General features: G+C 67.3%; 55 protein-coding genes (1 of these 55 cut by a window edge). 27 read left to right on the plus strand and 28 right to left on the minus strand.

Annotated elements, in window-relative coordinates:
- The first annotated feature begins 244 nt into the window (after nt 1-244).
- Together JTJ31_RS19245 and JTJ31_RS19250 are read left to right on the plus strand one after the other, a co-directional pair.
- A complete protein-coding gene (locus JTJ31_RS19245) occupies nt 245-466 on the plus strand; it encodes a hypothetical protein (protein ID WP_207540366.1) in 222 nt (73 codons plus the stop codon).
- 185 nt (nt 467-651) lie between these two features.
- Entirely contained in the window at nt 652-1,047 is a 396-nt protein-coding gene (locus JTJ31_RS19250; protein WP_207540367.1) for a hypothetical protein, read from the plus strand.
- An 88-nt stretch (nt 1,048-1,135) separates the two neighbouring features.
- On the opposite strand, the gene JTJ31_RS19255 is transcribed toward JTJ31_RS19250, so the two are convergent.
- Both JTJ31_RS19255 and JTJ31_RS19260 read right to left on the minus strand, forming a co-directional pair.
- Nucleotides 1,136-1,426, minus strand: coding sequence for a hypothetical protein (locus JTJ31_RS19255; RefSeq protein WP_207540368.1), 291 nt, complete (start codon nt 1,424-1,426; stop codon nt 1,136-1,138).
- Nucleotides 1,427-1,466: 40 nt separating this feature from the next.
- The gene (locus JTJ31_RS19260) at nt 1,467-1,667 is read right to left on the minus strand and encodes a hypothetical protein (RefSeq protein ID WP_207540369.1); all 201 of its coding nucleotides are present in this window, start codon (nt 1,665-1,667) and stop codon (nt 1,467-1,469) included.
- Between the two features lie 370 nt (nt 1,668-2,037).
- Between JTJ31_RS19260 and JTJ31_RS19265 the strand changes: the two genes are divergently transcribed.
- The gene (locus tag JTJ31_RS19265) at nt 2,038-2,433 is read left to right on the plus strand and encodes a response regulator (protein WP_207540370.1); all 396 of its coding nucleotides are present in this window, start codon (nt 2,038-2,040) and stop codon (nt 2,431-2,433) included.
- 140 nt (nt 2,434-2,573) lie between these two features.
- Nucleotides 2,574-3,386: a hypothetical protein gene (locus JTJ31_RS19270; protein WP_207540371.1), complete on the plus strand. Its 813-nt coding sequence runs from the start codon at nt 2,574-2,576 to the stop codon at nt 3,384-3,386.
- Nucleotides 3,387-3,934: 548 nt separating this feature from the next.
- On the opposite strand, the gene JTJ31_RS19275 is transcribed toward JTJ31_RS19270, so the two are convergent.
- Nucleotides 3,935-4,426 carry a RidA family protein gene (locus JTJ31_RS19275; protein WP_207540372.1) on the minus strand — a complete coding sequence of 164 codons (492 nt, stop codon included), beginning with the start codon at nt 4,424-4,426 and terminating at the stop codon, nt 3,935-3,937.
- 198 nt (nt 4,427-4,624) lie between these two features.
- Nucleotides 4,625-5,812, minus strand: a complete 1,188-nt coding sequence (locus JTJ31_RS25240; protein ID WP_207540373.1) for a glycosyltransferase — start codon at nt 5,810-5,812, stop codon at nt 4,625-4,627.
- A gap of 606 nt (nt 5,813-6,418) precedes the next feature.
- On the opposite strand from JTJ31_RS25240, the gene JTJ31_RS19285 reads away from it, so the two are divergent.
- From JTJ31_RS19285 to JTJ31_RS19315, 7 genes are all read left to right on the plus strand, one after another.
- A complete protein-coding gene (locus tag JTJ31_RS19285; RefSeq protein ID WP_207540374.1) occupies nt 6,419-7,840 on the plus strand; it encodes a tetratricopeptide repeat protein in 1,422 nt (473 codons plus the stop codon).
- Between the two features lie 148 nt (nt 7,841-7,988).
- Entirely contained in the window at nt 7,989-8,588 is a 600-nt protein-coding gene (locus JTJ31_RS19290; RefSeq protein WP_207540375.1) for a hypothetical protein, read from the plus strand.
- A 32-nt stretch (nt 8,589-8,620) separates the two neighbouring features.
- Nucleotides 8,621-9,325 (plus strand): glutathione S-transferase family protein, encoded by a 705-nt coding sequence (locus tag JTJ31_RS19295; RefSeq protein WP_207540376.1) that lies wholly within the window; start codon nt 8,621-8,623, stop codon nt 9,323-9,325.
- The gene (locus JTJ31_RS19300) at nt 9,322-10,194 is read left to right on the plus strand and encodes a GNAT family N-acetyltransferase (protein ID WP_207540377.1); all 873 of its coding nucleotides are present in this window, start codon (nt 9,322-9,324) and stop codon (nt 10,192-10,194) included. The genes JTJ31_RS19295 and JTJ31_RS19300 overlap by 4 nt, the downstream gene beginning before the upstream one ends.
- A gap of 28 nt (nt 10,195-10,222) precedes the next feature.
- Nucleotides 10,223-11,260 (plus strand): methyltransferase, encoded by a 1,038-nt coding sequence (locus JTJ31_RS19305; RefSeq protein WP_207540378.1) that lies wholly within the window; start codon nt 10,223-10,225, stop codon nt 11,258-11,260.
- 650 nt (nt 11,261-11,910) lie between these two features.
- Nucleotides 11,911-12,186: a hypothetical protein gene (locus JTJ31_RS19310; protein ID WP_207540379.1), complete on the plus strand. Its 276-nt coding sequence runs from the start codon at nt 11,911-11,913 to the stop codon at nt 12,184-12,186.
- A gap of 510 nt (nt 12,187-12,696) precedes the next feature.
- Nucleotides 12,697-13,089 (plus strand): hypothetical protein, encoded by a 393-nt coding sequence (locus JTJ31_RS19315; protein WP_207540380.1) that lies wholly within the window; start codon nt 12,697-12,699, stop codon nt 13,087-13,089.
- Between the two features lie 451 nt (nt 13,090-13,540).
- Here JTJ31_RS19315 and JTJ31_RS19320 read toward each other — a convergent pair whose 3' ends face one another.
- From JTJ31_RS19320 to JTJ31_RS19335, 4 genes are all read right to left on the minus strand, one after another.
- Nucleotides 13,541-14,044 carry a cupin domain-containing protein gene (locus tag JTJ31_RS19320; protein ID WP_207540381.1) on the minus strand — a complete coding sequence of 168 codons (504 nt, stop codon included), beginning with the start codon at nt 14,042-14,044 and terminating at the stop codon, nt 13,541-13,543.
- A 173-nt stretch (nt 14,045-14,217) separates the two neighbouring features.
- Nucleotides 14,218-15,465: a serine hydrolase domain-containing protein gene (locus JTJ31_RS19325; RefSeq protein WP_207540382.1), complete on the minus strand. Its 1,248-nt coding sequence runs from the start codon at nt 15,463-15,465 to the stop codon at nt 14,218-14,220.
- A gap of 306 nt (nt 15,466-15,771) precedes the next feature.
- A complete protein-coding gene (locus JTJ31_RS19330) occupies nt 15,772-16,776 on the minus strand; it encodes a Bug family tripartite tricarboxylate transporter substrate binding protein (protein WP_207540383.1) in 1,005 nt (334 codons plus the stop codon).
- A gap of 257 nt (nt 16,777-17,033) precedes the next feature.
- A complete protein-coding gene (locus JTJ31_RS19335; protein ID WP_207540384.1) occupies nt 17,034-17,666 on the minus strand; it encodes a flavin reductase family protein in 633 nt (210 codons plus the stop codon).
- A 213-nt stretch (nt 17,667-17,879) separates the two neighbouring features.
- Between JTJ31_RS19335 and JTJ31_RS19340 the strand changes: the two genes are divergently transcribed.
- The 3 genes from JTJ31_RS19340 (at nt 17,880) to JTJ31_RS19350 (ending at nt 20,066) form a co-directional block, all read left to right on the plus strand.
- A complete protein-coding gene (locus JTJ31_RS19340; protein WP_207540385.1) occupies nt 17,880-18,380 on the plus strand; it encodes a GNAT family N-acetyltransferase in 501 nt (166 codons plus the stop codon).
- A 311-nt stretch (nt 18,381-18,691) separates the two neighbouring features.
- The gene (locus tag JTJ31_RS19345; protein ID WP_207540386.1) at nt 18,692-19,090 is read left to right on the plus strand and encodes a RidA family protein; all 399 of its coding nucleotides are present in this window, start codon (nt 18,692-18,694) and stop codon (nt 19,088-19,090) included.
- Nucleotides 19,091-19,211: 121 nt separating this feature from the next.
- Nucleotides 19,212-20,066 (plus strand): tripartite tricarboxylate transporter substrate binding protein, encoded by an 855-nt coding sequence (locus tag JTJ31_RS19350; RefSeq protein ID WP_207540387.1) that lies wholly within the window; start codon nt 19,212-19,214, stop codon nt 20,064-20,066.
- A gap of 314 nt (nt 20,067-20,380) precedes the next feature.
- Here the strand turns inward: JTJ31_RS19350 and JTJ31_RS19355 are convergent, their stop codons facing one another.
- From JTJ31_RS19355 to JTJ31_RS19430, 16 genes are all read right to left on the minus strand, one after another.
- Nucleotides 20,381-20,983, minus strand: coding sequence for an alpha-ketoglutarate-dependent dioxygenase AlkB (locus JTJ31_RS19355; RefSeq protein ID WP_207540388.1), 603 nt, complete (start codon nt 20,981-20,983; stop codon nt 20,381-20,383).
- Nucleotides 20,984-21,366: 383 nt separating this feature from the next.
- Nucleotides 21,367-22,338, minus strand: a complete 972-nt coding sequence (locus tag JTJ31_RS19360; protein ID WP_207540389.1) for a tripartite tricarboxylate transporter substrate binding protein — start codon at nt 22,336-22,338, stop codon at nt 21,367-21,369.
- Nucleotides 22,339-22,370: 32 nt separating this feature from the next.
- Entirely contained in the window at nt 22,371-23,831 is a 1,461-nt protein-coding gene (locus JTJ31_RS19365) for an FAD-dependent oxidoreductase (RefSeq protein ID WP_207540390.1), read from the minus strand.
- A gap of 33 nt (nt 23,832-23,864) precedes the next feature.
- Nucleotides 23,865-24,521 carry a GntR family transcriptional regulator gene (locus JTJ31_RS19370; protein ID WP_207540391.1) on the minus strand — a complete coding sequence of 219 codons (657 nt, stop codon included), beginning with the start codon at nt 24,519-24,521 and terminating at the stop codon, nt 23,865-23,867.
- 529 nt (nt 24,522-25,050) lie between these two features.
- A complete protein-coding gene (locus tag JTJ31_RS19375) occupies nt 25,051-26,007 on the minus strand; it encodes a tripartite tricarboxylate transporter substrate binding protein (RefSeq protein ID WP_207540392.1) in 957 nt (318 codons plus the stop codon).
- Nucleotides 26,008-26,030: 23 nt separating this feature from the next.
- Nucleotides 26,031-27,449 carry an amidase gene (locus JTJ31_RS19380; protein WP_207540393.1) on the minus strand — a complete coding sequence of 473 codons (1,419 nt, stop codon included), beginning with the start codon at nt 27,447-27,449 and terminating at the stop codon, nt 26,031-26,033.
- A gap of 4 nt (nt 27,450-27,453) precedes the next feature.
- Nucleotides 27,454-27,666 (minus strand): hypothetical protein, encoded by a 213-nt coding sequence (locus JTJ31_RS19385; protein ID WP_207540394.1) that lies wholly within the window; start codon nt 27,664-27,666, stop codon nt 27,454-27,456.
- Nucleotides 27,667-27,673: 7 nt separating this feature from the next.
- Nucleotides 27,674-28,654 (minus strand): tripartite tricarboxylate transporter substrate binding protein, encoded by a 981-nt coding sequence (locus JTJ31_RS19390; protein ID WP_207540395.1) that lies wholly within the window; start codon nt 28,652-28,654, stop codon nt 27,674-27,676.
- Between the two features lie 41 nt (nt 28,655-28,695).
- Nucleotides 28,696-30,084, minus strand: coding sequence for an MmgE/PrpD family protein (locus JTJ31_RS19395; RefSeq protein WP_207540396.1), 1,389 nt, complete (start codon nt 30,082-30,084; stop codon nt 28,696-28,698).
- A gap of 14 nt (nt 30,085-30,098) precedes the next feature.
- Nucleotides 30,099-30,833, minus strand: coding sequence for a GntR family transcriptional regulator (locus JTJ31_RS19400; RefSeq protein ID WP_207540397.1), 735 nt, complete (start codon nt 30,831-30,833; stop codon nt 30,099-30,101).
- 119 nt (nt 30,834-30,952) lie between these two features.
- Complete coding sequence (locus tag JTJ31_RS25245; RefSeq protein WP_207540471.1) at nt 30,953-31,357, minus strand: hypothetical protein; 405 nt, start codon at nt 31,355-31,357, stop codon at nt 30,953-30,955.
- 317 nt (nt 31,358-31,674) lie between these two features.
- Nucleotides 31,675-32,052: a hypothetical protein gene (locus JTJ31_RS19410; protein ID WP_207540398.1), complete on the minus strand. Its 378-nt coding sequence runs from the start codon at nt 32,050-32,052 to the stop codon at nt 31,675-31,677.
- Between the two features lie 21 nt (nt 32,053-32,073).
- A complete protein-coding gene (locus JTJ31_RS19415; protein ID WP_207540399.1) occupies nt 32,074-35,205 on the minus strand; it encodes an efflux RND transporter permease subunit in 3,132 nt (1,043 codons plus the stop codon).
- 7 nt (nt 35,206-35,212) lie between these two features.
- Nucleotides 35,213-36,892 (minus strand): efflux RND transporter periplasmic adaptor subunit, encoded by a 1,680-nt coding sequence (locus JTJ31_RS19420; protein ID WP_207540400.1) that lies wholly within the window; start codon nt 36,890-36,892, stop codon nt 35,213-35,215.
- Nucleotides 36,893-37,482: 590 nt separating this feature from the next.
- Entirely contained in the window at nt 37,483-38,322 is an 840-nt protein-coding gene (locus tag JTJ31_RS19425) for an alpha/beta fold hydrolase (protein WP_207540401.1), read from the minus strand.
- A gap of 49 nt (nt 38,323-38,371) precedes the next feature.
- Nucleotides 38,372-40,897, minus strand: coding sequence for an alpha/beta hydrolase (locus JTJ31_RS19430; RefSeq protein ID WP_207540402.1), 2,526 nt, complete (start codon nt 40,895-40,897; stop codon nt 38,372-38,374).
- A 251-nt stretch (nt 40,898-41,148) separates the two neighbouring features.
- On the opposite strand from JTJ31_RS19430, the gene JTJ31_RS19435 reads away from it, so the two are divergent.
- From JTJ31_RS19435 to JTJ31_RS19460, 6 genes are all read left to right on the plus strand, one after another.
- Nucleotides 41,149-42,114: an alpha/beta fold hydrolase gene (locus JTJ31_RS19435; protein WP_207540403.1), complete on the plus strand. Its 966-nt coding sequence runs from the start codon at nt 41,149-41,151 to the stop codon at nt 42,112-42,114.
- A complete protein-coding gene (locus JTJ31_RS19440; RefSeq protein ID WP_207540404.1) occupies nt 42,111-42,701 on the plus strand; it encodes a hypothetical protein in 591 nt (196 codons plus the stop codon). Before JTJ31_RS19435 ends, JTJ31_RS19440 begins: the two co-directional genes overlap by 4 nt.
- 366 nt (nt 42,702-43,067) lie before the next feature.
- Nucleotides 43,068-44,672: an MFS transporter gene (locus JTJ31_RS19445; protein ID WP_207540405.1), complete on the plus strand. Its 1,605-nt coding sequence runs from the start codon at nt 43,068-43,070 to the stop codon at nt 44,670-44,672.
- A 131-nt stretch (nt 44,673-44,803) separates the two neighbouring features.
- Nucleotides 44,804-45,796: a Bug family tripartite tricarboxylate transporter substrate binding protein gene (locus JTJ31_RS19450; RefSeq protein ID WP_207540406.1), complete on the plus strand. Its 993-nt coding sequence runs from the start codon at nt 44,804-44,806 to the stop codon at nt 45,794-45,796.
- A gap of 239 nt (nt 45,797-46,035) precedes the next feature.
- Nucleotides 46,036-46,911, plus strand: a complete 876-nt coding sequence (locus JTJ31_RS19455) for a VOC family protein (protein WP_207540407.1) — start codon at nt 46,036-46,038, stop codon at nt 46,909-46,911.
- A gap of 54 nt (nt 46,912-46,965) precedes the next feature.
- A complete protein-coding gene (locus JTJ31_RS19460; protein WP_207540408.1) occupies nt 46,966-47,517 on the plus strand; it encodes an NADPH-dependent FMN reductase in 552 nt (183 codons plus the stop codon).
- On the opposite strand, the gene JTJ31_RS19465 is transcribed toward JTJ31_RS19460, so the two are convergent.
- Nucleotides 47,514-47,660: a hypothetical protein gene (locus tag JTJ31_RS19465; RefSeq protein WP_207540409.1), complete on the minus strand. Its 147-nt coding sequence runs from the start codon at nt 47,658-47,660 to the stop codon at nt 47,514-47,516. The genes JTJ31_RS19460 and JTJ31_RS19465 overlap by 4 nt on opposite strands.
- A gap of 270 nt (nt 47,661-47,930) precedes the next feature.
- On the opposite strand from JTJ31_RS19465, the gene JTJ31_RS19470 reads away from it, so the two are divergent.
- Entirely contained in the window at nt 47,931-50,123 is a 2,193-nt protein-coding gene (locus JTJ31_RS19470; RefSeq protein ID WP_207540410.1) for a hybrid sensor histidine kinase/response regulator, read from the plus strand.
- A gap of 11 nt (nt 50,124-50,134) precedes the next feature.
- On the opposite strand, the gene JTJ31_RS19475 is transcribed toward JTJ31_RS19470, so the two are convergent.
- A complete protein-coding gene (locus tag JTJ31_RS19475) occupies nt 50,135-51,637 on the minus strand; it encodes a bifunctional metallophosphatase/5'-nucleotidase (RefSeq protein WP_207540411.1) in 1,503 nt (500 codons plus the stop codon).
- 67 nt (nt 51,638-51,704) lie between these two features.
- Between JTJ31_RS19475 and JTJ31_RS19480 the strand changes: the two genes are divergently transcribed.
- The 4 genes from JTJ31_RS19480 (at nt 51,705) to JTJ31_RS19495 (ending at nt 54,537) form a co-directional block, all read left to right on the plus strand.
- Nucleotides 51,705-52,613, plus strand: coding sequence for a sulfite exporter TauE/SafE family protein (locus JTJ31_RS19480; protein WP_207540412.1), 909 nt, complete (start codon nt 51,705-51,707; stop codon nt 52,611-52,613).
- A complete protein-coding gene (locus JTJ31_RS19485) occupies nt 52,610-53,353 on the plus strand; it encodes a TIGR02186 family protein (RefSeq protein ID WP_207540413.1) in 744 nt (247 codons plus the stop codon). The genes JTJ31_RS19480 and JTJ31_RS19485 overlap by 4 nt, the downstream gene beginning before the upstream one ends.
- Nucleotides 53,353-53,844, plus strand: a complete 492-nt coding sequence (locus tag JTJ31_RS19490) for a universal stress protein (protein ID WP_207540414.1) — start codon at nt 53,353-53,355, stop codon at nt 53,842-53,844. Before JTJ31_RS19485 ends, JTJ31_RS19490 begins: the two co-directional genes overlap by 1 nt.
- A 105-nt stretch (nt 53,845-53,949) precedes the next feature.
- A complete protein-coding gene (locus JTJ31_RS19495; RefSeq protein ID WP_207540415.1) occupies nt 53,950-54,537 on the plus strand; it encodes a malonic semialdehyde reductase in 588 nt (195 codons plus the stop codon).
- Between the two features lie 41 nt (nt 54,538-54,578).
- On the opposite strand, the gene JTJ31_RS19500 is transcribed toward JTJ31_RS19495, so the two are convergent.
- Nucleotides 54,579-54,776 carry a hypothetical protein gene (locus JTJ31_RS19500; RefSeq protein WP_207540416.1) on the minus strand — a complete coding sequence of 66 codons (198 nt, stop codon included), beginning with the start codon at nt 54,774-54,776 and terminating at the stop codon, nt 54,579-54,581.
- Between the two features lie 127 nt (nt 54,777-54,903).
- Nucleotides 54,904-55,104 (minus strand): hypothetical protein, encoded by a 201-nt coding sequence (locus JTJ31_RS19505; RefSeq protein WP_207540417.1) that lies wholly within the window; start codon nt 55,102-55,104, stop codon nt 54,904-54,906.
- Between the two features lie 112 nt (nt 55,105-55,216).
- Here JTJ31_RS19505 and JTJ31_RS19510 point away from each other — a divergent pair, with 112 nt between their 5' ends.
- A complete protein-coding gene (locus tag JTJ31_RS19510; protein WP_207540418.1) occupies nt 55,217-55,588 on the plus strand; it encodes a PepSY domain-containing protein in 372 nt (123 codons plus the stop codon).
- 41 nt (nt 55,589-55,629) lie between these two features.
- On the plus strand, nt 55,630-55,672 hold the 5' end (the start) of the coding sequence (locus JTJ31_RS19515) for a response regulator transcription factor (protein ID WP_207540419.1). The gene runs 623 nt beyond the window's last position; 43 of the gene's 666 nt are visible here — the first part of the coding sequence; it begins with the start codon at nt 55,630-55,632; its stop codon lies off the right edge, out of view.

A 55,672-nucleotide genomic window follows, 5' to 3' on the forward strand; every position in this document is an offset into this window, starting at 1 on the left:
GGCACCGTGGGCATCTTCCAGACGCTGGCGACCCGCCGCGCGCGGGGCCCGTCCGGCCTGCCGCCGACCCGCGCCGACTGGTATCCCGCGGGCGGTTGAACCATCGCCGCGCCCGGCCTGACCTGCCCCCGTAGAGGGCGATCTCGGTGAGGACCCGCTCGGGCCGCTCCATGTGCAGCAGGCCGAAGGAGCAGGTGACGGCAGCCAAAGCAACAACCAGACATTTTGGGCGCGGGAGGCGTACATGGACCTGCGCGAAGGCCCTCTGGCCATGGCCGAGCGACATGCCCGGGAAGCCGAAGAACATGTGGCGCGTCAGCGTGTGAGGGTCGAAGCTCTCCAGAGCTACGGCCACCCCAGGGCCGTCGAACTGGCACAGCTGACGCTCGAGACCATGCAGAACTATCTGGGCATGGCGCAAAAGCACCTCCGGAGCGAGCGCAAGCGCCACGGTCTGGAGCCCTAGGGTCCGTAGGGCCTTGCTGCCGGCGCCTGTCGGGCGCTTGTCCCCCTTGCTACGCCGTGATCCGCGGCGCGTTCGACCGGTTGCTTGCCTGAAGGCGCGACACCCGGGCCGCCACCGACCAACCTGGGGCCCGGATCTGGTTTCGGTGCCCACCGGGCTGTGGTGCGGGCGAGGAAGCAGGAACCATGTCGGACCGAAGAGACGAGAAGCAGGTGGGCCGCGCGGCCGAGGACGCGGAGGACTGGCGGCGACGCTCCGAGAGCCGCCGTCATCGTAGCGAGGACAGGCGCGAGGCTGCCGAGACCCGGCGCGAGGCCGCCGAGATCCATCGGGCGGGGGCGGAGGATGAGCGGGCCGCCCGCGAGGAGGCTCGCGAGTTCGCCGAAGAGGCACGGATCGGTCGCGAGGAAATCCGCGGGCTCGCCGAGGAGGCGCGGATCGCCCGAGACGAGACCCATGGGCTCGCCGAGGAGGTCCGCCGCCTTGCGGAGCGGGCGCGTGTGGAGGCCGAGGGTGAACGGGCCGCAGCCGATGAGCAGCGGCAGGTGCTCGCCAAGACGCGCAAGGGCAAGGGTCACTGATAGGACGTCTGTCCAGCCTCTCCCTGACCAAGGCAGAGGCCTGGGCATTCCACACTCGTGTCTGTGCAGAACGCGGTGGTTCGGTGCCTCACCTCAGCGCATCGGCAGCGGTCCCGACGAGCGCGCCCGAGGCCGTCAGTCCCGCCGTGGTGGTGGCGCCGGCGGCGACGATGGTGCCCATGGTGACGCCCTCCGCGAAGACCGCCGCCGCTGCGGTGCCCAGAAGAGGTGCGGCCGCCCCGGCAGTGGCGATGGTGAGCGCCACTCCAGCCACGAGGCCAACGCCCGCGCCAATCCAGGTTGCGGCTCCGATGCCGCCGGCCACGTCATCCAGCTGGTCGTCGGAGAAGGCGATGGAGGGGGTGTTGGAGGAAGTCATGGTCTGGATCCGTGAAGGAGGGGTTATCAGGGTTTGGCAATCAGGCGCTGGCACGGTCGTGGCCGTGCCCCAGCAGGCCGTCACCCTTTAGCAGGTTGCCGATCGTGGAGTTCAGGGCGCCACCCGGCGCAACGTTCAGGACCGCGTCCAGCAAGCCGAACAGGCTGATGCCGCCGGACACGTCGTCCAGATGCCCGTCCGAAAGGGCGAGGGAGGTGGGGGCGGTGGAGGTGTGGGTCATGACCTGGGTCCTGAGTTCTCGATGTCTCCCGTGCCACGGGAGTGAGGCCAGATTACTGAGGTCAGGCCATCGCTGAAGTCGATTGGACCGAAGCGTGCGATAGGAAATGCCGATGATTGGGTTGGCTGACGGTTTGAAGGCGCAGCCGAGCAGTGGCCCGAAAAGCACTTCTTTTCGAGCGCGGGTGGTAAGCAGGGGCTGCGCTCGACCCGAAGCGGTTCCTGGATGAGCAAGGCTTTGGCATTCGCCTGATCGAGTTCAGCGTCGGTGCCGATCTCGGAGGCGAGGCGAAACTCCGTTTCAAGGCTGGGGGTTTACATGCGGAGATCTCGATGCCGCTGACGTGAGCGTCATCCAAGGAGGCCCCGCCGTGAGGTTCCACTCCGGGGAAAGCCCCGGTGGCCCCGGCCCCTGCCAAGTCCTCGTCGTCGAGGATGAGGCCGTCATCGCTCTGCAGCTTGAACTGATCCTGACGGACGCCGGGTTCGTGGTGATCGGCCCGGCGCCGACGGTGGCCGCGGCGATGGCGCTCCTCGCGAGCCAGCGGCCCGACGCCGCAGTGCTCGACGTGAACCTCCACGGCGAACGGGTGACGCCCGTGGCGGAGGCCCTGACGGCGATGGGGGTGCCTTTTGTCCTGTCGAGCGCCTACGACGCGGCCGACCTCGCCTCGGACGCGGTGCTAGCCGGAGCGCGGAATGTCGGAAAGCCGATCAAGCTCGCGGTTCTGCTGGAGGCCCTGCGTGGCTTCCTCGACCGCCGATAGGCGCCGCGACCGGTGAATTGTTGGTCCGGCAGTGGGCTGCTCTGTCCGGCGTCCGCACCTATGGCCTTCGCCACGACTGTTGGGCGCACTGACCCGGCGTGGCGGACGTTGAAGGTCAAGCTCGTTCCAGAAGGGACGCCATGACCATCATTGTCTCCGTGAAGATCAACGACGGCGTGGTCATGGCCGCCGACAGCGCCGGAACCATGGGCAGCGGGCAGATCTACCTCCACGCCAACAAGATCTCGCATCTCTGCGAAGGCCTGCCTGTCGGGGCCATGTCCACTGGCGTGGGCGGCATCGGAAACGAGTCCGTCGAGACCCTCATGAAGGATCTGCGGCGGCGCTTCGCCGGACGTGATCCGGAGCACCCTGACTGGAGGCTCGACCCGGCGAGTTACACGATGGAGCAGGTCGCGACCCGGCTGCGGGCCTTCTTCTTTGACGAGAAGGCTTCAGCCGGTCACGAGCCGACCAATCTCCAACTCCGCCTGTGCGGCTACTCCGCCGGACGGTCTCTGGCCGAGGTCTGGCAGGTGAGCATGACGGGGCGAGACTGCCCCCCGCCACGGCGGATCATGGACGAGACCGCGTTCGGCGTGCTGTGGGACGGGCAGTACGAGGCCCTCAACCGGCTGGTCCTCGGCGTGGGCTTCGACATTGCCGATGTCCTGGCGAAGCATGGCTTGCGGCCGCAGGAGGCCAAGCGCCTGCAGGAGAAGCTGGTCCAGGATCTTTATACCGCGCTCTCTGTTCCTGCCATGCCGATGCGGGATGCGATCGACCTGGCGCGCTTCCTCGTGGAGACCACGATCGGCTTCGTTCGCTTCGCGGTGCTGCTGCCGAAATCCGTCGGCGGGGCGGTCCAGATTGCCGCCATCACCAAGCACGAGGGTTTTCAGTGGGTTCAGGGGGGCAACCTGGCCGCCGACGGAAGGGACCAGCGCGGCTAAGCCCGTGCCACAACGCGATAGGTCTGGTTTCCGCTCAAGTCAGCGGTTCATCTACTTGCCGTACCCTAAATCATTAATTTTCGGGCACCACAGGCGGAGGAACCGCTTTGGTCTGTCTCTGGACTTCCAGGGTGTCAGGGTGCGGACGACTTTTTTCCCACATATGCGAATCGTCTGTAACCTTCACGGTGTCCTGCCGGCGTGGAGTTTTTCTGGAGGTGCGTGCAACGGTTTTGGATGTGCAGACCGCAATGCTTGTTGCGCTGCCGCGATAATAACGCTGCCTTGGCTTGTCCTCGCCGATCACCGCAATGTCATCATCGAGCGGTGGTTCGCATGGGTGACTCCACAAACACATGCGCACCGGCCGCGGCCAGCCGGCCGCCTAGGATCCCGCGCTGGCCTCGGCACGCACCAGCGCAAACTGCGGCACCAAGACGGCATTGGAGTTACCAGAGGCAAGCCCACGGCCGCAGGGCCTCGCGCCTTCCGTCTGGAACGGCGCGGCGGGGTGGCAGGGCGGGGTCTTTCTTTTCCTCGCCCTGTTGTCAGGGACTGGATCGGATCAGCACCTCCGCCTCAATCAAGATGGGGATGTTGAACGGCAGACCCGCCATGCCGACAGCAGAGCGAGCGTGCTGCCCGCGTTCAGGACCGAACACCTCGACAATGAGGTCCGTGAAGCCGTTGATGACGAGGGGGTAGGCGTTGAACTGCCCGCCCGTGTTCACCATTCCGAACACGCGCAGCCATGCCATGATGCGGTCGAGGTCGCCCAGGGCCGACTTCAGACTCGCGAGCATCGCAAGGGCGGCCAGCCGGGCGGCGTTGTAGGCTTCGTCTTGAGTCACCTCGACCCCTACGCGCCCGAGCGGATAGGCAAGGCTGCCATCCTGGGCCAGGGGCGCATGGCCGGAGACGAAGGCCCGATCGCCCAACACCCTCACCCAGCGAATACCCAGCTTCACCCCGGGTGGCAGCATAATAGGGTCGGGGAGTTCCAGCCCCATTGCGGACAGCTTCTGCTCAATCTCGGCCATGAGATGGTCCTCCTCTGACGCGAAGTTTACCGAGACCCCAGCCGTCAACGAAGGATTCTCCCTGGACCAAAAGGCGGCCTGACTCCTCGAGCTTCCGGCGATCCGCGCTGGCCTTTGCGCTGCCATCTCCGATGTTCTTGAACCCTAGGTGGCCGGTCATGGAGACTGTGGAAAGCGCGCGTCCGCCGAAGCTCGCTTTCAGGTCGCGGGCGGTCTGAACAGATCGTGAGTTGCCATCACTTCCTCCACGGCCTCGCACGCATGCGAAAGCGCGTCCTCAGCGTGCAGCCGCTCAGAAGCCCTGCGCGCTGCATCCGCATATCTCGGCTCGGCCAGCACCCGGGTGATCGCTTGGGCCACACGCTCTGGAGTGCAATCCCCTCGCGGCACCACCTCGGCCACCCCCATCGCCGCGGCACGTGCAGCGACTCCCACTTGATCGCGCCCCCAGGGGATGAGCACCATCGGGACGCCGTGCCGCAGGCCCCGCATCACCATCCCGTGCCCTGCGTGACCAATGAGCAGGCAAGCCCTGTCAAGAACGAGTCCGTGCGGTAGGTATCCGCTCAGACGCGTGTTCGATGGGACGGGTCCGAGTTCTTCCACCGAGTGCCCGGGCGCAAGCGTGACAAGGAGCCGCACCGGCTGATCCGCAAGTGCGGTGAGGGCTGCGCGGGCAATCGCCAGTTCTCCCGCTTGCGGCAGGGTGCTGAGGGTGACCAAGACCCAAGGGTCTCCTGGCTCGTGCAGGAAACTCGTCCCTGCAGGATTGGGCGCTGGCTCCATGTCGAGTGGCCCGACGTAGCGGTGGTTCCGCGGCAGGCTGGGCGGAGGCGGGTCGAAGACGGAATCGGTCGCGTGCAGCACGGCCGTTGCACGTTGCATGCGAGGAAGGAACCAGTAGCGAAAAACGCCCGCCCCGAGCCCGGGAAAGTCCTCCTCCCAGGGACGGCGCGCATCATCGCCGAAGTAGAAGCTTGGGTTCACCAGGATCCAGGGAACGTGAAGCGCGGTTGCCATCCGATCGGCCAAGCCCATGCAAAACAGGGTGCTCAGCAGCAATCCGGGGCCGAGGGGGCGGACCATCGCGAGGGCTACCGGCAGGCAGGCTTCTGCCCACTCGGTCAGAGGGTCAGGCGTCTCGGCCTCGATCGTCTCCCCACGCCCCGCCATGCGCGGGAGATGGAATGGATCATAAAACGCGGATTGGCGCAGATCCTGTGGCAATTCCAACGTCGCCAACCCTGTGGGTCCGACGACATCGGCGACATCGCCGTCGCAGAGCAAATGCACGGCGTGACCACGGTCCCGAAGAGTCATCGCGAGGGCCAGCACCGGGGGCTTGTCCCCGGCGCCACGCTCACTGACCAGGGCAATGATCGGCACGCGTCGCTCCAAGAATCCCGTCTCCAGGCTCAAATGGTTCAGCCCCAAACCGAATGAACGGAGTGGGGTGTCCGATGTGTTCAGGCACATTAGCCGATACGAGGCAGTACGAGCATCCAAAAGTCTCGGGCCAATGGCGACATACCTCAGCAGGCTGAGTGATGTTTGGGACTGTCGCTTGGGCTTACGGACCTATTCCCCCTCCCCAAACCTGGCAGAAGGTTTTGGGCAGTTTCTTCCTTGGCAAGTCGATGCTTTGATCGCCTTCTTCTGGATCGTCATCTGGCCCGTTGTCTTCGTCTTCAAAACGTGTTCGCGCGCAAGGACGATGCCGCTGGCAGCGGTTACCTTCCATGGCCTCTGGATCACTGCCCTTGCCCTGCTTGTGCTGGCTCTGGTCTAGGGTCGGTTAGTGCTTAAGCCGCTACAGTGTAGCGGCGGTGCAATCGACGATTGGCCACCTTGATCCCGGAATCACCGGCCGGCTTAAAATCGGAGCCGCTATCGGCAGCCTTGCCAAGCACGAGGGGGGACTTTCAGCATGGGCTTCAATCCAGGCCGCGAGGAGGCACAGCATGCCTAGAAAGGACGTGACGTGCATCATCCATGGCTGACAGGAAGCAGATAGCCAGCTTTATTCGAGACTTCCTCGCTCGGGAGCGGATCTCGCGTGAGCAATTCGCGTTTCGCACGAAGCTCGGCAAGTCCACCGTCGACAAGCTGCTGACCGGCCTCTACTCCGACAAGACCCTTTCCGTCGTTGAGGCACATACTGGCCTTGCACTGCGGCCCTTGCTTGTCGCGTCGGATACGCTGGCGTCGGGCGTTTCGTCGCACGCACCCGAAGGGCCTTCGATCGCGGTCCTTCCCTTTCTGAACTTGAGCGCCGATCCCGCGCAGGACCTGTTCGCCGAAGGCATCGCGGAGGACATCACGACCGCCCTCTCACGGCTGCGTTGGCTCCTCGTCATCGCGCGCGGTTCGAGCTTCACCTTCCAGGGCCGCGCGGTGGACGTGCGCCACGTAGCCGCCGAGCTCGGCGTCCGCTACGTGCTTGAAGGCAGCGTGCGGAGCGCTGGCGGGCGGATCCGTGTGACCAGCCAGCTCGTGGACGCCGAATCAGGCAAGCACATCTGGGCCGAGCGCTACGACCGCGACCTGCACGACATCTTCGCTATGCAGGACGAGATCACGGCAAGCGTCGTCGCGGCCATCGAGCCGCATCTTTATGCCGAGGAAGGCCTGCGCGCCGCCCGGCGCAACCCCGAGAGCATCGACGCATGGGGACTCGTCGTGCGCGCCATCAGCCTGCTGAACCGCACCGGCCGATGGCACAACGAGGAAGCACGGGGCCTGCTGATGCGTGCGATCGAGCTCGATCCGCTGTATGCGCGGGCGCACGCCATTCTATCCTGGGCGATGTGGTGGGCGGCCCGCTGCTACTATCTGGACGATCTCAACGAGGGTTATCGGACCGCCGCCCGGCACGCGGAGGAGGCGGTAGCGCTCGACCCGGCCGAACCCTGGGCACGCCTTGTCCTTGGCATGGGCCACAGCGAGGCCCGCTGGCAGGATCGCGCGCTCGCGGAGCTGCGGGCCGCGCTCGACCTCAATCCCAGCTTCGCGCTCGGTCATACGATGTCCGGCTGGGTGCTGACCCGCATGGGACGTTTCGAGGAAGGCGTCGCGGAGACCGCTCTGGCCCTGCGCATGAGTCCTCTCGACAGCTTCGCGGGATTCTACACCTCCTTCCACGGCTTGGCCCTGATCGCGATGCGGCGCTTCGAGAAGGCGCTGCCCTTCCTTCGCGCGTCTGTCGCTGCGCTGTCCGACTATTCTGGCCACCATCATTCCCTGATCTGCTGCTGCGGGCATCTCGGGCTGCTGGAGGAAGCGCGGCAGGTGCTCTCCGCGCGTAATCGTATCAAGCCCCCCATGCGTCGTTCGGTCATTGCCGCGCGGCTTGAGGGCTTTGCCTATCGCGACGTCTTCCTGGAGGGTCTCGAGAAGGCCGGCGTTCCGGAGTAGCCCGGCCAGGCCTGGCCCGGAAAGTTCCGGAAAGATTCGGCGATGGCTCCGGAAAGCCGTGTTCGCTTAGACTTCTCCCGCGACGCCAGTTCATTGGAATGCACGAGGGAGCCAGCCGATGCCGCATGGAACCCATTCCCGGAAGGGATTGCTGCTCGCAACCGCCCTTCTGGCAGGCGGGCTTGGCCTGGCGGATTTCGGCTCGGCGCAGCACCAGACTGACGGCCACCCGCATCGTACCTCGACGCCAATGCCTGCTCCGGAGCTGCCGGCTGAGCTGGCGCAGGTCAGAGAAGCGTTGAATCGCTACCAGGACCCAATCGCCGCCATTCGCGAAGGCTATTTCTCGACGCTTGGCTGCGTTGCCTATCCGAACGGCGCCATGGGAGTGCACTTCATCAACCCCGCGCTCATCGGGCCTACGCCCGATCCGTTCCGACCGCCGCTGCTGGTCTACGAGCCCACCTCCGGTGGCCAATTGCGGCTGGTTGCGGCCGAGTGGTTCGTGCCGCTGGCGACCGGCGTCACCGCGCGCCCCGTCCTGTTCGGTCGTCCCTTCGACGGTCCGATGGAAGGACATGAACCGCTGATGCCAGCCTCGCTGCACCATTACGACCTGCATGTCTGGCTGTGGAAGGAGAACCCTGCCGGTCTGTTCAACGCCATCAATCCCACGGTCGGCTGCGCGGGTCATCCCTACGCGCTGATGGAACAGCCGACTGCCATCGTGCCGCATCACCGGCACTGACCGTGCAAGCCGATCCAGGACGAGATGCCGCCATGAAGCTCTACCAAATGCCCCTGTCCGACGCCTGCCGACCCGTCCTGCTGTTTGCTGCCGAGGAAGGCCTCGCGATCGAGATGGAGACCCTCGACCTTCTTGCGGGCGATCAGTTCAGCAATCGTTTCGTGGCGATCAACCCGAACAGCGCGGTCCCTGTGCTGGAGGACGGCGCGCTCCGCCTCACGGAAGGCTCGGCCATCCTGAAGTATCTGGCCGATTGCATCGGCTCGCCATTCTATCCGCGCGACGCCGTGGCGAGGGCACGCGTGAACGAGCGGATGGACTGGTTCAACACCGGCTTCCATCGCGAATACTGTATGGGCCTAATCTGGCCGCAAGCCATGCCCGATCGCTATGGTTGGCCCGATGCCGCGATGCAGGCCGCCTTGCTGCGCAGGGCAGACACGCAGGCGAGGCGTTACCTCGACGTGCTCGAGAGCCACTGGCTGCCTCACGACGCCACCTACCTGGGTGGCGTGAACCCCGACCTCTCCGACTGCATCGGCGCTTGCTACGTGAGTATTGGTGCGCTCGTGGAGTTTGATTTCTCCCCATGGCCCCACGTGTCGGCTTGGCTCGGCGCCATGCGCGGCCGCGACGCCTGGCAGTTGTCCAATGAGCCGTTCGAGTCCTGGTGCGCGCAGCGGCGCGCTGCGCGCTCCACGCCCCGGGCTGCGTGGATTCTGGGAGAACCACGATGACACACCAGACCGCCTTCACCCTGCGTCCAGTGGCATCCGAGGACGCTGAAACCTGCGCCAGCATCATCTTCCGTGCGTTCGGGCGAATCTCGGCTGCGCACGGCTTCCCCTCCGACTTCGCGACAGAGGCCGCTGCCCTGGGCCTTGCCCGTGCCTTCATCGGCAGCCCTGCCATCTTCGGCGTGGTCGCGGTGCGGGATGGACGGATCCTCGGTTCGAACTTCCTGTCGGAAGCCGATCCTGTACGTGCGGTGGGGCCCATTACCGTGGAGCCCGAGGTGCAGTCGGGTGGCGTGGGCCGCCGCCTGATGCGCGCCGTCATCGAGCGGGCGGGCAGCGCGCCCATCCGCCTGGTTCAGGCCGCCTACAACACGAGCTCGTTCTCGCTCTATGCCTCGCTGGGCTTCGAGGTGAAGGAGCCTCTGCTGCATCTCGCGGGTACGCCGCGCGCACCGGTTCCCTCGGGCATCACGGTGCGCCCCATGACGCGCGCCGACATCCCCAGCTGTGACGCCCTGTGCGAAGCGACGCACGGCATCACGCGGCATCATGAGCTGGGACAGGCGCTGAGCCAGTTCGGTCCGATGGTCGTCGAGCGCGGCGGTCGGGTCACCGGCTACGCGACCGCACCCAACCTATGGCTGATGAACCACGGCGTCGCCGAGACCGAGACAGACCTGATGACTCTCCTCATCGGGTGCGCCGCCGCGACCGGTCAGCCGGTGTCGCTGCTGTTGCCGGTCCGCCAGACCAGCCTGTTCCGCCGTGTTCTGGAAACGGGGATGCGCGTGATCCAGCCGATGACGCTGATGGCCAAGGGGACCTACCGGGAGCCGCGCGGCTGCTGGTTTCCCTCGGTTCTTTACTGAAACCACCGCCCACTGAAAGGAGGTTACCATGCCTGACGCTCATAATGCCCCTGCGCTCTCACCCGCGCCGCTGATGCAGCTTGCCACGGGCTTCTGGGCCTTCAAGACACTCGCCGCTGCCGAGGAACTCGGGCTCTTCACGCGCCTGGCCGGCGGTCATGAAGTGACCAGCACGGAGCTCGCGCAGGCGCTCGGAGTCCACCACCGACCGGCGGAGATGCTGCTGACCGGCTGCGCCTCGCTCGGCCTGCTGGACGTGACCGACGGGCGCTATCGAAACAGCGCCTTGGCCGAGGAGTTCCTCGTCCAGGGCAAGCCCTACTACTTCGGCGGCTGGGTCCGCATGTGCGACAAGCGCCTGTACCCGGGCTGGGGCCGGCTCACAGAGGCCATCCGCACGAACAGGCCGACGACCTGGGATCCCGCGAAGCAGCGCTCGCTCTTCGAGGGAGAGGACCCCGTCGTGCTCTCCCTGTTCTGGGAGGCTATGCATTCGCTCTCGACTTTCAGCGCACGCGCGCTGGCGCGAGCCGTCGATCTCTCGGACATCCGGCATCTGCTCGATGTCGGTGGGGGATCCGGGGCATTTCCGATCGAGCTCTGTCGGGCGTATCCGCACCTACACGCGACCGTCTACGACCTTCCCTTCGTGACGGAGATCGCCGCAGGCAAGGTCGCGGCCGCAGGGATGAGCCAGCGCATCGCGACGCAGGCAGGAGACTTCCTTGCGGAGGAGCGGCTCCCCGCGGGGCACGACGCCGTGCTGCTTTCCATGATCCTGCACGATTGGGACGAGGAGAAGTGTCGCGCGATTCTGCGCAAGTGCTTCGACGCGCTCCCGTCAGGTGGCATGGTGATCATCAGCGAGCTGCTTGTCGATGACGAAAAGTCAGGCCCCGCGCCCGCGGCGCTGATGAGCCTGAACATGCTGATCGAGACCGAGGGCCGGAATTATACGCCATCCGAGTACGGCGCCTGGCTGCGCGAGGCTGGCTTCACCTCGATCGAGACGGTCTGGTTCGACGCCGCCGGAGCCAACGGCGCTGTCATTGGCCGGAAGGGCTGACCGTCTTGTGACGGCCAGGGGCAGATGCTCCACCGCGGCACCGCGACCCGAGCCGGATCCGAGGCTCCAACTCTTGCGGCTCGGGGATTTTCAGGCGCTGGGCTTGCGCGGTCTCCCGGCATATCTCCGCAACTGGGGCGTCTGGGAGGGCTGCTCTCCCGGGATGGGTATGAGGTCTGGCACCTCGCCCCCGGACAGTGATGCGGCCGTGGGCTGGGCCGGAAGTGCGGGCTGTCCCGGGAGCCGAGGAGGCTTCCCCTAGACGCGGCGCTGGAGCAGGAGGCGGTGCCGGCAGTTCGAACGCGCAGGGCTCTGCGGATTCTGTCCCCAATTATCGTGGTCTCATGACCAGTTCCTTCGCCAGAAGATAGCAGTGCTTGCCGAGGCCCACTCCCCTTCACTCAGAATGGTAAAGGCACGGCTGTACTTGGCTTGTGGAAAGGGGATGGCAGGGCCGAAGAAGGGTAGGCAGCGCCAGGTTCGACGCCGCCCGTGGGGGTCGCTTTTGAGAGAACGACGAAGCCCTCTGCCTCAGTAAGTTGAGGATATTCATTTTTGTTCCAATCATGGTAAGGTCCGGGCGGCTCGCTTGGTCAAAGGCCCTCGGGGGGAGGGCCCGCCGCCTCGCAGCCAAGCCGGAAGTCACGACCATGCAGGACTGCATAAGCTACGCGCCAAGCCTTGTGATCGTCGCCTGCGGGAACACCGTTGAGGTGACGATGGGCCGCCGTGTTGTCCGCTTCCTCGATGCAAGCCCGGCTCTCGTGGAGACCGCGAAGCGTAGCGCCGCGTTCCCGCCTCTCCGCGACTACCTCCGCTACCTCACCATCTCCGGTGCCTGGCCGACTGATGTGAGTGAACTTACCCTTCCGGCCATCATTCTCGAAGGCGTGTTCTGCGGGGCGCGGGTTCTCGAAGTAGCCTAGGCCACAAGCAGGCGGCCGCTGCACGCGCTTCGGTCGCGTCCGCCCCAGCATCTGCAACGCGAGATGTCATCCAGTCCGTGACGTTTTCCTTTGCTACGAACATCTCGGGCCAAACCCGTGTGGGCAATTCCTCGTGCGGGATCGGCCGGCCTGCGCTCACAACGAAGTGCCGTGGCACACCGAAGAACCTCGGCCGCTAAGCGACCTCGCCGCCGGAGCCGTCGAGCAGGAGCGCACGCCGCAGACCGAGTGTGAAGCTCGCGAAGCAGAAGGGGACAGGCTTCTCTTCGCCTCCCCATGGCCGGCTCTCTCGAACCTCGTCCCTAGGAGCCTAGGCGCCGGATGAGGGCGGATGCAGCAAAACTCCATGCATTCCTCACAACATCTGCAGACCCTCCTCAGGACTTGGCCTGGGCCGCCGGGGCACCTTTGGGGCACCGATGCAAGGTGGCACGGGGGAGCATCCGGACAGTCCGGAATGCGCCGGCCAGCTTCGCAAGGGAGGCTCACATGTCCGTCTTTCAGAACACCCTCGCCCTGGCCGCCGTCGCTGCGGCTCTTCTCGGCTCCGGCACGGCCGGCGCGCAGTCCTGCCCGTGCATGAACCGCGGCGCCGAGGACACGAGCATCGAGTACGGATCAGCTTCGCCCAACAACGTGGTTGGCGGCGGCAACCTGGTCGCCCGCTTCGAGGAGGCCAACCGCACCTTCACCTACCTGGAGCCGCAGTACGAGCAGAAGGCTCAGGGTGGGATGGCGCCCCACGTGTTCACCTCAGGCGATGGCCGCGCCGAGGTGATCTGGGTGCCGACGGGCACGCAGAGCAGCACCCTGGCGACGCTGGGTGGTGACGGCAGCCTCTCGCAGCCGCGCATCCGCCAGCAGCGCATCGCCAGCCGGTGAACAAGACAACCGGGTCCGGGCCGCCTCAAAGCGAGCCCGGGCCCTCTCGTCCCGGAGTGCGCCACACTGGCAGTCAGCAACCGGCGGAACCCAAGGCAATTGGCACCCTATTCTGAAAGTCAGGAACTCGATGCTGGTTCGCCCAATGGAGGCACGTGGGTCTGATCTGCCAGGATCGTAACTCGCGTTGAGGTGCCGGCGGTCAGCCCAGGATGTCCATCGGGCAGCCAGCAGAAATGGCACAGGGAGGCAGACTGGGCGGCAGCAATCAACTGTGCATCAGACCGAGCCGAGGGAATTCATGCCCGCAGGGTGCCGACGAATACTGCACGACACCCCTGCCGAAGAGACTTCACCTCACGGACCCTCCGTCGCTTCCGCCCCTATGCCTTATTCAGCCTCTGCCCGCCGAGCTGGAGGGCATCCCAAGAAAAGATCCCTTCGGCAGAAGCTAAGCTTCCACCTCATAGGGAAAGCGCTCGATGCGATCCGTGTTCACCCCTTCCACCCGCAGCAGCCGCGTGGGCCCGTCACGCCGGGGGGAGTGGACGTCGCCGGGATGGTAGAGATGCGCATCACCGGGCCGCAGCGTGTAGTCGCGGCTGCGCCGGACTTGGCCAGGCTTCCCTGCCTCCGGACGCGTGACAGCGATCCAGTCTGTCATCAATGTCTCGCCAGCCGCCTGGCCATAGATTGCCCAGGTGGAGCCGTGGTCATGTGGCTGGCTCGCCTTGGCACCCTGATAGACGTGGCCGACAATCGCGAAACCGAGTTCGGGATCCTCGTAGAGAACCTTCCGCTCAGGCGCTCCATCCGGCAGCTGCGCCGCCACGAAATCCCGGTCCTTCAGTGCTTCCTGAACGAGTCGGCACACGGCCTCTCGGCCACCCGGACCCTGATCGGCTAGCAGCGCCGCGCGGCATCGTTCCGCGAACTCCTCAAGCGACATAGACATGGGCTACTCCCCTCATCAAACGTTGAAACGGAACCCTCGCATCGTCCGAGCCCCGCTCTCCAACCGAATTTCCGGGCTGGGCACGGGACATGGCCTGAGAACTGGCCAAGCCGCCCTGAGCAGGCTTGTTGAGCTAAGCCGCCGCCTGCGGCGGCGGCCGAAAACTACCCGCCTCAGTCTGCGATGGCCTGGTACACCAGGGCGTTGATCACCCGACGGTAGTATTGCCGCAGCAGGCCTGGCGTGGAGGCCATGAACACCACCGCCAGTTCCTCGCGCGGATCCACCCACATGGCCGTGCCATAGGCGCCGTTCCAGCTGAACATCCCGGGATTGCCGAGCAGCGCGCTGCCGCCCTCGCGGCGCACCGCCACCGTGAGGCCGAAGCCCCAGTTCACCATGTTGCCTTCGGTGCCCGTCAGGTTGTTCTGGATGTCCGGGTGCATGTGGTCGCGCGTCATCTCGGCGACGCTGGCGCGGGACAGGACGCGGTTCCCGTCCAACGCGCCGCCATTCAGCAGCATCTGGGCGAAGCGTAGGTAGTCGCCCGCCGTCGAGATGGCGCAGCCGCCGCCGCATTCGAAGCGCGGCGCGGTAAGGCCCATCTCCACCTGCTGCGGCCGCTGCGTCGTCGGGTCCAGCGGCAGGGGCGTCGCGTAGCGCGCGCGCTGTGCCTCCGACACCAGGAAGCCGCTATCGACCATGCCGAGCGGACGAAAGATGCGCTGCTCCAGCACCTCGCCGAGCCGCTGCCCGGTGACCTTCTCCACCACCAGGCCCAGCACGTCGGTCGACAGGCTGTAGTCCCACACAGTGCCCGGATGGTCGCGCAACGGCAGCGCAGCGAGGCGCGCAATGAAGCCGGCCGCGTCGAACTCGCGCGATGATGACGAGGACGAACCCGGATACTGGCGGTGCGGCGCGGTGTTACCCCTGGCGCCGTAGGTCAAGCCCGAGGTGTGGCGAGCCAAGTCGGTTAGCGTAATCGGCCGCGTGGCGGGTACGGTCGTGTCGGGGTTGCCGTCGACCGCAACGCGACGATTGCCGAGTTCAGGAATGAAGCGAGTCACCGGATCGCCAATGGCAAGGCGCCCTTCCTCCAGCAGCGTCATGATCGCGACGCCGGTCAGGGGCTTGGTCATGGAGGCGATCGGGAAAATGGCGTCCCGGGGCATGGGCCGCGTACGAGCGCCGTCGAGGTGGCCGAAGGCCTCGAAATAGGCGAGCTGCCCGCGCCGCGCGATGGCGACCACCGCACCCGGCAGCTGGCCGCGAGCAATATCGGCCTCAAGCGTGGTGCGGATGCGCTCCAGCCGTTCGGGCGCGAAGCCGAGGTTCTCTGGTGTGGCGCGCGGCAATGGGTCGGCCGCCAGGGCTGGGACGGCGAAAAGACCGAGAACGGCGGCGAGCAGCTTTCGCATCAAATGGCGTCTCCTCTCTGGCGGCTTGGGCCACCTCTTGCCCGGAGCCTAGGCACAGCGCCGTGCAGGGACAAGGAGACCATAGCATTATGAGCAGCGTTTCATGGATGACCGGGGTTGGGCGCTGCACTTCGCGACTAAGGCTCGCAAACGGCCTGCGCCAGCGCGCGCTGCCCCAGGCTCGTCGCCCTGCCCCGATGACGGCCCCAGTACAAGATAGGCCATCCGCCCTGCCGCCCACTGGCGCAGTCGTTCGCGGTGACTATTCCAACCGAGCTGCAACGAGCTCTTCGTAAAAGCACCCAATCAATCAGGTCGTGCTCCCGAGAGCCGAACCACCTCGGCCCAGCGCGCCATGTCCTCGCGCAGGAAGGCAGCAAACTCCGCCCGGCTCGCCGCCCACGGTTCCGCGCCACCTTGCCGGATCGCATCCGCGAAGCGAGGCTCGGCCAGCGCGGCCACGGTTGTGGCATTCATTGCGTCCAGAACCGCGGCGGGCGTGCGGGAAGGAGCCACGACTCCAAACCAGGCGCGAACGCTGAAGCTCTCCGCGACCGTCTCCGCGACGGTTGGCACGTCCGGAACCGTTGGCCAACGCTCGGGCGTCGTGACCGCCAGAAGGCGCAACTGGCCATCGCGGACATGCGGCATATAGAGAGGGAGGTTATCCACGACGATCTGGACCTGGCCACCCAGGAAATCAGTGAGAAGAGGGCCGGTGCCACGGTATGGCACGTGCACGAACTCCGTCCCGGTGCGCAGCTTGAAATACTCCTGGGCTAAGTGGCCAGACGTGCCACTCCCGGGTGAGCCGCAGTTCCAGCGCTGCGGCTGCGCCTTCAACAGCCGGACGAGATCGCCAATGGTCGATGCCGGTACGCTGGGGTGAACGAGGACGCCATTTGCCACCACTGCGATGAGCGACACGGGCGCGAAATCGCGAAGGACGTCGTAGCCGATCTGGCCGGCTCGCAGCGCGGCACCAGCCGACATCGAGATGGACGTGGCGAGGAAGGTATGCCCGTCATCTGCGCGCGCCACGAGCTCGTTCGCCAAGGTGCCGCCGCCACCTGGGCGATTCTCGACCATGAAGGGCTGGCCGAAGGCCTGCGTATAACGCTCTGCCACCAAGCGCGCATAAACGTCGACCAGCCCGCCTGCGGCAAAGCCGGCAATGAGACGCACCGGGCGACTGGGCCAGCCAGCAACGCCCACTGCTGGCGGACGCGGCTGCGCAGAAGCATGCGGCGAGACGCCACCGAGTAAGGTTGCCGCGGTGAAGAGGGGAAGGTGCCGGCGGGAGACGGGCATGGATCGGCCTTCTGCTAGAGGAGGCCACGGTGACGTTGCGCCCTGGCGAGCGCAACTGGATTCACGTTCCTGAACCGCCGGTTGCTGAGCGGCAGTATCGTCAGTGATGCCATCCACTTTGTGGCGGAGAAGGGTCATTCACCGTCTGGGGCACACCACCGCTTGGCGGTGCACGGTCGGTGCCCGCCACCTAGAATCTTCGCAGGTGGCCATCCTGTCATGATGAACCTCCGGCTCCGAGCAGACGCGGTCAGACGTCATTTATCGCCTTGTCCTGATCGGTATTCGTCGCCATCGGTGGGCCGCAATGCCTCGAACAGATCCGTGACGGCGGCGTAGTCACGATAGCCGCAACGCGCCAGAGGCTGGGCGGCGAGCGTATCGAACCGACCATCGCGGAGATATGCATCGTCAATATGCACGCCCACGACTTGGCCGATGATGATCCAGCCCGACAGCATATTACCCTCCAGATCACGCAGCTGCATCGAGCTTACGACTTTGCATTCCAGCGACGCCGGCGACGCGGCAACGCGTGGCGCCGCGACGATCCGGGATGGCGCCGCCTCGAGCCCGGCCGCTTCGAACTCGCTTGCTCCAGCCGGCAATGTATCGGAGGAGACGTTCATCGCGTTGAAGAGCTGGCGACTGCAAAGGTTGAAGACGAACTCGCCGGTCGCCAGCGCGTTCCCGGCGCTGTCTTTCATGGTTTCGCTTGTGAAGGCGAGCATGGGTGGACGCGAATGTACGGCGTTGAAGAAGCTGTACGGCGCCAAATTCGCGCGTCCCTCGCGATCGAGCGTTGAGATCCATCCAATCGGCCGTGGAGCTACGATGGCCTTGAAAGGGTCGTGGGGGAGACCGTGCCCGAGACGGGGTTCATAGAACATGCGGCGTTCCTTGCTGATGATCTTGAAAGCCTGGATGATGGGGACCTTACAGTGTCACGAATCCCCTCCGGAGGAAGTGGGGCGGACGAGGGAGGTGGCGCAGTCGCGCAGAGAACGGTAGCACCGCTGCACGGCTCGGCAGTGGTTTGCGGCAGCCCTTCTCGGATAGCGTCGCGAGTCGATACGGTGGGACGAGGGGGTGAGGAGACGACCATGGCCCTCTTCGAGATTCGCGGCATTTTACCGCAGGATGTGAGCCGCTACCGGAAGCTGCGCCTTGACGGCCTTCGCGCGCACCCGGAAGCGTTCGGCGCTTCCTGGGAAGAGGAGGCAGCTCAACCCTTGGCTTGGTTCGCGGAGAGTCTGGAGCGCAACATCATCTTTGGCGGGGTCTCGGCTGAGACGTCAGAGCTAATCGGTATCGTGGGATTCCACGTCCCGGATAGCGCCAAGCAGAGGCACAAGGGCGTCCTCTGGGGCATGTACGTTGAGCCGAGGGCAAGGGGGACAGGGCTTGGGGCGGCCCTGGTGACACGGGTGCTCCAGCAGGCACTGGGTACGGTCGAGCAAGTGCGGCTCACGGTCGTTGTGACGAACAAGGTCGCGATCCGCCTCTATGAGCGCGCCGGCTTCGAGAAGTATGGCCTGGAACGGCGGGCCCTGAAGATCGGCGAAGAGTACCACGACGAGGTGCTGATGGCTTGGCCTCCGTGAGGGGGCCGCTAGGTCCACACTCGGCTCGAAGCGGACCAACAGCTTCAGCCATGAGCTCTTGGCCGCCACGGCGGACGGTCGGCAGGGAATCAAGCCTGACCGGTCGCAAGGCTTCCGAAGAAACCATCACGCGCCGCTTCCCGCAGCCATCTTGCCCGATAGCTGCTCCCATGATGTGCCCGTCTTCAGCATGCTCGGGACGCCGACCCGTTTCCTTGTGCCTCTCCCCTACGGCCGGCCACATACTTGATGTCCTCGACGGCGCCGCCTCATACTCCGCAGAACGTCCAAGAACCGCGGAGGCGCAAGCAATGCCCAAGACCCAGATCACCTCGGAGAAGATTGGCAAGCCGAGTGGACACTTCTCACACGCGACGGTGGTCGAGGCACGTGGGCGGCTCGTCTTCATTTCAGGTATGCTTGCCAAAGGCCCGGACGGGAAGATCGTGGGCGTCGGCGACATCGAGCGGCAGACGGTCCAGGTCTGTGAGAACGTGAAATCCGCGGTCGAGGCAGCGGGCGGCACGCTGGACGACATCTGCCGAGTGGACGTGTTCGTCCGCAACATGGAGCATTTCGACGCCATCCATGCGGTACGCCGCAGGTACTTTACCAGCGCGCCGCCTGCGTCCACGATGGTCGAGACGCCGAAGATGACGACGCCCGAGGCGCTCATCGAGATGAGCGCGATCGCCGTCGTTCAAGACTGAGGGGCGCGGAAGAATGGCGAGGCCATCGTTTCTTGCCAGTTTGGGCCTCCTGGCGTTAGTAGCGGCCAACGGGCCCGCCACGGCGCAGGCGCCCGCCTTCTCTCCGAGCCGGCCGCTTCAGATGCTTGTCACCTTTCCGCCGGGCGGTGCGACCGATTTGCTTGCACGTGCCGTCGCGCAGGCCATGGGGACCGAACTCGGGCAGCCTGTGACAGTGGTGAACCGCGACGGTGGCGCGGGATCGGTTGGCGCGACGGCGATCGCGCAGGCTCGGCCGGACGGGTACACGATCGGCTTCACCACTTCGACGTCAATTGGGCTTCAGCCGCACCTCAACCCGAACCTGTCTTACCGCCTCTCATCCTTCACGCCGGTGTGCCAGACCTTCGAGTTGATCTTCGCGCTCGCGGTTTCTCCGGACGCCCCGTATCGGACGGCGGCCGACCTTGCGGCCGACGCGCGGGCGCGCCCAGGCGCCCTGTCCTTTGGCGTGAACGGGACGGGCAGCGCGGCGCATCTTGCGATGGCAGAGTTCGTCCGCGCCGCCGCCGTGCAGATGCTGCACGTGCCCTATCGTGGCGACGCTCCGGTCGTGCCTGCCCTTCGCTCGGGCGACATTGTGGCGGGCTCCCTGACTGCGAGCCTCGCCGACGCGCAGGGTCTCCGCCTGCTTGGCATCTTCTCCAATGAGCCGCACCCGCATCTGCCTCAGGTGCCGACACTCCCTGCTCAGGGCTTCGCCGCCACGCAATCGGTGATCGGTGGCGTCGTGGCGCCTGCCGGCCTGGAGTCACATGTGCGGGCAGCGCTGGAGCGGGCCTGCGCCGCGGCACTGAGGTCGGAGGCCTATCGCACGGCGGCCGACCGGCTGCGCGAGCGGGTCGCGTTCCGCGATGGCCCGTCCTTCGGCGCCGCCATCGAGGCCGACGTGGCGTCGAAGCGCGCCCTGCTCGACGAACTTGGCATCAGGCCGTGAGAGTCCTTGGCGCATATCAAGTGGGCGGGCCGTGATCTGCTGCCTGCTTGCCCCCATAATCCAGGCGAGGCGTCCGCCGTCATTACTATAGGCCCATAATGGGCCCGCCGCGTCGTGGAAGCCCTTGTGAGTCATAGGTCACGAGAACTGGAATCAATCGATCCTTGCGCAGGATTCCTGCAACGAGGTCGGCGAAGGCTTCCGCTTCGGCGCCGCTCATCGTCAGCGCGTGGGTGAAGCCAATGCCGAGGTGGCTTCGCGGCGCTCTGAGAGGCGGCCCTTACCGTTCAAAGATTGCTGCGCCGCCTTGCGCGTCAGCCGATGGGCAGCATCCTTGCCTGCCCGGAGCGTACCCTCCTAAAGGTCACGGAATAGCGCAGGCTGCTCACGGCCGGGATGCTGTGCTCCCAATCCACTCGTGCCGGTCCTGACAGCAGATAGGCCGACCTCGGCTCCAGGGTGAGCGAGGCGCGCTGCCAGCCGTCGCTGCGCTTCCGCCTCAAGCGAAACAGGCAGGGAGATAGCAGGGAAACCCCTACCACCTCCGCAAAAACGGATTTGTCCCTGTGCCAGCCAATGGGCGCCCCGGGGCCGTACTCGGTCACCAGCACGTGTTCAAGGCCGGACTCATCCAGGTTGGCAAAGGCGGCAACGCTCTCGCGCAGCGGCAGCAGAAAGGTGGGAATGTCGTCGGCCCTTTGCAGCTCCTGCCGGATGAAATCGTACCTCCAGCCGAAGGAAACGGTCCGGCGCTTGCCCACATAGCCTCGAAACTCAAACTCCGTGAAAGCGAGCTTCGCCAGCTGCTCCTCCAGCGCGCGCTCGTCCTTGGGCGAGATCAGATCGGGCTGATACCGGAATCCCTCCGGCAAGGATTGGCTCGGCTCAAAAAGGCTGTGCTGAACTGGCTTCATCATTGATGAAATCAGCGGCGCCCGCAGCGGTTGAGCCGGCGTAAGAATGTGGGAGTGAGGTGCGGCATGCCTGGCGAGTGCCGACGGACGCAGAGGTCGAAGGCCTGACCGATCCTGCCCCGACCCCAGCGCAGGCGCTCCCCGCTCATTCCGCGGGCTGGAGCTGGCGCGCCGGACCGTTTCGCGGATCAGCGTGCGCCAAGCGGCAAATTCTTTCTGGCCCATGATCGAGGAGTAGTGACGACCCTGCATCCGCGTACGTCGCATTTTGCGATAGGATACTTACGCTCTGTCTGGCCCACCGAATGGAAGGAGGCCATCGGTGGTCCCGTGAAACTCCGGTGCGGGGCCGGTCCGCTCGAGCAGCCCCGAATCCTCTGCTTGGTTCAGTCTACCCGCGCACCGGATCGCCGGATGACCTCCGACCACTTGGTCATCTCGCTGCGCAGGAAGGTCCCAAACTCGGCCGGGCTGCCCCCGACCAGCGTGAGGCCCTGGTTTGAAAGCTGATCGCGCACGTCCTGCAGGGCCAGCACGGAAGCGACGTCGCGCTGAATGCGCGATGCGACCTCCGGCGCCATGCGCGGCGGGCCGACCAGGCCAAACCAAGCCGTCGCCTCGAAGCCCGGGATGCCAGCCTCCGCCACTGTCGGCACGTCGGGCAGCGCTGGCGAGCGCTGTGCGGTCGTGACCGCCAGGGCCCTCACGCGCCCCTCGCGCACATGCGGGACGGCCACCGCCATCTGGTCGAACAGCATCTCGATCTGACCCGACATGACGTCGGTCAGGGCCGCGGCGTTGCCACGATAGGGCACATGGGCGATGTCTAGGTTGCCCGAACTCTTGAACAACTCGCAGGCAAGGTGCTGCGAGGTCCCATTCCCGCCAGAGCCGCAATTCAGCCGCCCTGGCCGCTCGCGGACCAGCGCCATCAGCTCCGTCACATTCCGTGCGGGTTGGTTGTTGCCCACCACCAGCATCAGAGGCAGCGACGCCATCAGGGTGATCGGCGTGAAATCGGCGATCGGGTCGAAGGGCAGGCTGCGGTGCAGGCTGGCGTTGGTGACGTGGGTGATAGGCACGATCATCAGCAGGTGACCGTCCGGCGGCGCGGCGGCAACGGCCTGGGAGGCGACGATGCCACTGCCGCCAGGCCGGTTCTCCACCAGCACTGGCTGCCGCCAAAGCTCCGTCAGCTTCGGCGCCAGGATTCGTCCCAGCAAATCCACGGTGCCGCCGGGAGGGAAGCCGGCGACCAGGGTGACAGGACGAGACGGAAATGCCGGCTGCGCCGCGGCAGTGCCAGCCATGGCAAGCGCGGCTGGCAGGATGGCTGCGTGACGACGGGTGATGTTCATTGCTGCTTCCTCCCTTTCTCGTTGTCGGTCCGCTACACGGCTGCTTCTTCCGCAGGCTCGTCGGCATTTCGGCCGGCCGAGCCGATATCGACGCCCTGTTCCGTCAGCGCGCGCTGCAAGGTTTCCACCTCCAGGGCGGAGGGCACGGAGTTCCGCTTCGCGGCAAGGCCGGCGGCCACACCCGCCACTTGTCCGGTCACGAGGCAGCAATACTGGCCGCGCGTCCACATATCCGCGTCGTGGCTGACCGAAAGCACGCGCCCGCCCACGGTCATGCCCTCGACCCCATTGGGCAGGAATACACCCCAGGGGATCTCGAACCAGGTGAGTTCGGTGGTTGCGGTGCGGTAGACTGCATCATTCGGCGCGCCTTCGCCGCCTTCTGCCTTGTGCCAATCGCGGCCGGCAGCCATGTGGCGCCAGACCCGCACGGTGCTGTCGCGGAAGCGGCGCTGCGCCTGGTTGTCGTCCTGCGTCAGGAGATAACGGCCGCGGACACGCCGCGTCTCCCGGACGCCGACGGTCGGCGAGCTGTCGAGTACAAAGGCCTTCTCGAAGCCAGGGATGTCGCGCCGGATGACGTCGAAGATCATGCGGTTCTGGCGCCGCGCTTCGATGTCGGCGCGCGTCACGTCCCATGCATTCGTCCCGTCCACGCCGTAGACGCGGGCGTTGTTGACCGTGACGATCCCGCGCTCGACATCCACGCCCTCCATGCGGAGGTAGTGCACTTCGGGCGGAAGCTCGCCGGCAGCCCGGGCGCGCTCTGCGATGTCGAAGAATCCGGAGAAGCGGACGAGACCCTTCTCCGGCTCCAGGATGTGGAAGTTGGGATCGGCGGTGAAGTTCTCCTTGGGCTGGGAGCGGCAATACTCCACCACCCGCTGCACATCGACACCGCCCAACCGGAACAGCACGCTCATCGGGCGCATCTTGCCGTCGCTCTCACGGCCCTTGACGTGCTCCGCGCCGGCGGCCGCGGCGATGTCGGCATCTCCCGTCGCATCCACCACGCAGCGTGCCAGGATCGCCTGACGGCCGGACTTGTTCTGGATGACGACACCACGAATGCGGTCGCCCTCCATGATGGGATCGACAACCCAGGTGTAGTTGAGGATCTCGACACCCTCCGCCTGCAGCATCTCGACGGCCAGCGATTTCATCCCCTCGGGGTCGAAGGGGAAGGTTGGACCACCGGCAACGCCAGCGCCGCGCGCGGTCAGCTCTGTGGCGATCTCACGCGCGACCCCCGTCATGCGCGGGATGGGCACGTTCCAGGTGTTCATGATGACGGCCGTGGCGGCGCCGCCCAGGAAGGCGTTGCGCTCGAGCACCATGGTGCGCGCCCCGGCACGGGCAGCGCCCAGCGCCGCGCCGATGCCCGAAACACCCCCGCCGCACACGAGCACATCCACGTCACGCACTACTGGAATGCGCCGCGCCGGCTCAACCACATACCCGTTCTCGCCTGAGACCAATTCACTGGGTTTCATTGACCTGTTTCCTCCCTAGGTGCCTCTTCAGTCCTACCGCCAGCCTTCTGCCTGCCTGAGCGAAGCCTGCTGTGAGAGGCGGACATGGAGCCGTGCCTCCCGCTCTGCGGCATCGGGGTCAGCTGCCGATATGGCAGCGAGAATGGCGCGGTGCTCGCGTGCGGCCTCGCGATGACGTCCCTCCACGCCGCGCAGTTCCGCACGTCGGGTGAGCATGATCTGCAGCTTGAGGCGATCCAGGGCCTCGGCGAGGCGAGTGTTGCGAGCCGTCCGGGCGATGGCGGCGTGGAACTCGGTCCCGGTTCGCGCCCACTCCGTCCAGTCAGGGGCGGCATCGTATCGGTCACACAGGGCGCGTAGAGCTTCCACCTCGTCCGGTTGGGCACGGAGGGCGCAGGCACGCGCGGCCGCGCCATCCAGGGCCTCTCGCAACTCAAAGAGTTCGCGCAGATCGTCGAGGGAGCGGCGGGGCACGAAATAGCCACGCGCCGGTACGACCTCGAGCAGACCGTCGCGGGCGAGGACCTGGAGCGCCTCGCGGATGGGCGTCCGGCTCATTCCAAGCTCCGCGGAGAGGCGGTTCTCGAAGAGCGGGTCACCTGCTGCGTAGCGCCCCTCGACGATCGCTTCACGGATGCGGCCATAGGCCTCGTCGGCGAGGCCGATTTTGCGGATATTTTGGACGCTCATTCTTGTGGACATGTTGTCGACAAGGCCGATCACACCAGGGTGAGGGTAGGGGCGTCAAGTCCATTCTCTGGCCGGTTTATTGGGCTTCGCCTTCGATTCAACTCACGCCCGCGGGCAAAACTCTGATTTCTCGCCGCTGCCCTTGGTTCCGCACCCCTGGCGGTCTGTCTTTCGCGCTCAAGCACCCGAAGGATTGGACCGTGCTGGTGTCGCGTGGCGAGCAGCCTTCACGAGCTCAAGCACCGGGGGGGATGCGGTCAGCGGTTGCCGCAGGCTTTGACGTAGCTCCCTCTCCGAAGGAAACCTTGGAGAGGATCTGCGCATCATCGGCCCTGGAACTGGCCTGCCGCCGACCGAAGATTCCGAGGTGGCTCCCTACGTGATCGGCAGGCGTCCCTCACCAATCTCCCGGATGCTCGCGGCGATGATACGGGAACGCGCTGTGGCGGCGAAGTAGAGTGATGTGAGCCAGATCGCCAAACACCAGGCGGCGCAGGCTACCCGAGGCCACCACAACACAGGTTCCAGATCATTCGAGACTGGCTCCGGAAGCCTTCACCAGCCTTTCGTACATCCGCAGCTCTGAGTTGATGAAGGAAGCGAACTGCTCTGGGGTGTCGCCAACTGTCACCATGCCCAGGGTGGCAAAGCGATCACGAACCTCCGGAAGCTGGATGATGCGCACCACTTCGCGGTGCAATTGGTTCACGGCACGGCTCGGAGTACCTGCCGGCGCCAGCAACCCAATCCAAGTGCTGATCTCGAAGTCCGGGAATCCGATCTGCTGCATGGTGGGCACGTCAGGCAGGCTTGGCCAGCGTTCCGCTGTTGTCACCGCAAGCGCACGCAACTGCCCGTTCTGCACGAACTCGATCACGGAAGGCAGGGTGGCGAAGGTCAGCGCAACCCGTCCGGCAATCAGGTCTGCGACCACGGCGCCACCGCCGCGATAGGGCACATGCACGAGATCGGCGCCTGTTTGCAGCTTGAACATCTCACCTGCCAGATGCGTCCCCGTGCCGACCCCTGCGGAGGCGTAGGATAGCGAGCGCGATTTTGCGTGCTCCACCAATTCCTGGACGCTTCTTACCGGCAACGATGCCGGGACAACGAGGATGTTCGGCATCAAGGCGGGCCGCGTGATCGGGCCGAAATCCCGCACGGGATGATAAGGAATTTGGCGGTAGAGGCTCGGATTGATCGCAAAGGCGCTGCTGGTCAGGAGCAGCGTATGACCATCAGCCGGAGCCCGCATGACGGCCTCGGCACCGAGGTTGCCGCCGGCACCTGCACGGTTCTCGACTACCACCGGCTGCTCCAGCACCTCGCCCAGCCGTGGCGCAACGAGGCGGGCGACGATGTCGGCGCCACCGCCAGCGGCAAATGGCACAACGACCCTGAGAGGCTTGCTTGGAAAGTCTTGAGCATTCGCGAGAGTGGGCGCGAGCAGCAAGGGAGAGGCGACAAGCGCGCGGCGTGAGATCATGGGACGTTCCTCCAGTTGATTTATCAATTTATCGGTGCGCGTTGGTGCCAGCTGGTGGCGCACTGGTATGCATCGGCAACGCGCAGGAGGAGGCCTTCTGCATAGGGGCGTCCCACCAATTGAAAGGCGATCGGCAGTCCCTCCGAGGAGAAGCCTGCGGGAACCGAAAGCGCCGGCATCCCGATCGTGCTGAAGGGACGCGTGTTGCGTGCCGTTCGAGCAAGAAGGGGAAACACATCGGCAGAGCTTTTTGGTGATGTGTCTTCGAAGGTGGGCGCGGTTATCCCGATGGTTGGCACGTGCAAGACGTCGGCCTGGGAGAACACCGCTTCCGCAAACTCGGACGCCAGCCGCGACCGCGCCGACAGGGCAGCAAGGTAGTCGACGGCGGGGAGGTAGAAACCGGATTCCATCCGCGTCTTGAGCACGAGCGGATACTCGTCGCGGAACTTCTGCAGCAGGTCGGAATGGATGGCCGCTGCCTCGACTTGGCTAATCAGATTCCCGAGGTGGTACAGGCGCTCGGGATCGGGCACGGCCACCTCGACGATTTCGGCCCCGAGCTTCGCCAGCACCTGAAGGCTTTGTGTCATGCCCTCTAGGACCTCAGCTGCGGCACCGTCCTGGAAATAGTTCACAGCGACGGCGATGCGCAGTCCTTTGATGCAGCCGGTGAGTTGCTTTTCATAGGCTGGGACTTTCATGCTGCTGCAGCTGGCGTCATTGCTGTCAGCGCCGGCGATCACGGCGAGCAGCCTGGCGCAGTCGCGCGCTGTCCTCGCCAGCGGTCCGACCGTGTCCATGCTCCATGTGCGCGGAAGGATCCCGTGTCGGCTCACGCGACCATAGGTCGGTCGCAGCCCCACAACACCGTTCAGCGCGGCGGGAAGCCGGACGGAACCGCCCGTGTCCGACCCGAGTGAGCCGAAGCAGGCCCGCAGCGCCACCGCAACCCCGGACCCGCTGGAAGACCCGCCACTGATCCGGTCCTGATCCCAGGCGTTGCGGCAATCACCGAAGGACTCGTTCTGACCGGTAGGATTGGCCGCGAACTCGGACATGTTCAGGGCGCCCAACCAGATGGCGCCGGCCGCCTCCATCTTCGTGACGACCGTCGCCGTGGCATCGGGCCGATAGTCGGACAGAAGCCGGCTCCCACCGGTCGTCACACGTCCGGCACGGTAGAACATGTCCTTGTGCGCGAGCGGCACCCCGTGAAGCGGGCCCAGCTGGTCCCCACACTCGACCGCCTCGTCAGCTCTGGCCGCGGCCTCGAGTGCGTCTTCCTCCTCGATGGCGATGAAGCAATTGGCCGCAGCGTGGGCTTGCTTGGCGCGCTGCAAGGCGGCGCGGACCAACTCGGTGGAGGTCACTTCCTTCGCGCGAATCTTTTCGGCCGCCTCGCAGAGGCTCAGCTCCAGAACTTCTCGCGCCCCGGTCATCGCGTTATCGCTCGCCACCGGCGAGATGCACAAGAGTAGCCGCGAATTGCCCTGGCTCGGCGTTGAAGTCGTTCTCGGCTGCCACTGCGCTGGCATGCGAGGCGAGCCGCCGAAGGTCGGCAGCCACTTCGGTGGCGCGCTGGCCGCTGAGCGTCTCTCCACGCAGCTGCACTGCCATGGCTTGAACGAGTGCAGCCGTGGGTGCGCGGTCGGTCATGCCGGCCTCACTCGGGCGTGAGATTGGCTGTCTGGACGAGACGGGTCCAACGCTGGATCTCGTCGCGGATCAGGGCGTCGAACTCAGCAGGGGCGCCACCGCCCGGTTCGGCGCCGAGACCGGCCAGGCGTTCGCGCATCGCGGGTGATTCGAGAATGCGCTTGACCTGGGTGTATTGCTCTCCTGCGACCTCCGCCGGGGTCCCTGCGGGCACCATGAGGCCCCACCACTGGAGCAACTCATAGTCTGGGTACCCCCGCTCTGCGACGCTTGGCACGTTGGCCAGTGCTGCGAAGCGTGTCTTGGTGGTCACGGCCAGGGCCTTCAGGCGGCCGTCGCGCACATGCTCCAAGATCGTGGGAACGGGCCCGAAGAACATTTGCACCCGGTTTGCCATGAGATCGACCAAGGCCGGACCGGTGCCTCTATAGGGCACATGAGTCATTTGGAGGCCGGCGAGGGAGGACAGAAGTTCGCCCGCAAAGTGCGGAGAACTGCCAATGCCGGCGGAGGCGTATGCGACCCGCGCCGGGTTGGCTTTGGCATGGTCCACGAGCTGCCTGAGGCCGGTGAACGGCGCGGACGCGTTCGTCACCAAAACCAGCGGGCCAGAGGCGACAATGGTGATGGGGGTGAAGGCCTGCAGGGTGTCGAAGGGGAGGTTTTTGTAGAGAGCCGGATTGATGGAATGGCTGGGGGACGCCATCAACATCGTATAGCCATCGGCCTGGGCGCGAGCCACGGTTTCGGTGCCGACCGATCCGCCGGCTCCTGGCCTGTTCTCAACGACCACGGGCTGGCGCCAGACTTCGCTGAGGCGCTCTCCGATGGCGCGGGCAAGGATGTCCGCACCTCCGCCCGGCGCATAGGGCACGACGATCCGCACGGGCCGGTTCGGATAAGCTGGCTGAGCGAGCGCAGCGGTCGCGAGGGGGGCGCCCAGCGCGCCGAGTACGAGCTGGCGCCGCGAGGGAAGCTGTCGGATCACCGTGGACCTCCTGTCTGCTCCGTCCATTGTCGTGTCTGGCTTCACGGCCTTGCCTGGCCGAGGAAGGGGGCCAGCGTGCGGGCTTCAGCCAGTGACCAACAGGATTGCTGCAAGTGTGCGGCCTTGTCGGTACCCAGCACTGGCTCGACGAGCGCGGCAAACTTGGCGTCGAGGTCATGATCCGACATCGGCCGTTCGAGGCTGCCCAGGGCGTGGTCAACCCGATGGCTGAAGCTGCGTCCGTCCTTGCAGACGATCGTGGCATGCGCCGCTTCATGCGGGAGCCCGTCTTCGGCTGTGGCGCTGATCCTCCCGCGAAGCGCGACCACCTCTGGCTGCTCGACCGCTTCCTGCTGAAACTCGGCGATGCCAGCGGCGCCACGGACCAGTGCTGCGGCACAGGCGTGAAATACGCTGAACTTTCCATCCAACCCCGTCCGGGGCTGCGTCTTGCCGGTGAGTTCCAACACCAGGGGATGCACCCGCAATGCAACCGAAGCGATGTCGGCGGGCTGCAAGCTGTGCTGCGCACGTAACGTCAGGCAGGCATCAATGCAGGGATGAATAACGAGCCCGCAGGCATAGGGCTTGAACGTGTTGGCGACGATCTCGAAGCGCTCTCCAAGCCCAGAGAGAGCGCGACCCCAATGCTGTCGGTCCGAGAGCACCCGCGCATAGCCGCGCTTGCCTTCCAGGGCTGTGGCCGCGGCCGTGAATCCGCGGCGTGCCAGCAGAGCCGAGGTAATCCCGGCCCGCGCCGCTGCTCCCGGATGAAAGGGTTTCGCCATTGAGCCAAACTGCTCGCGCAGGCCAATCGGCTGGGACGCGGCAAGGCCCAGCGCCATCGTCGTCGTCTGTGTGTCCATCTCGAGCAGGCGAGCGACCGCCGCCGCTGCACCCAGGACACCAGCGCTGCCGGTGACGTGCCAGCCCCGGTCGTAATGCTCCGGGCACACCAGAAGCCCCGCCCGGCATGCGACATCGACGCCGAGCACGACGGCATCGACCAGGGCGCGGCCACTGAGGTCATAGCGCTCGGCAACCGCAAGCGCCGCGGCGACGACCGGCCCAGAAGGATGGATCAGCGTGGTTGGATGCGTATCGTCGTAGTCGAACACATGCGAGGAGATGCCATTCACGAGCGCTGCGCTCGCTGCATCCATCTTCTCCCGCCGTCCGAGGATGGTCACGCTCGCCGGAGGATCGAGGTCTAGCATGGCCGCGACAGCGGCATCGACGGCGGGGTGGAGGGCTGCTCCGATCGCGCAGCCCAGCCAATTGAGAATCGTGCGCAGGGCAGCCTGCTCGGTCGCTGCATCCCATGCCCCCGAAGGATGCTGAGCCGTGAAGCGGGCCAGTTCCCTCGTGAGCGGCGGAGCTTCGGCTCCAGTCTGCGGCGGCGACGCTTGCAATTTGCTGGTGACGTCCACGGTCGGTCCACTTCTTAGGGGGTAGGGGAGGCGGGCTGGAGGCGAGTGATGGCGCGTCCGACATGTGCACTCATCAGTGCGGCGCAGCGGTCCGGCTCCTTTGCGCGGATCGCTTCGACAATGTCGCGGTGGTCCTGGAATGAGGCCATCATCGCAACATCGCTCGAGAGGCTTTTGATGCGAGCGGTGTGCACCCGCTGCACGACACTGCGGTATACGGACATCAGTTCCCGGTTTCCTGCCGCGGAAACGATGCTCCAGTGGAATTCCAGATTGGCCCTGTAATAGGACAGGACGTCCTTGTTCTCGACAGCCGCAGCCATCGCTTCGTTGCAGCCCGTGAGCTTGTCCAGCAGATCAGGCGGCGGCGACGCGGCGACCTTCCGTCCCGCCATCGCGTCGAGCCCGGCCCGCAACTCGTAGAGTTCGGAGATCTCGCGGGTGCTTGGCATCCGCACGAACACACCGGTGTGTTTGCGGGTCTCCACCAACCCAGAGCTTTCCAGATCTCGCAGGGCCTCGCGCACAGGCATGCGCGATACGCCCAGCTTCTCTGCCAGCGCTGAGTCGGAGATCTTCTCGCCAGGCTGGAGGTCGCCGCCGAGGATTCCGCTCAGGATTTCCTTGTGCACGAGGCGAGCGAGCGGCACCTGCCGAAGGGCAGCCAGACTTGGGTCAGCTTCAGCTTCGGGTGACGCAAGCCAAGGAAGCATGAGAGCGTCCGTTTGGATATTGGATACAATATCCATTGTTGGCCTTTTGGAACCAGCTTGTAAACCCTGCCTGTTCGCCGCCGGCCGCGGCGCGGGCGTGCTCCAGTTCATCCCACGATGGATCAGGCCGCCAATCACTGCTTCACAGGCTTGTTCTATCTCGTGGTCGTGACCGATAGACGCCGGGCCGTCTCTTGAGCGTGCTGCGGCGGGGCGTCGCGGGATGTGGAGGTGCTCCCTGCTTCCTCCAATTCCGCGAGCACCTCCTCCTCAGCCGAAGGGTGCAAAGTGAGCAGTGCCTTGAGTGCGTAGACGCTGCGTCGGAGATCCGGCGCGATCTCGGCCCAGCGGTCCTCCCCACCCCGTGCGACCTCCATCAGGGCAGAGATCCGCGCTGCCAACATCCGGTCTACCAGAGGCACCACATCCCTCGCCTCGGCCGCGGCAGCAATCCCGTGCGCGCCCATGGCAATGCCGACATCGGCTGCAGCCAGCGCCGGCGCGTCGTTCACGCTGTCCCCGACCATCGCGGTGGGCGCACGGGCCGCCTCCCTGCGCACCGCAGCGATCTACTCGGTGGGGGAGGGGTCGGCGAGCACTTCACCGAGCCGCAGATCAGTGCCAACCGCAGTCGCATCGGACCCGACCTGCGAAGGGACTGACACCATCGCCCGCCGTCGCCTTGAGGCCGTACGGTACTGCGTACGCCGGTTTTGATCGCTGGAGGAACTTGAGCGAAAGACCGTCGTCTCAATGGACACGACGTCGAATGCCGCGTCATCAAGGTTCTGACTGATGCGGCGCGCGGGCGCTGCATGACCCTCCGCATGGCGGCGTGAAGGTTTAACCCCACGCCACCACAGCTGCGGTGCAGGCCCTACTCGATGACGTAACGGGCCGTCACCCGATGTCCGTGATCGATCGTGCCGTTGAAGACAAGCCGGGCGCCGGAGGCGAGGGGGGCTTGGAGAGCGCCGACCAGCCGGTTCGGCTCGGCGGGACGAAGAGTGACCGTCGAGGTCCGTCCCTCGGCCTGGATGGTCAGCCGCCCCGATGCCTGGCGTGTTGACGAAGGGCGGCCCTGCTCGTCGCTGACAAACAGGATGACCTCGGTGCCCGAGGCCACGAGTTCGACCGGATGGCCATCCACGATGACCACGAGGCCACCATTTGGGCCGCGGGACCGGGCGCTCTGGGCACCGGCGAGGCCCGGCACGAGCAACAGCGCAACAACGCCGCGGCGAATAAGGTTCATCAATGTTTTCCTCTCCTGGGTCTAGAAGGCCTCGGCCATTCGGCCTGCGGGAAGCTCTCCCTGCTCGGCCAGAAGGCGATCGAGCGCAGGGCGCCCGAATTGGCGGAACAGCAGCGGCGTGAGCACGGCATCGAGAAGCGTCGCGCTGATCAGCCCGCCAAAGATGGTCACGGCCACGGGATGCAGGATCTCGCGGCCCGGCTCCCCCGTCCCGAACAGCAGGGGAATGAGGGCAAGCCCGGCCGACAACGCCGTCATCAGGACGGGGGCGACGCGCTCCTCGCTGCCACGCAGGATGAGGGGACGGCCCCACCGCATCCCCTCGTGCAGGACGAGGTTGAGGGTGTGGCTGACCTTCAGGATGCCGTTTCGGGCGGAGATGCCGGCCAGGGTGATGAAGCCGACCATGGAGGCGACCGACAGCGGCAGGCCCGCGATCCAGAGCGCGGCCACGCTGCCGATCAGGGCGAGCGGCATATTGCCCATGACGACCAGCGCCAACGCCGTCGAGCGGTAGCGCTGACGGAGCACCACGAAGACCAGGGCCAACGAGACGAGCGAGAGCAGCCCGATGGTGCGCGCAGCCTCCTCCTGTGCCCGGAAATTGCCCTCGAGCACGGCTGCGTAGCCGGTAGGCAGCGGGAAATCGGTCATGACGCGGCGGAGATCCGCTGCGATTGCCGCCATGTCGCGCTGCCCGTCCCCGTTTCCGGACACCACGATGCGGCGCTGTCCCCCTTCCCGAAGAACCTGGTTCGGCCCATCGACCTCTTCCACGCTGGCGACCAGGCGTAGCGGCACGTGACCCTGAGGCGTGGCGACGAGAAGTTCGCCCAGGCCCTCGGTGGTGCGATCCCGGTCGGACAGGCGCACCACCACGTCGAAGCGTCGCACCCCATCCACGATCTGGCTGACGACGCGCCCGTTCGAGAGACCCTCGAGAGCGGCGGTCAGCGCCGCCGGGGTGAGGCCGTAGAGGGCCGCCTCGTTGTAGTCCGGCAGCACGCGGAGCTGCGGGATGCGCACCTGCCGCTCCACCTGAAGGTCAACGAGGCCCGAGATCCTGGCCATCCGCGCCCGCAGCCCCTCGGCCAGCGCGCCGAGGGTATCGAGGTCGGGACCGAAGAGCTTCACGGACGCCTCGGCGCGCACGCCGGAGAGCATGTGGTCGAGGCGGTGCTGAATGGGCTGGCCGATGTTGATGTTGGCCGGCAGCGGCGCGAGCTGGGCGCGGATCTCGGCCAGCACTTCCGCGCGGCTCCGATCCGACTTGCGCAGCGTCACGTCAAGCTCGTTCACGTGGACGCCTTCGGCGTGCTCGTCGAGTTCCGCCCGTCCGGTGCGCCGCCCCACGGAGACGACCTCCGGGAGTTCGGCAAGAAGCCGCTCGGCCACCGCGCCGAGCCGGGCGCTTTCGGCCAGCGAGATGCCGGGCCGGAAGGACAAGTTCACCAGCACCGTCCCTTCGTTGAAAGCAGGCAGGAACGCCCGGGGCAACATGAGCGCGCCCCAGGCTGCCACGGCGAAGAGCAGCGCCGTGCTTGCATAGACGAGCTTCGGCCGAGCGAACGCACGAAGAAGGGCGGCCCGGTTCATCCGCTTGGCCACGCGCAGAACCGGACCATCCGGGCGATGCGCCTGTGCGGGCCGGCTGCCAAGCAGCCAGTAGGCCAGCACCGGCGTCAGCGTGACCGAGACGAGCAGGCTTGCGAGGATCGCCACGATGTATGCGACCCCAAGCGGCGCGAAGAGCCGCCCTTCGATGCCAGGCAAGGCGAAAAGCGGCACGAAGACCAGCACCACGATCGCCGTGGCATAGACGATGCCCGAGCGCACTTCCTGGCTCGCGGCAGCCACGACCTCCAGTACGGGGCGTGGCGCTGGAAGCCCGGCATTCTCCCGCAGGCGGCGCAGGATGTTCTCGACGTCCACCACGGCGTCGTCCACCAGCTCACCGATGGCGATGGCGAGGCCACCGAGCGTCATGGTGTTGATGGTCAGGCCGAAGGCATGGAACACCACCACGGTGGCCAGCACCGAGACAGGGATGGCAACCAGCGAGATGACGGTGGCCCGCAGGTTCATCAGAAACAGGGCGAGGACCACGGCAACCACGATGCCGGCCTCGATCAGGACCGTCTCGACGTTGCGGATGGAGGTCGCGATGAAGTCGGCCTGCCGGAACTGGACGCGGGACGCACCGAGGCCGGGCGGCAAGGTGGGCTTCAGTTCGGCCAGGGCGGCCTCGACCGCCTCCGTCACCGTGATGGTGTCCGCTCCGGGCTGCTTCTGGACCGAGAAGATTACGGCCGGTTCGCCGCGGTAGCCCGCGTCGCCTCGCTTGGGTCGGGCGGCGAACTCCACCCTCGCGACCTGATGCAGCAGGATTGGCGTGGGAGAAGCTGTGCGTTGGGCGACCGGCGTGTCCGCGAGATCCTCCAGGCGCTGCGTGAGGCCAAGGTTGCGGATCAGGTACTCGCGGCCCCTCTGGTCGACGAAGCCGCCGCCGGTGTTGGTGCCAAAGCGCGCGACGGCCGCCTCGACTTGCTCCGGCGTGACGCCGAGGGCCAGCATGGCGGCCGGGTCGGGCGTGATGCGGTACTGCCGCACCTCGCCGCCGATCGGGATCACCTGGGCGACGCCGGGGATGGAAAGCAGGCGCGGCCGGATGGTGAAGTCGACGGCCTCGCGCGCTGCCATGGGCGACAGGCCCTCGGAGCGCACCGCCACCAGCATGATCTCGCCCATGATGGAGGAAACCGGGCCCATGAGGGGCGTGATGCCGGGCGGCAGCGAGGCGCGGACGACGCCGAGCCGTTCGGCGACCAGCTGGCGGGCCCGGTAGAGGTCGGCTGACCAGTCGAACTCCACATAGACGATGGAGAGCGAGACGGCGGAAACGGAGCGGACGCGCATGACGCCTGGCATGCCGTTCATCGCCGTCTCGATCGGGAAGGTGACGAGCCGTTCGACCTCCTCCGGCGCGAGGCCCTCGGCCTCGGTCAGCAAGGTCACGGTCGGACGGTTCAGGTCGGGGAAGACGTCCACCGGCACGCGCGGCAGCACCAGCGCGCCGTAGCCGACGAGCACGACCGAGGCGATCAGGACCAACAGGCGGTTGCGCAGGCTGGCCGAGACGAGGAACTGGAACATGGCGGCCTCAGCGCACCTGGTTCACGAGGCCGGCGCCCTGCACCACCACCCGCTCTCCCGCGCGGAGACCGGCGGCGACCAGAACGCGTGCGGCGTCGAGTGGCTCGATCCGGACTGGGGCGGCGGTGAAGCTTTCCGGTTCGACATGTCGCCAGACCACCTGCTCGCCATTGGCGGCGCGGACGACAGCGGCGCGGGGCAGGATGAGCCCGCGGATCGGGTCGGCGACCTGGGCCACCACCGTGACCGGCTGGCCAAGGGCTAGGCCGGTGGGCGGGTCCACGATGCGGAACTGCGCGAGAGTCGCGCCTTGCTGGACGGCGCGGCCGAAGCCTTGGATCTCGAGGCGCATGGGCTGACCGCCCCGGACCGAAGCGGAGGCCGACCGCAGATCGAGGCCTGCATCGGCCCCGAAGACGAGCGCCTCCACCCAGAGCGCCGCCGGATCCACGATCTGGAACAGAACGTCCTGCGCTGCCACGACCTGGCCCGCGACGGCGCGGGCGGAGGCGATGATCCCGTCTGCCGGGGCTCGGATCACCTCGGGCGCCACGCGGCTCCGGGAGAGCAGGACGCGGCGCCGTCGCAGCCCCTCCAGTTCGATCTCCGTGTCCACCACCTGCACGCGGGTTCCGGCGCCGGAGGCGGCGAGGTTGCGCGCGCGCGCGAGGCGCGCCTCGGCGGCGGCGATCTGCTGCTCCAGATCGCCCGACCGTTCGGCGATAGTGGTCTGATCGGCGACCGGAATCGGCGGCTCGACGATGGCCAGCACTTCGTCGCGGCGCACTGCCTGCCCGAGGCGCGGCAGCCCGTTCTCCGGCGGCACGATTCGGCCGCCGGCGAGGCTCTGGGCAAGGCCCCCGCGGTTGGGATCGGCCACGACGCGCCCGACCAGCGTGACGGTGCGCGATGCCTCGGCCTCCCGAAGAATGGCCGTCCGCACTTCCAGCAGGCGCTGGCTGACCTTCGGCAGAAAGACGGTGCCGTCTGGCAGGCGGGAAGGGGCATCCACCGCGGCCGAGGCGGCCGGAGCATGGGCCTCGTCGTGGTCGTGACCCGGCCCGGCGCGACCGGGGACGGGCAGGAAGGCCAGCGTGAGGGCCGTGGCGACCACGGCACGGCGGCGGTGCGCCCGGCGGCGCGGACGGGCCAGGGTCACGCCAGCGACAAGTCCGAGCAGCGCGCCGCCGGCCGCCACCAGCCAGGGACGATGTGCCGCCCACTCGACGGCCTCATGCCACGGATCCTCGAAAGGTCCAGCGTGTGGATCGGGGGGCGGCAGCGCGGGGAGCGTACCGGCCAGCAGGTCGTCGCCGACCGGGCCATTGGTGATGGAGAAGACGAGGTCGAGCGGCATGCCGGGCTGCGCCAGGACCGGGGATGCGACGCGGAAGGTGCCCTCTGCCTCCGGCTCGGCCACCACCGGCACGTCGCCGATGGTCACTTCGATCCGGGCTGCGGTGACCGGCACGTTGCCGTCGAAGAGATCGAGCCAGATGCGAAGGCGGTCCGGCGCCTCCCGGACGGCGACGACCTCATACAGATCGGAGTGGACCGCGACGCGCGGCCGGGCGGGCGCGGCCGCAACGGGGGCGTCATGGTCGTGGCCTTCGTGGGCGGCGACGGGAGGGCCGACAAGCAGCAGCAACGCTGCAAGCCAGGCGCGCGGGCGTGTGGGAAACGGCATGGGAGGGCGGCACCGAGTTTGGAGACGGACGTGGCGGCTCAGGCCGCGGCCGCCCATCCAGACGGGCCGCGGCTAGGTGTGGTGTGCGCTTCTTGGCGGGCGTGCCGGCAGCCCGGGGCCGTGATCATCCATCAGGGCAGACCGGTCGGGCCGGGGCTGCCGCAATTCGACGACCGGGGGCGCTCCAGGCGCCCCGACCTGTGGGAGGGGCGCCGGCGCGAGATGGCAAGCTGCACAATGGGCAGCGTGCGTCTCGTTCGCGTCCCCGTCTTCGCCGTTCGATGCGCCGCTATCCGAAACTCCGGCGGTAAGCTGGACATCACCCATACCAAGATGCACAGCATGCGCGTGCCGTCCTTGCCAGGCGGCCATCAGGACAGCCAGCAGGGCAAGGGTGCAGACCAACCTCATGCTGCGCAACAGTTGGAGCAATCCAGGATCCACGGCCACGAAGCCAAGTGTTAGATCCAGAGAGAAGAGCCGTCGACCCCCGGCTTCATTCGGCAGTGCCTGGCGTCGGGCTGCACGCCATAGGACCATCCGTCCCGGCGCCTCTATCCTCCACGAGTGGCTGAACCCCGGGGGTGCCGTCAGCTCACGCGGTTCAAGCCGCCGAAGAAGGCACCGAAATAGCCCGCGTAGAGTTCCGGGCGCTCCAGATTCATCGAGTGCCCGACCCCAGGCACCGTCACCAGCCGGCAGTCCGGCATGCGCCTGGTCATCATCTTCAGGTCGGCCGCCGGGATCCAGCCATCCTGTTCGCCCCATAGCACCAAGTGCTCATGGCGCAGTTCCGGCATGCGGGTCGAAAGGCAACCCGCGCGGCGTTCCTCCGTCAGGTGCCGCGGCGTGCCCAGCCAGACGCCCTCGGCGACGCCGAAGGCGCCGCGGACGACCCGTTCGAACATTGCCGCCGTCGGGCCGGCCCCGGCGCGCAACTGCGGGACCTTGCCGGCGCCAAGGCTGTCCGGTTCGAAAAGGCTCGCCGCCGCCGTCGCCATCACCGCGCGCGTCACCTCGGGGCTGCTGCGCATCGCCTCGAACAGCGCGAAGCCCTGCTCATCGAAAGCGAGGCCCAGCGGCGCAACGGGATCGAGGGCGAGAACCTTGCCGAAGCGCTCCGGCCGGGCCAGCAGCATGTGCGCGGCGATGACGCCGCCCGTCGAATGCGTCGCCAGGTGGCAGAAGCCGACGCCTAGCGTGTCGAGCGCGGCCAGCATGTCGGCGGCGTGCACCTCCATGCGATAATTGGCGTAGTCTGCGCCTGGTGGCGGGCGGTCGCTATCGCCGCAGCCTCGCCAGTCGAGGCCAATCACCCTGATGTCGGGCGGAAACCAGGGCGCGGCGAGTTCGATCCAGTCCTTGCTGGCCAGATTGCCGTGCACGAACAGTACGGTGGTTGGGCCGTCGCCCCAGAGGCGGCAGCCCAACTCAATGTCACCGGCCCGAACTCGTCGCGCCGTCTGCACCGGCGCGGAACTACTTGTTGAGGCCCGCGGAGGACGGCGCGGGACCAGTCTCCGCGGGTGCCGAACCTGCCGCGGGCGCCACACCGCCCCGCACCAGCCGGTCCACGGCGGCCGGACTCGCCGTGGCGACGCGCCCGGTCAGCACGAAGTCCACCACGTCCACCGGGAACTGCACCGGCTCGTCGGTGTGGATGAAGTGTCCGACATCCGGGTAGATCTTCACCGTCGGCTCGTTGCCGGCGCTAGCCATGCGGTAGAGGAACGGGGTGATCACCTGGTTCGCCAGATCAGTCAGCCCGTTCAGCGCGGGCGCGGGGATGTAGGGTTCGCGCGCGCCGAAGGCGAGGAAGATCGGCTGCCGGATGCGGATCAGACGCTGAAGGAGGTTCTCCCGGTCGCCGCGCACAACCTCGGCGCCAATGGAGTACACGTCGAGAATATAGGCGGTGACCCACTGCTCGAACTCGGCACGGTTGCCGCGGATCATGCCGACGCGCTGCTCCGTGTGCAGTCGTGCATAGGGTGAGTCGCGCAGGAAGTAGCCAGAGCTTGCCGGGCGGACATTGCCTGCGGCGTCGCGGGTGCGCCAGGCGAACATGTCGCGCACCCCCTGCTCGGTCCGGTTCATCTCGGCATCCAACAGGCCGGTCGGACCCCAGACCTGCCGCCAGCGCGCGAAGTCGTTCGCCAAGGCCGGATCGAACAGCGCCAGGCGCTGGCCGCCGATCTGGATCTCGGCCGGATACTCCTCGAGGCCCGAAGGCGCTTCGAGCACCAGGCTCTGCACCGCATCGGGCCAGCTCAGAGCGACGCCCATGACGAACTGCCCGCCCAGGCTATGACCCATCCAGTGCGCCTGCCGCACGCCAAGGCGATTGACCACGAGGTCGTGGATCGCCTCCCGCATGTCCTGCAAGGAGCGCGCAGCTTCGCGCCCAAGGTTCGGCGGGCCGGACATGCCGTAATGCGGCAGATCGGGCACGATGACCCGCATCCCACGCGACAGCGCATGGCGCATGACATTGCCGTAGTGCGCGCCGAAGGCGCCCTTGCCGTGGATGATGACGAGGACGGGCGGGTTGGGCTCGGTGCCGGCGTACTCGTCCATGTACCCGATGCTCCAGCTGCGGCCGCGGCCGTCCTGCACATCGGCCTGCTTCACCGGGAACGGGTAGGTGACATGGTCTCGCCAGAACGACCGAGCCGGGTCGATCTGCGCTGCGACCGACGGCCAGCGGAAGTTGCGCACGGCGATGCGGTCCGGCTCGGCCAGCGAGCGGACGTCCCGCATGAACTGAAGGAAGACCGGGTCGGTCGAAACCGTATTCGGGAAGGGGAAGATGCCGTAATGGGCTAGGGGATGCGGCCGGCCGATCAACTGCGCTCCGGGAATCCGCTCCACCGCGCGCTCGGCCAGGCGGTATGGCAGCCACTGATCGGTGGTGACGTGCAGGACAAGTGTCCGCGCGCGCGAGCGGCCGAGGTCTTCATTGATGTTGTAGGTCTGGCCGGTGCGGTTTCGGTAGATCAGGTCTACCGCGTCGAAGCTCGCGGCGAGCGCGCGGACGCCGGCACTGTCGGTCTCGGTCGGCGGATTCCAGTAAAAGACGTCGCGGCGCACCGCGTCCCAGGGCTGGGTGGCGCGGAAGTCGAAGGTGTAGCCGCTGTTGAGCAACACGGACCAGGAGAAGGCGACGCCCTGGTTCGGGTGCTCTTCCTTTGGCATGTTGTAGTAATTGCCCCTCGTCTGCCGCCAGACCGGGTCGGATTCGATCGCGTCGGTCGCGAGCTGGAACACCCAGGCGCGCACCGGGTCTCCGCCATCTTCCTGCGTGGTGCCGCCGACCGGCATCACCGCCTGCACGAAGCCGGATGGGGAGTGCATCACGCCCCAGAGATGCGTCTGGGTCGCGCCCATCGAGACGCCCGTGACCAGCGCGACCCGGCCCACATTGAGCTGGTCACGCAGGACGCGGTACTGCGCCTGGACGTTGTCGTGGTAGGAGTATTGCGGGAAGCGCATACCCAGCCCCTCGGAGGGCTTCGAGGCACCCCAGAGGCCGATCGCGTCGAACATGACGACATAGAAGTGGTCGGTGTCGATCAGCCGGCCCGGGCCGATCACCGGCGCGCCGGACAGCGCCGTGCCGACCACCCACTGCTCGTACATGTTCGTCGAGTCGCCTGAGTAGTAAGACGGTATGACGATGGCGTTGACGATCCGGCCCTCGGCATCCCGCTTCGGCGTGCCGGTGGCGATATAGGACATGCGAAGCGGGCCGGCGCCCAGGCTCTCCAGCGTCGTCCCACCGACGCCGCCATTCTCGAAGGAGGCAGGGTCGTCGAGATTGTAGCGGCCGCCGAGCCGGAATTCGGGGACGTTGACCGTGACCTTGCGGAAGTCGTGGCTTGCCACGGCCGAGCGCGGCGTCACGGGCTGCGCAAGAAGCGCCGAGGGGGGCTGCGCCACCGCCGGCACGGCGAATGAGCCCATCGCGAACAGCGCCAGGGCAAAGGCGCGGGTGCGCAACCTCATGACGGCTCCCTCCACGGTCAAGGACAGTCAGCCTAGACAGCCGCGGCAAGGAGGCGCGGGGCAAAAAACTATCGGAATCACGCGTGCTTTTCGCGAACCGAGCGACGGGCGGGGAAGCCAGGAACGCAGAATCTCGATAGCCGCGGGCGGTGTGCCGGCGATGCCGGGCCGCTAGAGGTTGGACGGTCGCGGCTCCAGCGTCGGGGCCCGGCCGCAAGCCGCACTGGCGAGAGCGCGGCGTGGAGGGCATCGTGGCTGGGCCTGGCGGGTATGACGTGCTCGAGGTCAACGGGCGGCGCTTGCGCTGGCGCATCGACGGCGCGGCGGGCGCGCCCGTCCTGGTCTTCGTCAACGGCCTGACGCAATACGCCGAGCTGTGGACAGTGCATCGCGATGCGCTGGTGGCGCACGGCTTCCGCGTGGTGACCTTCGACATGTTCGGCCAGGGCGAGTCCGACAAGCCCGCCCTTTTCATCGAGCAGGAGGACCAGGTCGCCGCGCTCCAGGCGATCGTGGTGGCCACCGGGGCGGAGCGCGTCTTCGTGGCTGGCATCTCGTTCGGCGGGCTGATCGCGTTGCGCCACGCGATCAAGCACGGGGACCGGCTGGCAGGGCTGGCGCTCCTCAGCAGCTTCGCCTCGCTCTCCCCGCAGCTGCGGCTCCTCGGCGGCACGCTGCTGCAGGGGTTGGCGCTGGGCGGCATCGCCTACCTGCAGGACATGCTGCTGCCAATGAACCTCTCCGACGCCTGGCTCGGGCCGCGCCTGGATCAGCTTGGCGAGGTGAAGCGCGCCGGTTTCGTGGCGAACGACTTGTTCGCGCTCCAGAACCTGATGGAGAGCTTCCTCCACTTCCGGCCCCTGACGCCCGAGCTGCCGCGGATTGCCTGCCCGACCCTGGTGCTCAACGGCGAGTTCGATTTTCTGACCCCGCGCTCGCTGCACGACGAACTCCGCCGCGGCATCCCCGATGCGGAGTTGGTGATCGTTCCGCATGCCTACCACGCCTTCACGCTGGAACAGCCTGCCCTGGTCGCCGGCCTGCTGGCTGGCTTCATGCGCGATGTCCTCTCCGGCGCCTGGCGTGGCAAGGGTCGGGGCGAAGGCCGGGTGGCGGTGGCGCCGGATGCGCCCAGCCAGGATCCGGAGCCCTTCCCGCGGGGCTTCGACCATATGCGTGCGATCCCGGTCCGGGTGCCGAGGGCGAAGCGGCCATGATGGTGCAGAGCGTGCTGGGGCCGCTCGATCCGGCGGGGCGCGTTCCTCCATGGCAGCAGACCCGGCTGGGCGCCTTCCTGGTGGCCGGCTATGGGGCCCTCGCCAGCAGCGCCTCCGCGCAGTCTCTCTGGACCCACGGCCCAGTCGCGATCGCGTTGCAGCAACAGGCCGCCGTCGCATCCGGTATCGTGGGCGCCATAATGCGCGGCGTTGCTTGGCAGTGGGACCCGTGGTGGATGGCCCGTGCATCAGTTTCACAGGCTGCCTGGCTTCCGCGGCTGGCACACGGACCCGATGTCATGCGTGGCCTTGCGCTCGACTCCCTCGCGCTTGGCCTGGCCATCGTGACCGTAGTCCGGCCGGCACCGCTGCTGCCGCCGGACGCCAGCCCCGACGACCCCTTCGTTGCGGCGCTCGGGCTGGTGGAGTTGGAGAGCGGCCGGTTGCTGCAGCCGAACCTGAGGCTCCTCAGGCAGATGGCCGAGGAAATGCCACGGTCGGTTGTCGAGGAGGCGGTGGAGGCGCGGCTGGCTTCAGTCCAGCGCCTGTGGAACGCGGTGCTCGCTTCCCTGGCCTCGTCGGCATAGTTGAGGCGCCCCAGACGGCCATTTCCCCTCCTATCGAGATGTCCGGTGCTTTGCCGCTGAGGTCCCGAGAGCAACCACACCGACCTGACCCCCGCGGTACAGGTGATGCTGGGTGAAAGGCTATCAGAATTCGGTGGAAGACTGCCCGTCGGGAGCGGCGGCGAGCGCATGCTGATGCATCTTTCTGTGCGACAGGTACGGCACGATGCAGATGATGACACGCTACGGCTGCAGGGACGGATCACGAGCGCGGTTGGCTGAGCATCTCTCTCCTCGGAGCGACGCCGCCGCTTGGCTGCGGCCGACCTCGCGCAACAGAGGGATCGCTTTTCCCATGTTGCTCGCCGCGCCATGAGATGATGCGAGATGGCCGCTGACGGTTCACCCTTCGCGCCGCTCCGGCATCGATTGTTCGCGTGGCTGTGGGTGACGAACGCAGTGTCGGCACTTGGGGCTTTCATCCAATCGACCGCAACGGCCTGGGTGATGACCGACCTTGCGCCTGATCCGCTGATGGTCAGCCTCGTGCAGGCTGCCTCGCAGCTTCCCTTCCTGCTGCTGGCCCTCCCGGCCGGTGCGCTGGCCGACATCGTGGACCGGCAGCGTTACCTGATCGCGACCAACACGAGCATGCTGGCGGTGGCGGGAGCACTGGCAGTGCTCTACGCGCTCGGCATGGTGACGGCTTGGGCGCTCCTGGGGCTGACGGCACTGCTCGCGGCGCTGACGGCGCTCAACAGCCCGGCCTTGGCTTCGTCGGTTCCGGCCACGGTCCCGCGGCACGACCTGCAGCAGGCGCTCGTCCTCAATTCCATCGGGTACAATATCGCGCGTGCCCTGGGACCCGGCATCTGTGGCGTCATCGTCGCCAGCCTGGGCGCGGCGGCAGCCTTCGCGACGAATGCTGCGTGCTTTGCCATCGTGGCGGTGGTGACCGCGACCACCCTCGCGCTGCCGCGCTCGGCCGGGGTCAGCGGCATCCCGCCCGAACGGCTTACACGGGCAACGCGGCAGGGTGTGCGCTACGCCATGGCGGAACCCGCGGTGCGCGCCACGCTGATAAGGTCCGCTGCCTTCTACGCGTTCGCCGGCGCGATCTGGGCCCTGCTGCCGCTCTATGTCCGGGAAGTCCTGGACCTCTCATCTGCGGGCTATGGCCTCATGCTCGGCGCCATTGGCGCCGGGGCGGTCCTTGGCGGGATCCTCATGCCGCGTCTGCGCGACCGTGTCTCACGTGACGGCTTCGTGCTGCTGGCCGGCCTGATGACAGGCGGTGCCTTGATCCCTCTCGCGCTGATGCCCTCGCCCGGCGCGGCTGTGGTCGCAATGCTCATCTACGGCATGGGCTGGATCGTCGGAGCGTCCAACTTGCAGGCGACGGTCCAACTCGCTTCGGCGCCCTGGGTGCGGGCACGCGGCCTCGCGATCTATCAGGCGGTCCTGAACGGTGGGTTGGGTCTTGGCGCCGTGGCTTGGGGATGGCTCGGGCAGCACCTCGGCCTCACAGGGACGCTGCTTGTCGCAGGGTTGGGCGGCATCGCGATGACCTGGGTGTCCAAGTGGGTGACGCTGCCGGAGGAGGTGCTGGACCCCTCGCTGACCGCCGAGCGTCCGCCACCTCGGGTCCAGGTTCACAAGTCGGTCTCGCCCGAGCTCGAGACGCGGCGTACCCCCGTGCTCGTCACCATCGCCTATCATGTTGATCCAGCCGAGACGCCAGCTTTTCGCGCGGCCATGGCGGAGCTTTCAGCGGCGCGGCGCCGGGACGGCGCGGTCGCGTGGATGCTCGCCCGCGATGTCGAGCGGCCAGAGGCCTGGGTGGAGGCGTTCCGGCTGCCTGACTGGCACGAGCTGCGTAGGGGTGTCGCCCGCCTCAACCTCACGGACAGCATGGCGGTCGAGAAGGCGAAATCATTCCATCGGGGCGCTGGTCCGCCGGAAGTGCGCGTCCTCCTCGCAGAGGCGTGGTGAAGTGGAATTGCGATGGCGACAGCCTGCGCGGCATCGGGCACCGCTGACCGGCAAGCTTGCGTACATGTTCGGTAGGTGGTCTGTTTGAGGCACGAGCCTGCACCGGGGGCGGGCTCCTGGGAGATCCAGCGATGCCAACGCGGCGCTGCGTATTCCCGCTGCTGGCCACCGCTGCCGGCCTCGCCACGCCGGCTCCTGGCCGCGCGCATCCGCGTTCCACTGCAGCGGCGGACTGGCCCAACCGACCCGTACGCTACATCGAGGCTTACCAACCCGGCACTGCGACCGACATCGCGTCACGGCTCTGGTGCATGACGATGGCACGGCTCACTGGTCGGCCCTTCGCCGTCGAGAACCGCGCGGGCGCTGGTGGCACGCTCGGTGCGGCCGCCGTCGCCCGTGCCATGCCGGATGGGCACACGATCGGGCTCGGAAGCGCGGCTGCGCTTGCCGTGGCGCCGACACTGTTCCCGCGCCTTCGCTACGAACCTGCCCGTGACTTCACCTTGATTTCCGGACTTGCGATGGCGCCGAACTTGCTGGCGGTCCGCCCCGACCTGCCGGCGCAGTCCGTGCCCGATTTTCTGAGGCTGCTTTCGCGCGACCCGGGGCGGCACCATTACGGGCATTTCGGGCTCGGTACGACGGGCCATCTTGCGATGGAACTTCTCAAGTCCCGAGCGGGTGTTGAAGTCGAGCAGGTCGCCTATGCCGGCCAACAGGCCAATTACGACCTGCTGGCCGGAAGGATCAGCGCCCTTTGCGGTCCTCTCCCGGGGCTGATCGCGGCGATCCAATCAGGCCAGGTCCGCGCCCTTGCAGTGACGACCGCCAGGCGCAGCCGCGCCGTGCCGCAGGTGCCGGCGCTTGCGGAGTTCCTCCCCGGCTTCGACCTTGGCGGCTGGGCGATGGTGGTCGGACCGGCCCGCCTTTCCCCGTCCCTGATCCGCCGTATGCACGACGTCTCGCGTCAGACGCTGGCGCGGCCGGACCTACGAGAGACGTTTCGCCAGATGGGGGTCGAGCCCTGGTCCGCCGGTCTCGCCGAACTGGAAGCCTACCGCGCCGAGCAGGAGGCGCTGGTCGCACCTCTCGTCCGCGCCTCCGGAGCACGGGTGGATTAGGACCAGCGGGCAGATATGCCGAATGGCGGAACAGAAGAGCGTTCGGCACCGCGATCTTATCGTCGGTGGCCGATCTACGCCCAAAAGCAACTCGCTGAAATTGTGCTTCTCTGGAGAAGGTCAGGGCTAACAGGCCAAGCTCGGAAGCTTCCTGTCATTGCCGGACAATCGCGGCCGCAGGCTGGGCGAGGCAGCCCAGCCGAGTGCCCGGACGTTCGACGGGGCGGGAGGACCGCACCATGTCCGACGCCCCCAGGCATCCCGAACCCTCCTTCGATCTCAGCGCGGCGCCCATGCGGATCGGTCGCGTCCGGATCCGTGTGCGTGACCTTGCCCAGGCCAGCGGCTTCTACCGCGACGTCCTCGGCCTCGTGCCACTGGGGCAGTCCGACCGACACGCCGTCCTCGGCACAGGCGGAATGCCCTTGCTTGAGCTGATCGGAGATCCCGGTTTGGCACCGCTCGATCGCCGCGAGGCCGGCCTGTTCCACACGGCCTTCCTCCTGCCCGACCGGGCCAGCCTCGGACGCTGGCTACACTTCGCGTCGGAACGAGGCGTCGCCCTGGACGGCGCAGCCGACCACGTTGTGAGCGAAGCCCTCTACCTCGCCGACCCAGAGGGCAACGGGATCGAGATCTATGTGGACCGCCCGGTATCGGCTTGGCGCCGCACCGGCAGCAGAATCGAGATGCCGAACGATCCGTTGGACCTTGAGGGCCTGCTTGCCAGTGCCGACGGACCCTGGACCGGCATGCCGGACAAAGGCGCGATCGGTCACGTGCACCTGCAGGTCGGTGACACCGCATTGGCCGAACACTTCTATGGCGACCTCCTCGGCTTCCAGGTGACCTGGCGCTATCCCGGTGCGAGCTTCTTCGGCGTTGGCGGCTATCACCATCAGCTCGCCGCCAACACTTGGAACAGCCGCGGCGCCGGGCCGCGCACGGAGGACATGGCCGGTCTCGACGCCGTGGAGCTGGTGCTCCGCGATGCCACGGCGCGCGCGGCCATCGAAGTCCGCGCGCGGGCAGCGAGCCTGGGCGTCGGGACTGAAGGTGAGGCCAGGGTGCTGCGCGATCCTTGGGGGACCGCCATCGTCCTGACTGCGGACTGACGACCATGTTCAACACGTCGCGTTGAGCGAAAACTCGGAAGATGGGAGAAGTCGATGCCCCGATACACGGTCGCCCTGCTCGTCGGCAGCCTGCGGCGGGAGTCGCTGAACGCGAAGCTCGCCGGCGCGTTGGTGCGTCTGGCGCCGCCCGACGTCACCTTCCAGCGCGTCGAGATCGGTGACCTGCCGCTCTACAATCAGGATGACGATGCCAACCCGGCACCGCCGGTGGCGCGCCTGAAGAGCCAAGTGGCCGCTGCGCAAGGCGTGGTCTTCGTCACGCCGGAGTACAACCGCTCCATCCCCGGCGTGCTGAAGAACGCGCTCGACCACGGATCGCGGCCTTATGGTCATAGCGTCTGGGCAGGAAAGCCCGCGGGCGTGATGGGCATCTCGCCGGGCGCCCCTGGTACATCCATGGCGCAGCAGCATCTGCGCAACATCCTCGCCTATCTCGACATGCCGACGCTCGGTCAGCCAGAGGTCCTCCTCCAGGCCAAGGAAGGGCTTTTCGCGGCCGATGGCTCGATCGGAGAGGGCAGCCGTGGCTTCCTGCAAGGCTGGATGGACCGCTACGTCGCCTTCCTCGGCCGCAACGCAGCCTAGACGAGAGGACCGCGAACCACGGTGGCCCAGGCCGCGAAGAGGCCTTCGTCGAGGACGCTCGTCTCGGCACTCGCCAGATTGGCGACAGCTTCGGTGGCCGCGGCTGAGAGCGGCGAGCCCAGGTGGCCGACGTCACGGAACACTCCCGCACCTCGTTGCGGGCAGATGCGCAGGCTTCACCTGGTCCACAGGCACCTCTACGCAGTTGCCAAGGCGCCGTCCGCGAACAAGCAAGGCGATTGGAAGCAAGCCAGCGTTTCGAAGCATGCGCTCCAGCGGAGAGTCCCGGCTGAGAGGTGGCTGGTGAGGCGTGACCCGCGACTTCCCCTGCTGTATAGGGAAGGGGAGGAAGCAGCGTCCGGCGCCGGCTTGGCAGTGGTGGATTTCCTCTCGCAAGGGATGTGGATCCAGGGATGAAGCCAAGACCCGAAGGGAGGACGGCCATCCCGTCGCGGCTGGGGGCGCTCCGGGTCCTGGCCCTTCTCGCCCTGGCTGTTCCGGCGGCGCTCCTCGCGGCCTATGCCCTGTTCAGCCGTGACTTCCATCGGCGCGAGGCCGAGGGGCAGGTCACCCGCACCCTCGACCTCCTGCACGAGCACGGCTCCAAGGTTTTCGACACCTACGAGATTCTGTTGGCCTATGCCGATGAGCTGGTCCGCGGCCTCGATGACGACCAGCTGCGCGAGAACGAGGCCGAGATCAGCGGGAGGCTGCAAAGGTTCAGGCAGTCGCTGCCGCAGGTCCAGAACATCTGGGTCATCGGGCCAACCGGCCTTGCCATGGCCTCCACGCAGATCCTCCCGGTTCCCCGGGACCTCAATGTCTCCGACCGGGAGTATTTCCGTGCGCTGCGCGATGGCGAGACGGATCTCGTGATCAGCGACGTGCTGCGGGGACGGGTCAGGCCGGAAACGCGGTTCTTTCAGTTCGCCCGGCGGCGCAGCCCACGCGCGGATGGCGGCTTCGCCGGCATCATCGCCATCTCCGTGCAGCCGTCCTATTTCGTGGAATATTACGGCAAGACCCCCGCGAGCGGGCTGACGACGGCCTCGCTCGTGCGCGACGGCGCCTATCTCCTTGCCCGTTTCCCGGCGCTCGATCCCGATGCGCCGCGCCGGGTTTCGGGCGAGGCCTTCCGGGAAAGGACCGCCGCGGCGCCTGAGCGGGGCTTCTACGTGGGCCGCTCCCTGGAAGGAGGCAGCGCGGTCCTTCTGGCCTACCGGCGGCTTCCCAGCCATCCGGTCTATGTCGTGACAGGGCTCGACATGGCGATCGTGCAGGCGCGATGGCTGCGTTCGCTGATCCTGCCCGCCGCGCTGGCGCTGCCCACCGCCCTGGCTTTGTTCGGCCTTGTCTGGATGGCGATGCGCCAGGCCCGGGGGCTGGAAGTCGCCGTCGCGGAACTGACCGCCGAGCGTGCGCTGCGCGAGGCTGCGGAGGATGAGCGCCGGCAGGTGCAGCGCCTCCAGGCTCAGCGGCAGCGGCTGGAGGCGCTGGGCCAGCTGGCGGGCGGCATCGCCCACGACATCAACAACGTCATGCAGGCGGTCGGCACGGGGGCGGCGCTGATCCGCCGCCGCGCCTCGGATGCCGCCGCCGTCGAGAGCCTGGCGCGCATGATCGAGGCCTCGGCGGAACGGGGCGGCTCCGTCACCCGGCGCCTCCTGGCCTTCGCCCGACGCGGCGAGCTTCGCGCGGAGGCGGTGGACCCCGAGAGCGTGCTGCGGGAGATCCAGGAGGTCCTGTCCCATTCCCTCGACCCGGCGATCCAGGTGGAGGTCCAAGTGGATGCGCCCGCGTCGCGGGTCTTCGTGGACCGGGGTCAGCTGGAAACGGTGCTGCTCAACCTCGCGACCAATGCGCGCGACGCCATGCCCTCAGGTGGCCGGCTGACCCTGTTCCTGGAAGGGCGCGAGATCGGCCCGGAAGCCCCCGCGGAGGATTTGCCAGCCGGGCGGTACGTGGTGCTCGGGGTTTCGGACACGGGGGCAGGCATGGATGCCGAAACTCTCGCGCGGGCCTCCGACCCCTTCTTCACCACCAAGGATCTCGGGAAGGGGACCGGGCTGGGCCTCGCCATCGCCCGCAGCTTCGCGGAGCAATCGGGCGGAAGGCTGCGCCTGTCGAGCCAGCCTGGGCAGGGCACGGTCGCGGAGATCCTGCTGCCCCTGGTTGAAGGCGAAGCGAAGCAGGCGGCGGTGGAGGTCGCGCCCGCCGGTCCGAGGCGCCGCATCCTGCTCGTGGATGACGAGGGCCTCGTTCGCGCCACCATTGCCAGGGGGCTCGAAGAATACGGGCATACCGTGCTGCCGGCCGCCGATGCTGAGTCAGCCCTCGCCCTGCTGAACGCAGGGGCCGAAGTCGAGGTGCTGGTGACCGACCTCGCCATGCCGCGCATGAACGGGCTCGACCTCATCGCCGCCGCGCGGGTCCAGCGCCCTGGCCTGCCGGCAGTGCTGGTCACAGGCAATGCGGAGCTCGACGAGGCGCGGACGGGCGGACTTCCCCCGAGCCCGTTCCTGGTGCTGCGCAAGCCTTTCGGCATCGCGGCGCTGGCAAAGGGGATCGACGAGGTCGCTCTGGCTTCGATGCCGGCGGAGCGCTGAAACCCAGGCGCTCAGCCGCCCAGGCGCGCCGCCACCGCATCCTCCAGCGGCGGCCCGTCATCGCGCGCCTCGAGGGCGTGGGCGAAGCTCTCGTAGCCGTCGCCGCCCCGGCGCAGGAAGTCGTTGGTCGCGACGCGGTAGGTGCGTTCCGGCTCCAGCGGGCGCCATGTCCCATCCGCCTCGCGCACCTCGGCGCGCAGGATGCGCTGGCCGACCGGCCGCGCCGCGTCAGCCTCGAAGCGCAGCCCGTCCAGCTGCGGAAAGCGCCCGGATGGTTGCGGCAGGCGCGACACCCCGTTCTCCAGCGCGTCCCGCACCGCGTGGCCGCGCAAGACCATCACCGCCAGCGTGTTGGAGAAGGGCAGGGCGGTCAGCAGGTCGCCCCAGGACACCTCGCCGGCGGGCAGCCCGGCGCGGATCCCGCCGGCATTCTGCCAGCCGATCTCCGCCCCCGCCGCCTCGCGCATCGTGCGGGCCACGGCGGCGCCGAGGGCGCAGGGCCCTGTGCCGCAGCCTTGCAGGGGAACCGCGGCATCCAGCCGGAAGGCGACGCGGCGACGCAGTGCCTCCAGCGGCTCGGCCAGCTCGCGTACCAGGGCAAGCGCCTCCTCGTCCTCCGGCACGGAGACGTCGAGGAGGCGCATCGCCTGCCGCGACTGCACCACCTGTCCCTCCGGCCCCAGATCGAGGTCCAGCCGGCCCAGATACTGCCCGAAGGCCTTGGCCTGCACGATGAGGACGCGGCGCTCCCCAGCCTCCACCGTCTCGGGCGGCGCGACCAGCGTGTGCGAGTGCCCGCCGATGATCACGTCGATGCCCGGCACATCCCGCGCCAAGCGGCGATCCGCCCCGAGCCCCAGATGCGACAGCACCACCACCGTCGCCGCCCCCTCGCGCCGCGCCTCCCACACCGCGCGGCTCGCAGCCTCGGCCGGATCGGTGAAGCGGAGGTGCGGGCCGGGGGAGGAGATATTGGGCGTGTCCGGCGTGACGAGGCCGGCAATGACCAGCCGTGCAGCACCGGAGCGGAAGGTGACGGTGGGACGCAGCTTGCCGGCCAGCGCCGGCTCCGCGGCCGTTTCGAGGTTGGCGGCGAGGACAGGGAAGTCCACCGCCTCCAGGTAGCGCGCCAGGGCGGCTGGGCCGAGGTCGAATTCGTGGTTGCCCGGCGCCATGGCCTGCACGCCCCACAGGCGCTGCATCCGTGCCTCGGCCATGCCCTGGTGCTCGCGAAAGAACAGCGAGCCAAGGAACTCGTCCCCCGCGTCCAGCAGCAGCGATGCCCGCCCGTCGGCTCGCGCCGCCTCCCGCGCCTCGCGGATCGCCGTCGCCATGCGCGCGGAGCCGCCCAGGCATGAATCGCCGCCCGCGCAATTCGCGGCCCCTGCCGTCACCGGCTCATGCCGGCTGTGGAAGTCGTTCAGGTGCAGCAGCGCGACGCGCGCGGCCGGCGACTGCGCGAAGGCGGGGCGCAGGACGAACGGAGCGGCGAGAAACAGGCGGCGGCTCAGCATGGAAGGAGCATAGCGCCCCTTGCCAGAAAGGCGCATCGGGTGAAGCTTGCCCGCAAGGGGGCTGGGCTTGCAGATCTACCTTCCTATCGCGGAAATGAGCGTCAATGCCTTCCTCCTCTCAGGCATCGGCTTCGTCGTGGGCTGGCTGTCGGGGTTGTTCGGCGTGGGGGGCGGCTTCCTGCTGACGCCCGTGCTGATGCTGATCGGCATCCCATCCCCGGTCGCCGTGGCCTCGGGCGCGAACCAGACGCTGGGCGCTTCCGTGTCGGGCCTGCTGGCCCAGGCGCGGCGCGGCAACGTGGACTGGGTGATGGGCTCCGTCCTGGTGGTGGGCGGCCTGCTGGGCAGCGTCGCGGGGGTGCAGCTCTTCGCCATGCTGAGCCGGTTGGGTCAGGTGGATGCGGCAGTGGCGATCTTCTACGTCGTCGTGCTGGGCATCGTCGGCTCGCTGATGGTGATGGAAAGCGTGCGCGCCATCTTCCGCCGCCGCGCCGCCGTCCCGCGGCGTCTGCACCAGCATTCCTGGGCGCATGGGCTGCCCTTCAAGCTGCGCTTCCGAAAGAGCCGCCTCTACATCTCCGTCATCCCGCCACTGGCGGTGGGTTTCTTCATCGGCGTTCTGTCGGCGGTGATGGGCGTGGGCGGCGGCTTCATGCTGGTGCCGGCGATGATCTATATCCTCGGCATGCCGACCGCGGTGGTGATCGGCACCTCGCTGTTCCAGGTGGTCTGCGTCACCGCTTCCGTGACCTTCCTCCAGGCCCTGCAGGTCGGGGGCGTGGACATCGTGCTGACCCTGCTGCTGCTGGTGGGCGCCGTGGCCGGCGCGCAATTCGGTGCCTCCATGGGGGCGCGGCTGCGCGGCGAGGAGACTCGCGCCTTGCTGGGCCTCCTCGTGCTGGGCGTCGCTGGGTCGCTGCTCTGGAACCTGCTGCGCCTGCCGGAAAACCTGTTCTCCATGGGGCCGGCCTGGTGAGGGCGCTGCTGGCCCTGCTGCTGACGCTGGGCTTCGCGCTGCCGGCCTTTGCGCAGCCCTCGCCGCTGGTGGCGCGGCTTTCTTCCAACCGTGTCTTCATCACCACCGCCTTCACGGGCGAGAGCCTGATGGTCTTTGGCTCCACCGAGGAGCCGCTCGGCCCTGGCGGGGATGAGGTGGTGGTGGTGGCGCGCGGCCCCTCCTCGCCCTTCGTCGTGCGGCGCAAGGTGCAGGTACTCGGCCTGTGGCTCAACGGGCCTTCCGCGCGCTTCGAGGACGTGCCGACCTTCTATGCCGTCGCCGGCACCCGTCCCGCCTGGCGCATCCTGCCGGAGGAGGTGCGGCGCAACCTCGGCCTCGGCCTCGACGCCCTGCCGCTCGACCGCCGCTCCGGCGCGCGCTCCCCCGGCTTCCGCGCCGCGCTCCTGGCCCTGAAGCAGGAGGCGGGGCTGTGGCAGGAGGACCGCTCGACGGTGGAGGTGGCGGGGTCCCGCCTGTTCAACCTCCTCCTGCCGCTGCCTGCCACGGTGCAGCCCGGATCCTACCGGGTGGAGGTTTTGCTGGTTCGCTCGCGCCGCGTGGTGGCGCGGGAAAACCTGGGCTTCACGGTGGAGCGCGTCGGCACCGCCGCCTCGATCAACGAGGTGGCGCGCGAGCGCCCCGCCCTTTACGCCATCGTCTGCATCCTGCTGGCCGGCCTCACCGGCTGGCTGGGCAGCGTGCTGTTCCGGAGAAGCTGATGTCCGACGAGACCGCCAAACAGGCCCGCCGCGACCGTGTCTTCCTGGTCGTGGTGGATGACAGCCCCGAGCGCGCCGTGGCGCTGCGCTACGCCTGCCTGCGCGCCGCGAAATCCGGTGGCCGCGTCGCCCTGCTGCGGGTAGTCGAGCCCGTGGAGCAGGCGGAATGGGCCGGGATCGAGGCGATGATGCAGCAGGAACGCCGCGAGGAGGCGGAGGCGCTGCTCAACGGCTTGGCCGCGCAGGTGACGGAGATCACCGGCGGGTTGCCCATCCTGCTGGTGCGCGAGGGCGCCGCCTCGGAGCAGTTGCTGACCCTGCTGGAGGAGGACCCGCGCATCTCCATCCTGGTCCTGGCAACGGCGGCGGATGGCAAGGGGCCGGGGCCGCTGATCACCGCCCTGACCGGCCGGCTTTCGGCCCGGCTCTCCGTGCCGATGACGGTGGTGCCCGGCAACATGAGCGACGAGGAGCTGGAGCGCGTCACCTGACGCGCGCCCTCCGTTCCCCGAGGTGATCGGCGCCATTCACGGGGCCTATTGCCGGGCTTCCCAAGCCTCCCCTATGCGGAAGCGAAGCGTTTTTCTGGAGAGATCATGACCGCGCTTGATGACAAGGCCCTCGATACGTTGTTCCGCGAGGCCCGCACCGCCTTTCGCTGGAAGTCCGACCCCGTTCCGGACGAGATGCTGTATCGCCTGTATGATTTGGTGAAGATGGGGCCAACCAGCGCCAATTCCTCGCCAGCGCGCTTCGTCTTCGTGCGCACGCCGGAGGGCAAGGCGAAGCTGAAGCATGCGCTCTCGGCTGGTAACACGGAAAAGACCATGACGGCCCCGGTCACGGTGATCGTGGCGCATGACCCGAAATTCTATGACGAGCTTCCGCGGCTCTTCCCCCACGCCGACGCGCGCTCCTGGTTCGCCGGGAACTGGTCCCTGGCCGATGCAACCGCCTTCCGCAACGGCTCGCTGCAGGGCGCCTACCTGATCATGGCGGCGCGCGCGCTGGGGCTGGATGTCGGGCCGATGAGCGGCTTCGACAACGCCAAGGTGGATGAGCTGTTCTTCGCCGAGAGCGGCTGGAAGTCGAACTTCCTGGTCAATCTGGGCCACGGCGAATGGGACGAGACCTACAAGCGAGCCCCGCGCATGTCCTTCGACGAGGTGGCGCGCCTCGCCTGAGGCCAAGCGGGGGCGGGAAGATCCCGCCCCCCGACCTGCCGTCAGCGATCCTGCTGATAGCCCTTGTGGTGGGTGTTCTGGTAGCTGGCCGCCGTCTGGCCCTGCTGTTCCAGATTCCGGTCGCGATCCTCCGCCTGGCTCTTGTCGCGCACCGGGTCCATGGGGCCCGGCTTGGCCGGGTTGCCGCCATGGGCGGGACGGTTGGCGGGCGGGACGGGCGGCATCTTCGCCTTCGACATCTGTGACTCCTCCTGAACCGGAGAGGAACGTCCGACGCCCCGTGCTGTTGCCCCGAATCCGGCCCCGCAAAAAAGGAAGGGCAGGACCTCGCGGCCCCGCCCCTTCTTTGCCGTCAAAAAGCAGCCTTCAGCCGCGCAGCGTTCCGTTCCAGCGCGGGGCTTGGGCCGTCTGCCGGCGGAGCTGCGCCCCCAGCTGCGCCGCCTGGCGCAGCTCAGCCAGCCGCTCGCGCCGCTGCGTGCGGCCGCGGCCGTCAGTGAGGACGAGGAGAACCGGAACGAGGGCAAGGGCCAGCATGAAAAGGCTCAGGATGCTGGTCGTGGCGGTCACGGTCTTGTCTCCAGGGGCGTGTGTTGATGCTTGCTTCTACACGTGGCTTTCTGAACCCGTGCTGAGTGGGAGGTTCAGGATGTGTTCAGGCGCACGGTCGCAAGCGCTGCCTATGACGTGGCTCATCCGGCCCTTTTTGGCGCTTCTTGCCCTGGCTCCCCTGCTGGCCGCGCCCTCCAGCCTCGCGGCGCAGGATCGCCGCGACCATGAGCGCGCGCGCGCCGCGCTGGAGGCCGGGCAGATCCGCCCCCTCACCGACATCCTGGCCGAGGTCGAGCGCCGCTACCGGGGTCGCGTGATCGAGGCCGATCTGGAGCGCGATGACGGCCAGTGGCTGTATGAGCTGAAGATCCTGCCACCCAATGGCCGTGTCTTCACCATCGAGCTGGATGCCGCGACCGGCCAGTTCCTGCGGGGGCGCGGCCCCATCCAGGAGCGCACGCCAGGCGAGGCGGCGACGCCCCCACGCTCCACGGGAAGATGAACGCGCTTTACCGCACCGCGTCATAAGCCCATCTTCCTCCCATGCGCCTACTCGTCGTCGAGGACACTGCCGCCCTGGCCGGCC

Source organism: Sabulicella rubraurantiaca, from assembly GCF_017355885.1.
Classification (GTDB): domain Bacteria; phylum Pseudomonadota; class Alphaproteobacteria; order Acetobacterales; family Acetobacteraceae; genus Roseococcus; species Roseococcus rubraurantiacus.

What these genes read in the sequence shown, in the direction of transcription:
- JTJ31_RS19300 (WP_207540377.1), top strand. Translation starts at nt 9,322, where the DNA reads ATGACACACCAGACCGCCTTCACCCTGCGTCCAGTGGCATCCGAGGAC.
- JTJ31_RS19365 (WP_207540390.1), bottom strand. Translation starts at nt 23,831, where the DNA reads ATGAAACCCAGTGAATTGGTCTCAGGCGAGAACGGGTATGTGGTTGAG.
- JTJ31_RS19260 (WP_207540369.1), bottom strand. Translation starts at nt 1,667, where the DNA reads ATGACCCACACCTCCACCGCCCCCACCTCCCTCGCCCTTTCGGACGGG.
- JTJ31_RS19375 (WP_207540392.1), bottom strand. Translation starts at nt 26,007, where the DNA reads ATGATCTCACGCCGCGCGCTTGTCGCCTCTCCCTTGCTGCTCGCGCCC.
- JTJ31_RS19320 (WP_207540381.1), bottom strand. Translation starts at nt 14,044, where the DNA reads ATGTCTATGTCGCTTGAGGAGTTCGCGGAACGATGCCGCGCGGCGCTG.
- JTJ31_RS19500 (WP_207540416.1), bottom strand. Translation starts at nt 54,776, where the DNA reads ATGTCGAAGGCGAAGATGCCGCCCGTCCCGCCCGCCAACCGTCCCGCC.
- JTJ31_RS19255 (WP_207540368.1), bottom strand. Translation starts at nt 1,426, where the DNA reads ATGACTTCCTCCAACACCCCCTCCATCGCCTTCTCCGACGACCAGCTG.
- JTJ31_RS19420 (WP_207540400.1), bottom strand. Translation starts at nt 36,892, where the DNA reads ATGCCGTTTCCCACACGCCCGCGCGCCTGGCTTGCAGCGTTGCTGCTG.
- JTJ31_RS19445 (WP_207540405.1), top strand. Translation starts at nt 43,068, where the DNA reads ATGGCCGCTGACGGTTCACCCTTCGCGCCGCTCCGGCATCGATTGTTC.
- JTJ31_RS19340 (WP_207540385.1), top strand. Translation starts at nt 17,880, where the DNA reads ATGGCCCTCTTCGAGATTCGCGGCATTTTACCGCAGGATGTGAGCCGC.
- JTJ31_RS19475 (WP_207540411.1), bottom strand. Translation starts at nt 51,637, where the DNA reads ATGCTGAGCCGCCGCCTGTTTCTCGCCGCTCCGTTCGTCCTGCGCCCC.
- JTJ31_RS19380 (WP_207540393.1), bottom strand. Translation starts at nt 27,449, where the DNA reads ATGACCGGGGCGCGAGAAGTTCTGGAGCTGAGCCTCTGCGAGGCGGCC.
- JTJ31_RS19305 (WP_207540378.1), top strand. Translation starts at nt 10,223, where the DNA reads ATGCCTGACGCTCATAATGCCCCTGCGCTCTCACCCGCGCCGCTGATG.
- JTJ31_RS19460 (WP_207540408.1), top strand. Translation starts at nt 46,966, where the DNA reads ATGCCCCGATACACGGTCGCCCTGCTCGTCGGCAGCCTGCGGCGGGAG.
- JTJ31_RS19245 (WP_207540366.1), top strand. Translation starts at nt 245, where the DNA reads ATGGACCTGCGCGAAGGCCCTCTGGCCATGGCCGAGCGACATGCCCGG.
- JTJ31_RS19355 (WP_207540388.1), bottom strand. Translation starts at nt 20,983, where the DNA reads ATGATGAAGCCAGTTCAGCACAGCCTTTTTGAGCCGAGCCAATCCTTG.
- JTJ31_RS19350 (WP_207540387.1), top strand. Translation starts at nt 19,212, where the DNA reads ATGCTTGTCACCTTTCCGCCGGGCGGTGCGACCGATTTGCTTGCACGT.
- JTJ31_RS19360 (WP_207540389.1), bottom strand. Translation starts at nt 22,338, where the DNA reads ATGAACATCACCCGTCGTCACGCAGCCATCCTGCCAGCCGCGCTTGCC.
- JTJ31_RS19430 (WP_207540402.1), bottom strand. Translation starts at nt 40,897, where the DNA reads ATGAGGTTGCGCACCCGCGCCTTTGCCCTGGCGCTGTTCGCGATGGGC.
- JTJ31_RS19330 (WP_207540383.1), bottom strand. Translation starts at nt 16,776, where the DNA reads ATGCCCGTCTCCCGCCGGCACCTTCCCCTCTTCACCGCGGCAACCTTA.
- JTJ31_RS19440 (WP_207540404.1), top strand. Translation starts at nt 42,111, where the DNA reads ATGATGGTGCAGAGCGTGCTGGGGCCGCTCGATCCGGCGGGGCGCGTT.
- JTJ31_RS19510 (WP_207540418.1), top strand. Translation starts at nt 55,217, where the DNA reads ATGACGTGGCTCATCCGGCCCTTTTTGGCGCTTCTTGCCCTGGCTCCC.
- JTJ31_RS19335 (WP_207540384.1), bottom strand. Translation starts at nt 17,666, where the DNA reads ATGTTCTATGAACCCCGTCTCGGGCACGGTCTCCCCCACGACCCTTTC.
- JTJ31_RS19275 (WP_207540372.1), bottom strand. Translation starts at nt 4,426, where the DNA reads ATGGCCGAGATTGAGCAGAAGCTGTCCGCAATGGGGCTGGAACTCCCC.
- JTJ31_RS19410 (WP_207540398.1), bottom strand. Translation starts at nt 32,052, where the DNA reads ATGAACCTTATTCGCCGCGGCGTTGTTGCGCTGTTGCTCGTGCCGGGC.
- JTJ31_RS19455 (WP_207540407.1), top strand. Translation starts at nt 46,036, where the DNA reads ATGTCCGACGCCCCCAGGCATCCCGAACCCTCCTTCGATCTCAGCGCG.
- JTJ31_RS19495 (WP_207540415.1), top strand. Translation starts at nt 53,950, where the DNA reads ATGACCGCGCTTGATGACAAGGCCCTCGATACGTTGTTCCGCGAGGCC.
- JTJ31_RS19315 (WP_207540380.1), top strand. Translation starts at nt 12,697, where the DNA reads ATGTCCGTCTTTCAGAACACCCTCGCCCTGGCCGCCGTCGCTGCGGCT.
- JTJ31_RS19470 (WP_207540410.1), top strand. Translation starts at nt 47,931, where the DNA reads ATGAAGCCAAGACCCGAAGGGAGGACGGCCATCCCGTCGCGGCTGGGG.
- JTJ31_RS19400 (WP_207540397.1), bottom strand. Translation starts at nt 30,833, where the DNA reads ATGGATATTGTATCCAATATCCAAACGGACGCTCTCATGCTTCCTTGG.
- JTJ31_RS19370 (WP_207540391.1), bottom strand. Translation starts at nt 24,521, where the DNA reads ATGAGCGTCCAAAATATCCGCAAAATCGGCCTCGCCGACGAGGCCTAT.
- JTJ31_RS19450 (WP_207540406.1), top strand. Translation starts at nt 44,804, where the DNA reads ATGCCAACGCGGCGCTGCGTATTCCCGCTGCTGGCCACCGCTGCCGGC.
- JTJ31_RS19325 (WP_207540382.1), bottom strand. Translation starts at nt 15,465, where the DNA reads ATGCGAAAGCTGCTCGCCGCCGTTCTCGGTCTTTTCGCCGTCCCAGCC.
- JTJ31_RS19385 (WP_207540394.1), bottom strand. Translation starts at nt 27,666, where the DNA reads ATGACCGACCGCGCACCCACGGCTGCACTCGTTCAAGCCATGGCAGTG.
- JTJ31_RS19295 (WP_207540376.1), top strand. Translation starts at nt 8,621, where the DNA reads ATGAAGCTCTACCAAATGCCCCTGTCCGACGCCTGCCGACCCGTCCTG.
- JTJ31_RS19490 (WP_207540414.1), top strand. Translation starts at nt 53,353, where the DNA reads ATGTCCGACGAGACCGCCAAACAGGCCCGCCGCGACCGTGTCTTCCTG.
- JTJ31_RS19270 (WP_207540371.1), top strand. Translation starts at nt 2,574, where the DNA reads ATGACCATCATTGTCTCCGTGAAGATCAACGACGGCGTGGTCATGGCC.
- JTJ31_RS19345 (WP_207540386.1), top strand. Translation starts at nt 18,692, where the DNA reads ATGCCCAAGACCCAGATCACCTCGGAGAAGATTGGCAAGCCGAGTGGA.
- JTJ31_RS19285 (WP_207540374.1), top strand. Translation starts at nt 6,419, where the DNA reads ATGGCTGACAGGAAGCAGATAGCCAGCTTTATTCGAGACTTCCTCGCT.
- JTJ31_RS19415 (WP_207540399.1), bottom strand. Translation starts at nt 35,205, where the DNA reads ATGTTCCAGTTCCTCGTCTCGGCCAGCCTGCGCAACCGCCTGTTGGTC.
- JTJ31_RS19310 (WP_207540379.1), top strand. Translation starts at nt 11,911, where the DNA reads ATGCAGGACTGCATAAGCTACGCGCCAAGCCTTGTGATCGTCGCCTGC.
- JTJ31_RS19250 (WP_207540367.1), top strand. Translation starts at nt 652, where the DNA reads ATGTCGGACCGAAGAGACGAGAAGCAGGTGGGCCGCGCGGCCGAGGAC.